Genomic DNA, 47,215 nt, shown 5'->3' on the forward strand with positions numbered 1-47,215 from the left:
CGCTACTACGACCAGCACGCGGAGAAGGTCAGCAAACGCCTGCTCGGCGGCCTCAAGCACATCAAGCATCACCACGTCGACCGCTTGCACCGCGGTTTGCCGGTGCGCGGTTTGCGCACCGAACTGACCATCGACCCGGAAGGGTATATCGGCGAGGGCGACCTGTTCGTTTTCGCTTCGGTTCTTAACGAGTTTTTCGCGCTTTACGCCAGTCTCAATTCATTCCATGAGCTGCGGGTAAAAAGAACACAGGGAGAGGTGTACCACTGGACACCACGTATGGGCCTGCAGCCCCTGCTTTAAGCGGGCTGACAAAGGTAATACGCGAGTACTCGCTGTTTCAGGCCGTGCTGCTGGTGATCGACCGGCTGCGCGAAGCACACCCGCACCTGAGCGAAGACGATCTGTACGATCAGGTCGAGTTCCAGGCCAACCCGAGCCTCGGTTTTCCACGCAGTGATGTTGATCGCGTGGAGTTCTTCGAAGAGCACGGGCAGATGCGCGCGCGCATGCGTTTCAACCTGATCGGCCTGGTCGGCTCGGGTTCGCCGTTGCCGGCGTTCTACGGCGAACAGGCTCTGGGCGACAGCGAGGACGGCAACCCCACGCGCAACTTCCTCGACCTGTTCCACCATCGCCTGCAACGGCTGATGCTGCCGATCTGGCGCAAGTATCGCTACCGCGCAAGCTTCCAGAGCGGCGCGCTCGACCCGTTTTCGTCGCAGCTGTTTGCGCTGATCGGTCTGGGCGGCGACGAGATCCGCAAGGCCAAGGAACTCAACTGGAAACGCCTGCTGCCGTACCTCGGTTTGCTCAGCTTGCGGGCGCACTCGGCGGCGTTGATCGAAGCCGTGCTGCGTTACTACTTCAAGCACGAAGACCTGGTCATCGAGCAGTGCATCGAGCGCCGCGTGGAAATCCTCGAAGAGCAGCGCAATCGTTTGGGCCGCGCCAACAGCCTGCTCGGTGAAGACCTGGTGCTCGGCGAGCACGTGCGCGACCGCAGCGGCAAATTCCGCATTCACATTACTGAACTCGACTGGCAGCGATTCCATGAATTCCTGCCGATCGGTTTCGGTTACCAGCCGCTCTGCGCGCTGGTGCGGTTCACTTTGCGTGACCCGCTCGATTACGACATCCGCCTGGTCTTGCGCCAGGAAGAAATCCGCGAACTGCGCATCGGTGAGCAGAACGCCTGTCGCCTCGGTTGGACCAGTTGGCTGGGCCGCGAAAAAGCGGACGGCGTGGTGACCCTGGGCAGCAAAATTCATTAAGGACGTGAGCCATGATCAACGTAGACCTGCAACAACTCATCCAGGCGCTGGACGCCGAAACCCGTCGTGATCTGGAACGTTCGGCCGAGCGTTGCGTGGCCCGTGGCGGCAGCAAGATCCTCGTCGAAGACTTGATGCTGGGCCTGCTGGAGCGTCCAAACGGCTTGCTCGCGCGCGCGCTGCAAGATGCCGACGTCGACGCCGGTGAACTGAGCGCCGCGCTGCAATCGCGCGTCGAACACAGCGCCTCGCGCAATCCGGTGTTCGCCCCGGAGCTGGTGCAGTGGCTGCAAGACGCACTGCTGGTGGCCAACCTTGAACTGGGCCAGACCCAGGTCGAAGACGCCGCGCTGATCCTCGCCCTGCTGCGCAATCCGATGCGCTACGCCGGCAGCCGTTATCAGCCGCTGCTCGCCAAGCTGAATATCGATCGCCTGAAAGAATTTGCCCTGTCGCAACAGGAGCAACCGGCGGGCAATGGCAAACCGGCGGCGCAGGGCGAATCGCTGTTGCAGCGCTTCACCCACAACCTGACCCAACAGGCCCGCGACGGCAAACTCGACCCGGTGCTGTGCCGTGATGGCGCGATCCGCCAGATGGTCGACATCCTCGCCCGTCGCCGCAAGAACAACCCAATCGTCGTCGGTGAGGCCGGTGTCGGCAAGACCGCCATCGTTGAAGGCCTGGCTTCACGCATCGCTGCCGGTGAAGTGCCGCAAGTGCTCAAAGGCGTTGAGCTGCTGTCGCTGGACATGGGCCTGTTGCAGGCCGGCGCCAGCGTCAAAGGTGAATTCGAGCGTCGCCTCAAAGGCGTGATCGACGAAGTCAAAGCTTCGCCGAAACCGATCATTCTGTTCATCGACGAAGCCCACACCCTGATCGGTGCGGGCGGCAATGCAGGTGGCTCCGACGCAGCCAACCTGCTGAAACCGGCACTGGCGCGTGGCGAACTGCGCACCATCGCCGCGACCACCTGGGCCGAGTACAAGAAATACTTCGAGAAAGACCCGGCCCTGGCCCGTCGTTTCCAGCCGGTGCAATTGCACGAACCGACCGTCAGCGAAGCGGTGACCATCCTTCGTGGTCTGGCCCAGGTTTACGAGAAGAGCCACGGCATCTACTTGCGCGATGACGCGGTGGTCTCGGCTGCTGAGTTGTCCGCACGTTATCTGGCCGGTCGGCAACTGCCGGACAAAGCCGTCGACGTCCTCGACACCGCGTGTGCCCGCGTGCGCATCAGCCTCGCCGCCGCGCCGGAAAGCCTTGAGCGTCTGCGTGGCGAACTGGCCGAAGGTGGCCGTCAGCGTCAGGCGCTGCGTCGCGATGCCGAAGCCGGTCTGCTGATCGACCACGAAGCACTGGACGCGCTGGAAGTTCGTCTTGAAGAAGCCGAAAGCGAAATGGTTGCGCTGGAAACCCAGTGGACTGAGCAGAAAGCTTTGGCCGAACGCCTGCTGGATCTGCGTCAACAACTGGCCAAGGCTCGCGAAGCCGCAGCAGTCGAGCCAGTGGTCACCGTTGAAGAAGACGCCGAAGGCACCGTAATCGAAACCGTCGTCGCCGAAGTCGAAGAAGGCCAAAGTGTCGAGGCTCTGGAAGCCCTGCTCAACGAAACCCACAGCGCCCTGACTGCCGCTCAGGTCAAAGAGCGTCTGGTCAGCTTCGAGGTGTGCCCGCGTCTGGTTGCCGAAGTGATCAGCGCCTGGACCGGCGTGCCGCTGGCGCAACTGGCTCGCGAACACAACGCCAAGGTCGCCAGCTTCGCCACTGACCTGCGCACACGCATCCGTGGTCAGGAACAAGCCGTGCACGCACTGGATCGCTCGATGCGCGCCACCGCTGCCGGGCTGAACAAACCTGATGCACCGGTCGGCGTATTCCTGTTGGTTGGTCCGAGCGGCGTCGGCAAGACCGAAACCGCATTGGCCTTGGCTGACTTGCTGTATGGCGGTGATCGTTTCATCACCACCATCAACATGTCCGAGTTTCAGGAGAAGCACACCGTTTCCCGCCTGATCGGTGCACCGCCAGGCTACGTCGGTTACGGCGAGGGCGGCATGCTCACCGAAGCCGTGCGCCAGAAGCCGTATTCGGTGGTGCTGCTCGATGAAGTCGAAAAGGCTGATCCGGATGTGCTCAACCTGTTCTATCAAATCTTCGACAAAGGCGTGGCCAACGACGGCGAAGGTCGCGAGATCGATTTCCGCAACACGTTGATCCTGATGACCTCGAACCTTGGCAGCGACCGCATCAGCGATCTCTGCGAAAACGGCGCACGGCCGACCGCCGAGTTGCTCGAAGAAACCATTCGCCCGGTACTCAGCAAGCACTTCAAACCGGCGCTGTTGGCGCGGATGAAAGTGGTGCCGTACTACCCGGTTGGTGGCCCGGTACTGCGCGAGCTGATCGAGATCAAACTCGGTCGTCTCGGCGAGCGTCTCAACCGTCGTCAGCTGGATTTCAGCTGGTGCCAGAACCTCGTCGATCACCTGTCCGAGCGTTGCACGCAGAGCGACAGCGGCGCGCGCCTGATCGACCATCTGCTCGACCAACACGTGCTGCCGTTGGTGGCCGATCGTCTGCTCGATGCCATGGCCACCGGTGAAAGCCTCAAGCGTGTGCATGCCACGCTCGACGGCGAATCCAGCGTGACGTGCGAGTTCGCCTGAGGTGGGTGTGATGTTCACTCAAGTGCCGCAGCCGCTGGTCTATGCCGAAGCGTTGCTGGCGCAATTCGCCAGTCTGTCGCGGGCGGCGGACGGTGCTGCGTTGCTGGGTGACTTCGTGCGCGGTCTGGCCGAGTTGAGTGGTTGCGAGTTGACTCAGTTGTATCTGCTCGACGCCACTCACACGTGCCTGGGGATGAACGCCGAGTGCCTCGACGGCGCCCTGCAACCGCGCGAAGCGGCGAGCCTGCCAGCGGATTACAACGGTGAACAACTGCTGCAATTTGCCCTCTGCCAGAACCGCGTCGTGTGCCTCGACGACTTGAGCGGCAGCCTGCACGAAACCAGTTTCCTGCCAGCGACGACCTCGCCGTGGCAGTCGCTGTTGTGTGTGCCGCTGGTCAATCAGCACAAGGCTGTCGAAGGCCTGCTGCTGTGTGCCAGCCGGCGTCGCACCAACCTGCAAGGCTTTGCCGATTCGCTCGGTCAGCTCGGCTCGTTCGTGCTTGGCCAGTTGCATTTGCTGCAACGTCTGCGTCAGCCGCTGGCGCAATCGGCCATGGCTGCGCGCAGTGTGCCGAGCATCAGTGGTTATGGCCTGATCGGCAAAAGCGCGGCGATGCGCCAGACCCACTCGCTGATCAGCAAAGTGCTGCACAGCCCGTACACCGTGCTGCTGCGTGGCGAAACCGGCACCGGCAAGGAAGTCGTCGCCCGCGCGATTCACGATTGCGGCCCGCGTCGCTCCCAGGCATTCATCGTGCAGAACTGCGCGGCCGTGCCGGAAAATCTGCTGGAAAGTGAGCTGTTCGGCTATCGCAAAGGCGCCTTCACCGGTGCCGACCGCGACCGCGCCGGGCTGTTCGATGCGGCCAATGGCGGCACGCTGTTGCTCGACGAGATCGGCGACATGCCGCTGTCGTTGCAGGCAAAGATTCTGCGCGTGTTGCAGGAAGGCGAGATTCGTCCGCTGGGTTCCAACGACACGCACAAGATCGATGTGCGCATCATCGCTGCGACGCACCGCGATCTGTCGACGCTGGTCAGCGAGGGCAAATTCCGCGAAGACTTGTACTACCGCCTCGCGCAATTCCCGATCGAGCTGCCCGCTCTGCGTCAGCGCGAAGGCGACATCCTTGAATTGGCCCAGCACTTTGCCGAGAAGACGTGCACGTACTTGCAGCGCGATCCGGTGCGCTGGTCGGACGCAGCGCTGGAGCATCTGGGCGGTTACACCTTCCCCGGCAACGTGCGGGAACTCAAGGCCTTGGTCGAGCGCGCGGTGCTGTTGTGCGAAGGCGGCGAGTTGCTCGCCGAGCATTTCTCCCTGCGCATGGAGCCGGCACCGGAAGACAACAGCCACCTGAATCTGCGCGAACGCCTGGAGCAGGTCGAACGCACCTTGTTGCTCGATTGCCTGCGCAAAAACGATGGCAACCAGACCCTCGCCGCCCGCGAACTGGGCTTGCCTCGGCGCACGCTGCTGTACCGCCTCGGCCGTTTGAATATCAACCTGGGTGACTTCGATGGTTGATCTGAAGTTGCCTTCTGCACCCAGCAGATTCCCTGTAGGCCAAAGATCTCCTGTCGCAGGCAAACTCCTTGTGGCGAGGGGACTTGTCCCCGTTCGGCTGCGTAGCAGTCGCCATTCGGTAAACGCAGGTTTCCTGAAAAAACCGGAAATCAGGTTTTGGGGGCGCTGCGCACCCCAGCGGGGACAAGTCCCCTCGCTACAGGAGATTGTCGTACCTCCTTGGATTGGCTCAAGGCCCCGGTTTAGAGCCTTCCAAAACAACGAATTCGCTTATAACAGCGCCGCCCGCAAGGGTCGGCGCTTTGTGCTTTGTCTACCTCTGGAGACCCTCTGATGTCTGTTCGTCACTGGCACGCTGTCCTGCTGACCCTCGTCGTTCTATGCGGCCTTGGCGGCTGTAGCGGCAATTACAAATTCAACGACAACGACTATCGCCCGTTGGGTGATCCGCAAGCGGTCAATCGCGGCAAGTGACCGCAAGGAGCATCAAACATGGAATTGGTTTTCGAAATGCTGAACACCAAGCAGTTCGTGCCCACCGAGTTGTGCCAGAGGACCTTCAAACAGGCCGGTGGCGTGATCGGGCGGGGCGAGGACTGCGACTGGATCATTCCTGACCGCAAGCGTCACCTGTCCAATCACCACGCGATTGTCAGTTACCGCGAAGGCACGTTCTTCCTCACCGACACCAGCAGCAACGGTGTCCAGGACGGCAGCAGCGGCGCACGCCTGAACAAAGGCGAGCCGGTGCGCATCGAGCATGGCAGCACTTACGTGCTCGGTGACTTCGAAATCCGCGCGCGACTGGTACGCGACCCGGCGACCTTCGACGGTGAAGTCGGGCGCCCGCGTGCGGCCGGCAGCATCATCCCGGACGACGCGTTCCTCGATCTCGACCCGCTCAATGCCCTCGAACAGCAAGAGCGCGTGTACTCGGAAATCGACGAACTGCTGGCGCCGAACACCAAGCCGGACGACTCCCGTCAGCGCGCCGACTACGCGCGCATCGACATGGAAAGCCTGATGGTGCCAGAGCTGATTGCCGCGCCCGCCGAACCTGAGCCCGCTCCGGCACCGAAAGCCGTCGAGCGCCAGAGCGAAGGTTTCTGGGAGCACTTTGGCGCTGCGCTGGGTGTGGACGTCAAAGGCCTCGGTCACGACGAACGCGAAGCCCTGGCGTTGAACGCCGCGCGTCTGTTGCGCCAAAGCATCGGCGGTTTGCAGCAGAGCCTGCGTACCCGTTCCGAGCTGAAAAACGAGCTGCGTCTGGCCCAGACCACCGTGCAAGGCACCAACAAGAACCCGCTGAAATTCGCCGTCGACCCGAGCGAAGCGCTGCAGATTCTGTTGCAGCCAAGCAAGCCTGGGCATCTGCCGGCCGAGCAAGCGATCTCCCGTGCATTCCGCGATTTGCAGGCGCATCAGGTGGCGCTGCTGACCGCCAGCCGCGCCGCTGTGCGCGGCACGCTGGAGCATTTCTCGCCGGAGCAACTGACCCTGCGTTTCGAGCGCGACAGCAAGCCGTTGATCGCGACATCGGGCGGGCGCTGGAGAGCGTTCGGTCGTTATCACCAGGCACTGCGTCAGGACGATGACTGGAGCGAGCGCCTGCTGGCCCGCGACTTCGCCCAGGCCTACGAAGAACAGATCCGCCTGATTTCCACCCTTCACACCGACCACCAAGGATGATGCGCATGTCTCGCCGCTCGACCGCTTTTTTCAAGACGCTGACTGCGCTCACCGTGCTGGTGCTGCTCGCCGGTTGCTCGTCGCTGTCGCCGTACTCGAAAGTGACCAAGATCAACCTGAAGCTCACCGGCAGCGATCAGTTGAATCTGGACCTCAATGGCCGCCCATCGCCGGTGGTGGTACGCCTGTTCGAACTCAAACACCCGGTGACCTTCGAGAACGCTGATTTCTTCAGCCTCTACGAACGCGCCAAGGAATCCCTCAACCCGGATCTGGTGGCCAGTGAAGAACTCGAACTGCGCCCGGGCGAAACCGTGGAACTGAAGCTCAAGGTGGAAGAGGGCAGCCGTTTTGTTGGCGTTCTTGCCGCTTACCGCGACTTGCCGGAAACCCAATGGCGCCACACGGTGCAGATCACTCCGTTGGAAGTTACCGAAGTCGATCTGACTCTGGACCAGACCGGCATCCGTAACACTAATCAAGTGCTCGCCAAGGCGGATGACTGACCATGAATACCCATAAAGTCATTTGGCAGGAAGGCATGCTGCTGCGTCCGCAGCACTTCCAGCATAACGATCGCTATTACGATCACCAGATGAAAACCCGCACCCAATTGCTCGGTGGCTACACCTGGGGGTTTCTCAATCTGGAGATCGACTTGCAGTTCCTCAACATGGGCAAACTGGTGATCAGTGAAGCCTCGGGGATTCTGCCGGACGGCAGCCTGTTCGAACTCGGTGGCAACACTGAGCCGCTGGCGCTGGACGTGCCGCCGAACACCGGCAACACGCCGATCTACCTGGCGCTGCCGCTGGTCACCGGTAACCACATCGAAGCACGCCGTCCGGAGCAATCCGACGTGCTTGCGCGTTACACCGCGTATGACGCCGAAGTGGCCGACTCCAACGCCGGCGACGATTCCGCCAGCCAGGTCAGCTGCGGTCGCCCGGACTTCAAGCTGTTGCTCGGCGAGCAGCAGAGCGATCAGGCCTACGTGAAGCTGAAGATTTGCGACGTGCTCGACACCACGCCCGACGGCGTGATCAGCCTCGACCCGGATTTCGTCCCGACCTACATTCAGGCCCACGCCTCCAGCTACCTGCTGTCGTGCCTGAAAGAAGTCATCAGCATGCTCAGCCACCGTGGCGACACCATTGCCGAGCGGATTCGCTCGAACGGTAAGGTCGGGGGCGCGGAAGTCGGCGACTTCATGATGCTGCAACTGATCAACCGTACCGAACTGCTGCTGCGTCACTACCTCGGCCTGGAGCAAGTGCATCCGGAAGAGTTGTATCGCACGCTGTTGACCATGCTCGGCGATCTGGCGACGTTCTCCGGCGAAAGCAAACGCCCGCGTCTGGACAGCCGCTACTCCCACGCCGATCAGGGCGCGAGCTTCCGCAAACTGATGGAAGCGATTCGTCAGGTGCTGTCGATGGTGCTCGAACAGCACGCCATCGAACTGATCCTGCAAGCGCGTCAGTACGGCATCATCGTCTCGCCGTTGCATGACCACAAACTGCTCGGCTCGGCCTCGTTCGTGCTGGCGGCCAGTGCCAACTGCGACTCCGAAGAACTGCGCCATCGCTTGCCGGCGCACCTCAAGGTCGGCCCGGTGGAGCGCATCCGCCAACTGGTCAACCTGCACTTGCCGGGGATCAAGGTCAAACCGTTGCCGGTGGCCCCGCGGCAGATCGCGTTCCACTCGAACAAAACCTATTTCATCCTCGAACTCAGTTCCGAAGACCTGGCACAACTCGAGCGCTCCGGCGGTTTCGCGTTCCACGTGTCCGGCGAATTTGCCGAGCTTGAACTGAAATTCTGGGCCATCAGGAACTGACCGACATGATCAAGGAAACGGATTACAACCAGGACGACAAAACCGTCCTGCTCGATCGTCAAGGCCACGGACCGGCGTCGAGTCCGCTGACCGACTTCGCTGCGCCGCCGCGCTTCGAGCAACTGGAAGAACGCATGATCTACGCCGCGCGCCTGCGTCCGGCGGAAGCGTTCAACATCAGCCTCAATTCGCTGGTGGCGGCATCCTCCGAACTGCTCTCGGAAGTGGTGCGCCTCAAGCACAGCGAAACCCGCGAAGACATGTACGCGCTGAATGAGCGCCTGACCGCCGGGCTCAAGCTGTTTGAAGTGCGCGCCCTGCACAACGGCGCCGAAAGCAGCCAGGTCATGGCCGCGCGTTACGTGCTCTGCACCGTGGTCGACGAAGCTGTCGTGACTACGCCGTGGGGCAACGAAAGCGAGTGGTCGCAGATGAGCCTGCTGAGCAGCTTCCACAACGAAACCTTCGGTGGCGAGAAGTTCTTCCAGTTGCTTGATCGGCTGTCGAAGAACCCGGTCAAGCACTTGCCGATGCTCGAATTGATGTACCTGTGCCTGTCCCTCGGTTTCGAGGGCAAGTACCGCGTCCAGGCACGCGGCATGCTCGAACTCGAAGGCATCCGCGACGCCCTGTACCGGCAGATCCGTCAGTTGCGTGGCGACGTGCCACGCGAGTTGTCGCCGCATTGGGAAGGCCTCGACGATCAGCGCCGCAACCTGGTGCGCATCGTGCCGGCATGGATGGTGGTGTTGTTCACTGTCGTTTGTCTGGTGGTGATGTATTCGGGCTTCGCCTGGGTCTTGGGCGAGCAGCGCGACACCGTTCTGCAACCTTATCAGCCGCTTGATCCAGCCGCGGTCCAACCGCAGTCGCAGCCGTAAACAGGGACGTGTGATGAAAAAGTTTTTCAAGAAAGTCGGCGCCTTCCTGCGCCAGACCTGGGTCTGGACCTTGCTGCTGGTGCTCTTTGTAGCGCTGCTGGTGTGGTTCGTCGGCCCGTTGTTGGCAGTCGATGATTACAAGTTCTGGGAAGGTTCGACCGCCCGCCTGCTGACCATCGCCGTGCTGTTCCTGATCTGGGGCCTGACCATGGTCTTCGTCAGCTGGCGCGCCGGTATCCGCAAGAAAGCCGTCGAGGAATCCGAAGACGGCCAGGATCGCATCCGCCGCGAAGAGCTGATCGACGACGAGCAGAAAGAGTTGAAAGCGCGCTTCAAGGACGCGCTGAAAACCCTCAAGACGTCGAGTCTGTATCGCGGCCGCAGCGAGCGCTGGCGCAGTGACTTGCCGTGGTATCTGCTGATCGGTCCGCAGGCCTCGGGCAAGACCAGCCTGCTGGACTTTTCCGGTCTGGAATTCCCGATCAACAAGATCGACCGCAAGCTGACCCGCGACACCCTCGGCACCCGTCATTGCGACTGGTACTTCGCCGACCACGGTGTGCTGATCGACACCGCCGGGCGTTACACCACGCAACCGGATGTGGAAGTCGACGGCAGCGCCTGGACGACCTTGCTGGAGCTGCTGCGCAAGCGTCGTCGCGGCCGTCCGCTGAACGGCGTGCTGGTGACCATTCCTGTGGAAACCCTGCTCGGCGGCAGCGAGCAGGACATTGATACCCTGGCGCGCCAAGTACGCGGTCGTCTGCAAGATGTGCATCAGAAACTGCACGTCGATGTGCCGGTGTATCTGGTCTTGAGCAAGGCTGACAAGCTGCTCGGCTTCGACGAGTTCTTCGATCAACTGACCCGCGAAGAAAGCGATCAGGTGCTCGGCACCAGTTTCCGCAAGGATCAGGTCGGCACCGACGTGGCTGTGCTGCGCAACGAGTTCGAAGAACTGCTGCGTCGCCTCAACAGCCAAGTGATCATGCGCATGCACTCCGAACGCGATACTCAGCGCCGTGGCCGCATCCTCGACTTCCCGCATCAGCTGGGGCAGATCGGCGAGCGCCTGTGCCTGTTCGTCGACATGGCGTTCACCGGCAACCGTTATCAGCGTGCCACGCAGCTGCGTGGTTTCTACCTGACCAGTGCACCGCACCTGACCCAGGAAATGGATTCGACCACCGCCGGCATCGGCGCCAGCCTCGGCATGAACGCCGGTGTGCTGCCGACCCTGCGCAGCGGTCGTTCGCGTTTCATCCATCACCTGCTCAGCCGGGTGATTTTCCCCGAGGCCGATCTGGCCGGTCTGGACAAGCGCGAGCGCAGCCGCATTCATTGGGGCCAGCGGGCGCTGTACGTCGGCGCACTGGCGGCACTGGCGCTGTTCGGCATGCTGTGGGCGGGCGGTTTCTCGGCCAACTACGAGCGTCTGGAAAACCTGCGCAATCTGGCGCAGAACTGGACGCAGCAGCGCACTGCATTGTCGCCGCGCGATGATGCGATGGGCGTGCTGAAAACCCTCGACACCAGCTACGCCGCGACGCAGGCGTTCCCGAAAAAGGGCGACGTTTCCTATCACGAACGTGGCGGCCTGTATCAGGGCGAAGACGTCAATCCAGTGGTCAAAGAGGCTTACGAGCGCGAGCTTGAAAAGCAACTGCTGCCACGGGTTGCCACCATGCTCGAAGGACAGATCCGCGCCAACATGAAGGACCGCGAAAAGCTGCTCAACAGCCTGCGCGCGTACCTGATGTTGAACATGAAAGACCGTCGCGATGCCGTCTGGCTCAAAGACTGGGTTGCCACTGACTGGTCGCAGCGCTACACCGGCAACACCGCAGTGCAGAACGGTCTGAACGCGCACCTCGAACGCCTGCTGAAGCAGCCATTTATCTACCCGCTGAACGACCAGTTGGTCACCCAGGCGCGTCAGGTATTGCGCAGCGAATCGCTGGCCACCGTGGTTTACCGCATGCTCCGCGAGCAGGCGCGCAACCTGCCGGAATACCGCTTCAGCCAACACCTCGGCCCGCAAGGTTCGCTGTTTATCGGCACCGAATACGTGATCCCGGGTTTCTACACGCAATCCGGTTATCAGCAGTACTTCTCGGTACAGGGTTCGGCGCTGGTCACCGACATCCTGCGTGACAACTGGGTGCTGGGCGAAGGCGCGGGCATCAGCGACATGGACTTGCGTCGCCTGATGGTCGAACTGGAGCAACTGTACTTCCGCGACTACGCCAACTACTGGAGCGAAGCCGTTGGCCAGGTTGCACTGCCGCCGATCAGCGACGCCGGTGAAGGCGCCGAGCAACTGGCGGGCCTGACTTCGGCCAACTCGCCGGTGCTGGCGCTGTTGACCGAAGTACGTGAGAACACCCGCTTCCCGGCAGCCGCCGATCCGGTGGATGAAGCCGGTGATGCAGCCGATGCGTTGGCTGGGCAGAAAGGCAAACTGGGTAAAGTCGGCAAACTGGCGTCGGCCGTGGCGGACAAGGCTTCGGCCCTGAGCGTGGCGAAGAGCCTGCCGGATACCGCGAAGAAGTCGCTGCAACGTCGCTTCGAACCGCTGCATCGTCTGCTCGATGACAACAACGGCCCGGGCGCTGACCTGACGCCAGCGTTCAACGCGCTCAACGACCTGCAACTGCAACTGTCCGGCCTGGCCCGTTCCAGCACGCCGGAACAAGCCGCGTTCGAACTGGCGAAAACCCGCATGAGCGGCCAGCGTGATGCGCTGACCAACCTGCGCGCGGCTTCGGGTCGCCTGCCGCGTCCACTGAGCGTGTGGTTCAACGTGCTGGCTGAAGACTCGTGGCGTCTGGTGCTCAACGATGCTTACCAATACCTGAACGGCCGTTATCAGAACGAGCTGTACAGCGTGTATGGCAAAACCATCAGCAAGCGTTATCCGTTCAGCGCCAGCAGCACCAGCGACGTGGCGATCAGCGACTTCCGCGAGTTCTTCAAGGCTCAAGGCATCGTCGACCGCTTCTTCGACAGCTACATGCGTCCGTTCGTCAGCGGCGATCCGGGCAACTACCGCATGCGCAGCGTCGACGGTCACAGCCTGCCGGTGTCGAAGGTTTACCTCGATCAGATGGCAGCGGCGCTGACGATTCGTCAGAGCTTCTTCTCGATCAACCCGGCCGAACCGACCGTACAGTTCAAGCTTGAGCCGTACACCCTCGATCCGGCGGTCAGCCGTTCCGAGTTCAAGTTCGGCGACAAGACCATGGAATACCGCCACGGTCCGATCCTGCCAATGACCTTCAAATGGCCGACCGATGCTGAAGACGGTCGCACCAGTCTGGTCATGGACAAAATGGCCGGGCGCCCGATCGGTATCGAGAAGAACTCCGGCCCATGGTCGCTGTTCCGTCTGTTCGACCTGATGCAGACCGAGTACCTGACCGGTCGCGACGTGCTGGTCCTGAAAGCCGATGTGGGTGGCCTGCGCGCCAACTACCTGCTGACCAGCCAGCGCACGCCGAACCCGTTCGACATGGGCGTGCTGCGCACCTTCCGTATGCCGGTGCAGCTCTGATGCTGGTGGCCAGTGCCTGGCGCAGCGCGGCGCGTACCGACCCGGGCAAGGTGCGGGCGCGCAACGAAGATGCCTTCCTCGACAATCCGCAGCAGGGGCTGTGGGTGGTCGCGGACGGCATGGGCGGTCATCAGGGTGGCGACATCGCCAGCCAGTTGATCGTCGCCAGCCTGGCTGAACTGCCGCAACACGAGGACTTCGACGAACGCCTCAAAGCCATCCGCCAGTGCCTGCACTGGTTGAACCGGCGTTTGGGCCAAGAGTTGACGGTCACCGCCGGGCGTCACGACAGCATCATGGGCAGCACCGTCGTGGCGCTGCTGGTGGAAGGCAATCGCGCGGCCTGCATCTGGGCCGGCGACAGCCGCTGCTATATGTGGCGCGGGCAGCGTTTGTATCAGCTGTCCAAAGACCATTCGCTGCAACAGCAACTGATCGACGAGCAGCAAATGAGCGTCGAACAAGCGGCAGCACACCCGGCGGCTCAAGCCTTGACCCGAGCCGTCGGTGCTGCCGACACACTGACCCTGGATGTGCTGGAACTCGAAGTCTATCCGGGCGATGCGTTTTTGCTCTGCAGCGATGGTTTGTATCAGGGCCTGAGCAGCGATGCCCTCGGCAACGCCCTCAGCCTCAGCGCGCCGCATGTGGCGCTGGAACGTTTGTTCGACGGCGCCCTGCGTGGCGCCGCGCGCGACAACCTGACTGCCGTGGTGATCCGCCAATGACCAAGATCGAATCACCCATCGATGACTTGCTGATGAGCGAAGAACAGGCCAACAACCTGACCTACTTCGCCTTCGCCAAGGCCAATAAAGCAGAACCGTTGCTGGCGCCGACCAAGGCCAGCATCGGTGTTTTGCCAGATGTACTCGCCGGTCGCTACCACCTCGAGCGTCTGCTCGGGGCCGGTGGCATGGGCGCCGTTTACCGGGCGCGGGATCTGCTGCACGAACAGTTCGGTGATCCCGATCCTTACATCGCGCTGAAAATCCTCAGCGAAGAATTTGCCGAATCGCCGGACGCCAGTGCCTTGCTCTACAGCGAGTTCGCCCTGACCCGACGCCTGCGCCACGACAACGTCGTGCGTGCGCACACCTTTGAAGTCGACACCGATTGCCAGCGGGCCTTCATCACCATGGAATACATGCGTGGCCTGACCCTGGACAAATTGCTCTGCGAGCGGCCCCTCGGCCTGCCGTGGCAAGAACTGCGCGACATCGTCCTGCCGCTGCTCGACACGCTGGCCTACGCCCACGGTCGCGGCGTGCTGCACGGTGACATGAAACCGAGCAACGTCATGCTCAGCGAAGATGGCCTGCGCCTGTTCGACTTCGGCCTCGGCCAGGCAGAGGAGGGCGTGATGCCCGGCCTGCCGCATCTGAGCCGCGAACGCTTCAACGCCTGGACCCCAGGCTACGCCGCCCCCGAACTGCTTGAGGGCCAACCGTTGTCGGCCAGCGCGGACGTGTACGGCGTGGCCTGCGTGATCTATGAATTGGCTGGCGGCAAACACCCGTTCCGCCGCTTGCCCTCGACCCAGGCTCGCGACGAGCACCTGGAGCGCGAGTTGCACGCCCCGGCGAACTTACCGAAACACTGTTGGCCAGCGCTGCAAACCGCGCTGAGCTTCGACCCGGCAGCACGCACCATCACTGCCCAACAATTGCGTGACGCCTTGGGCGCCACTTCGTCCTGGCTGCAACGTCTGCGACTTGGGGCGTAACGGATGACATTCGAACAGGGAGCACTTTATGTTCAACCCAGCTAACGAAACCCACTTCAGCCTCAAGGTGGAAGACTACGTCGGCGACCTGCAAGTGCTGTCGTTCACCGGCACCGAAGGCATCAGCCAGCCGTTTCGTTTCGACCTGGAATTGGTCAGCGAAAACCCTGATCTGGACCTGGAAAAGCTCCTGCACAAGCAGGCGTTTCTGGCGTTCGATCCGCAGGGCAGTGGCATTCACGGCCAGATCTACCGCGTCGCCCAAGGCGATGCCGGCAAGCGCCTGACCCGCTACAAAGTGTCGATGGTGCCGCAGTTGCAATACCTGCATCACCGCACCAACCAGCGCATTTACCAGCAGATGTCGGCGCCGAAAATCATCGCGCTGATCCTCGACGAACACGGCATCAAAGGCAACGCGTATAGCTTCCAGCTCAGCCAACCGTGCCCGGATCGCGACTACTGCGTGCAGTACGACGAAACCGACCTGCACTTCGTCCAGCGCCTGTGCGAAGAGGAAGGCATTCACTACCACTTCCAGCACAGCGAAAAAGCCCACCTTCTGGTGTTCGGCGATGATCAGACCGTGTTCCCCGATCTCGGCCAACCGACGGCCTACGTGCAGGGCAGCGGCATGGTCGCCGAAGAGCCGGTGATCAAAGGTTTCAGACTGCGCCTGGAAACCCGCACCAGCCGCACCACACGCCGCGACTACGACTTCGAAAAACCGCGCCTGCAAATGGAAGCCGCGTACAAACCCGACGGCGCTCCTGATAGCGAAAGCAGCGAACCCGATCTGGAAGACTACGACTACCCGGGCCGCTTCATCGACCGCGCACGCGGCAAGTTCCTCAGCCAGCGCGCCCTCGAACGCCACCGCGCCGACTACCGCCAGGCTGAGGGTCGCGGCGACCAGACCAAACTGGTCAGCGGCCATTTCATGGCCATGTCCGACCACCCGCGCAGCGAGTGGAACGACCTGTGGCTGCTCACTGAAATCTTCCACGAAGGCAAACAGCCGCAAGTCCTCGAAGAAGGCGTGACCAGCGACACCACCGACAACAAAGACGACTTCCACCAGGGCTACCGCAACACCTTCCTCGCCACCCCGTGGGACGTGTTCTACCGCCCGGCCCTCGAACACCCGAAACCGCGCGTACTCGGCAGCCAGACCGCCATGGTTACCGGCCCCAAAGGCGAAGAAATCCACTGCGACCAGTACGGCCGCATCAAAGTGCAATTCCACTGGGACCGCGAAGGCCTCGCCGACGACAAAACCAGCTGCTGGCTGCGCGTCTCCAGCTCCTGGGCCGGCGACCGCTACGGCGCCATCAGCATCCCGCGCATCGGCATGGAAGTCCTCGTCACGTTCCTCGAAGGCGACCCCGATCAACCGCTGGTGACCGGTTGCCTGTACCACAAAGAAAACCCGGTGCCGTACGCCTTGCCAGCGAACAAAACCCGCAGCGTCTTCAAAACCCTCAGCTCCCCGGGTGGCGGCGGTTACAACGAACTGCGCATTGAAGACAAGAAAGGTGCGGAGCAGATCTACATCCACGCTCAGCGCGATTGGGATGAAAACGTTGAGCACGACCAGAAGATTCGGGTCGGCAATGAACGCCACGACACGGTGGTGAAGAACACCTACACCGAGCTGAAGGCCGAAGAACACCGCACCACGATTGCCGACCGCAAGATTGAAGCGAAGCTGGATGATCACCTGACGATTGGGCAGAACCAGCATGTGAAGCTGGGGACTGCGCAACTGACCAGTGTGGGGAAAGAGATTCACCTTAAGGCTGGGGACAAGATCGTTATTGAGGCGGGGACGGAGCTGACCATCTTGGGTGGTGGGAGCTTTATCAAGCTTGATGGCGGTGGGGTGACGGTGGTTGGGCCGGTGATCAAGATCAATGCGGGTGGCTCGGCTGGGTCGGGTACTGGCATTGGCATCAAGCCGCCGATATTGCCGGGCGCTGCCGACAAGGACATCGCCGGCGCAGTACCGCCGCAGGCGCTGCCGAACTCGCCGCTGCCGCCACCACCGGTGTGCAAGGAATGTCTGGCCCGGGCCAAACGTAACGCTCAAGCCCTGGCCGCACGATAAAGGACGACTTCATGAACACAAGCAATGCGCGCTGGCTAGACGAGTTGTGGGTCAACGCCCAACAACTCAAACAGCAGCACCTCGACGTGCTGGTCGACGCCACCAGCCTCGACTACCCGCTCCTGCAACAGCTCGCTGAACAGCCTGAAGCGGCAAAACTGGCCAAGCTGTTTGAAGACACTCCCGAAGTCGCTATCGCCGACTTCGGCCCGTTGCTGCTGCGCGTCGACATCGGCCAACGCGACTGGCTGAAAACTTTCATCAACGCCGTCGACTGCAATAAACATGTCGTTGTTGTATTCAGCCCATGGCAATTCGAAGCACTCGCCGATCACCTGCGCGGCTTCCTTCAAGCCCAATGGAACCAAGGCCGTTCCGAAGGCGTGTTGCGCTACTACGACCCGCGCATGCTGCTGCCGGTCACTGAAACCCTGACCCCGGTACAAAGCAACGCCTTCCACGCCGCCGTCATCTCCTGGCACTGGCTCGACCGCGACCAACAACCGCAAAGCCTGCCCGGCAACTACGTCCGCCACGCCCAAGTACCCGCCGCCGGCCCGGTGATGTTCGATCACCCCCAAGTGGCCAACCTGCTCGCGTGGACAGAAGCAGATGCCTACCGGGTCGATCGCTGCGCAGTGCCCCAGAACTATGGCTTGAGTCGTAACGAGAGTTTGATTCGGCACTTGTATCGCAGCCAATTGGCGGCGAATCAGAAGGGATTGAAAGAGCCGGAGGAGCGCGAGCCGTTTATTGAACAGTGGTTGGTGGAGAACTCGTCGTTTGTGATCGATGAGCCGCCGAAGGCGTTGATTTGATGAATACGATTGCGCGTGGGTCGGTGCGGGGGGGGATGTCTTCCGTGCTGGTCTGTGTGTGGGTTTTGCTGGGGGTGTTGGCGTTGAGCGGGTGTCGTGGTGGGCCGGAGATGGTGAGTGCTCCGGTTACTGGCTATAACCATACCTCTGCTGCTATTAATCGATTTGCTGTTAATGGTGCTAGCGGGCCGAATCTTGGCCCATATTTAGGTGGTGGAGCTGAAGTTTGTTGTGGGGTTCTTCCTCGAACGTGGTCGCCCCGCGTTAAGGTTGTAGTGGAGTGGCAGACAGATCCTGATCCTCACGCGTCTGCTACTTGGACTGAGCGCCAGTACTCTGACGCATGGCGTAAGCGAATGAGGGAAAAAAAACTAAACTACTTAAATCATAAAGCCGTAGTTGAAGTTCCGAAATATGGCAAGAAAGTTTGTGCGTTGCAAGTGCATTTTCTAAACTGCGACCAAGTCAAAGTTTCTACTACTTGTTTTATTCCTGAGCATCCGAATTACCCCGATAAAGCCTATTTCGAAGTCAAGGAGGCGGACGAATGCCCGGTTTCTTGAACATCTTAGAGAGCTACCTTGGAACTTTGCGAAGTATCAGATTTTTACTGTGTGTGAGCTTGGTAAGTTTATACGGTTGCCATACAGTTCCCGAGTTGGTGTCTGCGCCCGTTACCGGCTATAACCATACTTCCGCACAAATAACTCGCTTTAGTATTAATGGCGCGGGTGGCCCCAGCATTCCGCCAAATTCTGGCGGAGGCGCTGAAGTTTGCTGTGGTGTCCTGCCTGTTCAGTGGAATCCGAAAGTAAGAGCAATCATTGAGTGGGAAAAAGATCCGAACCCCGATGGTCCGATCGAGCGTGACCAGTATGGACAAATAAAAAAAGAGGCACTGGTTCGGCACAAGGCTGTTTACTCTCATCATACTGAAACGGTTGAAATTCCCAAGTATGCGGAGAAACTTTGTGCGTTGCAGATACACTTTTTACCGTGCGATCAGGTGAGAGTTTCCACGACTTGTTTTGTTCCGGGTCATTCCAAGTATCCAGATAAAGACTACTTCCAAGTCGAGGAGGCGGATAAATGCCCGGCCTCCTGAGCTTCTTTGAAAGCTGCGTTGCAGTTTTTCGAGTGATTAGATTCTTAGTGTTCGTGAGCTTGGTAAGTCTATACGGTTGCCATACCGCTCCGGAGATGGTGTCAACGCCTGTAACAGGTTTCAACCATACTTCAGCTGCTATCAATCGATTCAGTGTGAACGGAGCCGGGGGGCACCCTGTGTCAGCCTTTCAAGGTGGTGCAACTCAAGTTTGCTGCGGCATGCTTCCTGCTCAATGGAATCCAGACCTTCGAGCCACCATCGAGTGGGAGAAAGATCCTAATCCGCGAGAAATGATAAAGCGCGATAAATATGGGCAGTTTGATAAGGAAGACTATCAGCGGCATGTTGCCCATTACTCTCATCATGAGGCGACTGTTGAAATACCAAAATACGGTAGCGATTTCTGTGCAATACAGGTTCATTTTCTACCTTGCGATCAGGTGAAGGTTTCTACGACCTGTTTTATACCCAGGCACCCAAATTATCCAGATCGAAAGTATTTCGACATCAAGGAGACAATGAAGTGCTCTCATTTTTGAGTGAATATAGTTTATTTTTCTCTGCAAAACACCAGATGAGAATGGAGGCGACAAAGGTATGTCAATATTAAATTATTTGTTTGAGAAAATAGGCTTGTGTGCTGATATGTCTTTACCTGGATTTCTGCAGGCTCGATGTTCTCTGCTAAATAAAAATAGCTTAAAAATGACAGCGAAATCTTTAGTCATTATGTCGAGCGTGTTTGGATTCAGTGCCTGTAATGCTGGTCCCGAAATGGTCTCCACGTCAGTTACTGGCTATAATCATACATCTTCGGAAATCATACGATTTAGCATCAATGGCGCGGGTGGTCCTCGTATTCCGCCAAACTCCGGCGGAGGCGCAGAAGTATGCTGTAGTACACTGCCTTTAAAATGGAGTCCGAGCCTTAGTGCAGATATAGAGTGGGATAAGGATCCGAATCCCCGCGGACCGATTGAGCGTGACCAATACGGACAGATCAAGAAAGAAGCAGCTATTCGCCACGCTACTGGTTATTCTCACCACACTGCAACAGTTGATATCCCAAAATACGTTGATGAATTTTGCGCACTGCAGGTCCACTTTTTACCATGCGATCAAGTAAAAGTGTCGACGACCTGTTTTACTCCAGAAAATCCAAATTATCCTGATAAGGCGTATTTTAAAGCCAAGGAGTCGGCTACATGCTCGAATCATTAATAGGGCAGGATTCCTCTCCGCCAGATAGTGCTTTAGTTGCCCCGATGTTCCCTCCATCGCGTCGGTTGCCAAATGACCCAGGGCAATTATCGAAAAATATAAACCTGCAAAAACAAGACGAGCGTGCGTTTGGCATTAGACAGCGTAAGCTTCTTCAGGCCAAGGGAGAGGCGGACAGTGGAACAGCCTGCTGTAAAACGCTACATATAACATTGGCCTTTGATGGTACTAATAACAATGATCAGGCGGATGGTTCCTCAACGCCCAACTCCCGGAGTAATGTTGCGAGACTTTTTCATACTAGCTTAGGTGCCGAACCCGACATGGTATTGGGAGGGTTCATGAAATATTATTGTCCGGGTGTTGGTACGGTTTTTCCTGATGTTGAAGAATTTGTTCCTGACAGCAGTGGGTTGGTTGGTGCGAGCGGGGGTGAGAATCGTATTAATTGGGCGCTGACACGGTTGCTTGATGCATTACAGCAAGCTTTGGATGGTAAAAGGTTTCCTGCCGAAAAAACCAAACTAATGCTTAAAGACATGGCAACCAATGGTTACGCAAACACGTTTGGCTTGGGTTTGTTCGAGAGCGGAGAGAAAAAACGCGAAAAAATCATGAGAAAGGAGATACAGGATCTCCAGGATAAACTGAAAATACGTGATGATTCTGAAGAAAAACCGCATATTTTGGCAATGCGCCTATATGTTTATGGATTCTCTCGAGGAGCTGCAGAAGCTCGTACTTTTGTTAATTGGTTACAAGCGCTGACTCGTTGCGAAAGCACAAATGGTGGTGTTGACTACCGATTTGCGGGGCTGCCCATATCGATCAACTTTCTAGGTGTGTTCGACACCGTTGCTGCTGTGGGGCTTGCCGACAGTGTTCCATTTGCCGCAGGGCATATGGACTGGGCTGACGGCACCATGCGCCTTCCTGATGAAGCAACTTCTGCCTGTGAGAGTACAGCTCTTCCTGATGATTGCACTTATTTAAAACGTTGCGTTCATTTGGTTTCTGGCCATGAGCAGCGAGCGAGCTTTCCATTGGACTCAATACGTCGCCGTCCAAAGAGTGCGGATGGTACTCGTGATAAAACCAAAGGATCAAGCTATAGACAAGGCACAGTTGAGTATATTTATCCCGGAGTTCATTCGGATGTCGGTGGCGGATACGCGCCTAATGATCAAGGTAAGGCGACGGCTGGGTCAGACCATGTCCTATCCCAAATTGCTCTGCAACATATGTATGCGGAAGCGTTCATGGCGGGCGCTCCATTACTGGTTCCAGGGCCGGTGGTGCAAAAAGGGATCCACGATGATTGGAGGGGGATGACAACAGATCTTGAGACAGAGTTTTCAATTTCTGAAACGCTCATCAAACGTTTTAATGCATGGCAGGCACAAGGCCAGAGCGGTCCGCTAGAGGACATGATGAAACGTGAGCACGCCTTGATTACTGCTTGGCGGATTGATCGCTATGCAGGTGGAGTGGAAAAACAATCTTTCTTTAAAAATGCTGCTCCGGACATGCCGGAAGCCCAAATTTATGCTTGGAAGGCAATTGAAGATCGTAATACCGCTAAAACCAATGCGAAAACTAAAGGGCTTCCTCCTCCGGTTTACACTGAGGCTCAAGAGAAAGAGCATCAGCTGAATATACAAATTGTGGGCGGGCAGGAAAAAGCAGACAAGTTACGGGCTGAGAAGATCTTTGAACCGCCCCTGGATCATAGGCAACTGAGCGGCGCCGCAGCTGAGTTTCGACATGACTACCGGCAAGAATGGGGTATGGTCGACGACGGACTCACACTTGGTGGTGTTGCCGATATGTTGCTGGGTGGTACGGTTTACCTCATCAACGAAGAAGATGAGGCCGAGGAGTATTCGTACCTTTATACCGAAGGGACTAAGCGCTACAAAAAAATGTTCAGTGCACCGAATACGCCAAGCCGCGGCGAGGAGGATTTGGTGGCGTTATTTGATGACCAAGTCCACGATTCTCGTGCATGGTTTATGAACTTCTCGAAGGCCGGTCCTCGCGAGCCTTTCACCGATTATTTCCGCATTCGACTTGTCCATTTCGATAATGAATCGAACAAGCAATTGTCGCTTTTGGCGACTGCTGGGCGCGTCGTCGGCGTTGGTATTGCTTTGGCAAGCGTCGGCCTCAGTATCAAGAAAAAAGATCCTCGCATGCTGCTGGGTTTGTTCTTGCCGTCCTTGGCTCGTCCTGTCCTGAGCGGCAAAGTAGGCCTGCCAGAAATCAGCGCATTCGACCCGCTTACCGGTATCGCGATTCCGGTGGCAAGCAATCTGGATGCCCTGAGGTCGTTCACTAAAGCGCCGGGCGATATGGTCGCCAAGGTCGCAGCCTTGCCTCCGCTAAAACCGTTGAGCGAAGCCACTGCCAACACGCCTGCGCTACAGAAAATCCTGGTTGCCCATCAAGCGGTTGAAGCAGCCGATGCTGCCCGTAAGAAGGACTTCGGTTCATTGGCCGGTATGGTGGCGAAAGCCTCTAATGATGAAGACAAGCCCGGTGGCTGGATGGACTTGGTGGCCGAACAGGCCAGCAATTTGAAGTCGTCTGAGAAGAAGGTGTAATTGCGAAGTGCAAAAAAACGGCTCTGTATGAGCCGTTTTTTGCGTTTGTGCTTTGAAGCCTTCCAAAAAGAAGCGGACTTATTTTTTACTGTTGGATAGCTATGCCTCAGATTTAGCGGCGTGGGTGTGGAGTGAGGAGATGTATTGGAATGGTGAGTTTGTTGGGTAAAGCGGACCGATTTTTCCAATGGTTTTATCGTTAATCTCAAATAAATCTGTCCCCTTTGTTTCTTGTTCTTAAAATTTTTCTGAGGTCATTTGAATGATTCGCCTAATGGTGTTTTTGTTGTCCATTTATAGTGGCGCTGCTTATTCGGCTTCAACTGAGCATAGCCTGATATGTAAAGAATCTGATCAGAATGCCGATCAAACTAGCTTGACTCTTTCTTTTGAAGGGGAAGTCTTCTCTCTTGATAATGCTGATCGCGGATGTCGGTCAGATTATGTTGCTAGAGAAGTGGCAGGGACCGAAAATATAGCAATTATATTTTCTTATCCAACCAGTGATGATATGGGTATAAACGCTCAGGTTATGATTTTTTCTGCTGTAGCTAAAGGTGGAAAGGCCACATATATCGGAGACATCCCTGCCAGTGCTTCGGAGTTGGAGGATGGTACCTATAAAAATATTCAACAGTCCGGTGATTCAATTTACGAGAACGTTTACCGTATTGAAGGCACAAAAGTTGTGACTTTCATTCCAGGTAAAGAGTTGATCATTTCTGGCGAGCAATGTGTTTATAAGGAAGCGGGTAGCACTGTCTGTCAAAAGATGAAAGGCACCTTAAAAAAACCTGTGTGCGTCCTCAATAATGGTGAGCGCAAAGTCCTCGCGGATGCGAGGGAGTGCATGGACATGAGAGAAAATCTTTGAGAAAAACGGGACGGATTCATTTGTTACGCTCGACCGCTTTGAATTTGGTTGAGAACTTAAATAGATCTGGGCCGTTTGTCGGTTCTGAATCTATTTCCTGTCGCAGGCCCGTTCAGAATTGAACGGATCACTGATTTTTTTTAAGGACGCCAAGGAATGCAGATTTTCAGATTCAGCCTCATTTTTTTACTTTCAATACTGTCGCCTGTGGTCATGGCTGAGGGCACGATGATTGCCACCATCCTTCAGGCCGACTTTTCCAAGGACCCGGAAGTCCGGTTGCTTGTCAGAGTCGTTGATGTGGGTGGCGGTTCGGATACCCCTTCAATGGCGGTTCGTAATCAATGCCTGGAGAGAAAGGCGTCCGCAGAACGTCCTGGGCCGGATCCGTGCTTTTCGATAGAGATCACTGAGAGCAATAAGCAACGGGCCATTGTTCGGCAAACGCTATTGAATGATCCTCAGCGCACAACCGACCCTATCTATTTGGAAATTGTTTATCGCTCGGAGGTCAGCGAAAGCGATCCGACGAATCACCATCAGCGATCCGCCACACTGAAGATCGAAGAAAACGGCCTCTACAATTGGAACAATGAGAGCGAACAGGCATTGGCGGACGTAGAGTGGTTTCCCTCGGGAAATGGTGTTCTTGATCTGATGGTTCCTGACGCGGATGCATTGTTGAATTCTGTATTTCGGGATCGTATGAGCCGGCTGGACGAAAGCGGTCAGAAAGCACTGAGGGAAACTCAAAGAGCCTGGATGAAATTTCGAGATGCGGAGTGCCAGGCCGACCCGAAATTGCATAAATCAGTTTTCGGTGAGTGGTCCGATGCCTGCCTGATTCGCGCGACGATAGAGCGTGCTCGCCAATTGGCTTTGGCACCGGACAAGAACAGACGTTGAAACGGACAAGTCAGAGCATTGGCGCGAAAGCGTCTACTTGGATGAGCATGAACAAACTTTTCTTTCTCTTTTTTGCGCTATTTCCTTTAGGCGCTCAAAGCGCAGTCACCACCGAATCACTTTGCTTCGAACTATCCCAATCGAGCCCGGTAAAGTTCGAACTCAGGACCTACTACGACGAAGCCAGCAAATGGTCCGGTGGCTTCGTCAAGTACGCCAAGTCCAGCGAACCCATTTCCATTGTGCTGACGGATTACGAGGACGAAATGCTCGGTCCCGATGCGCCTTGGCAGAGCACCACGACCTGGTCTGAAGTCATCAACGGCAACGTAACGGGAACCTATAAGTTCGTGTCTCAAGGGACGCACATCGTTTCGATGTCTTACACGAAGAAGTCCAACGGCAAGGTTTTTCATTTCGGAAATAACACCAGCATCGACTCCTCTCTCGAGTCCGGATGCAAGTGGGAGTAGGGCAGTACATGCAATTCAAAACTCTAGCGGTATCGCTGCTCGGCCTGATGTGGACGATCCCGGCGTTGGCCGAAACCACCACGTTCAGCCCAACCAAAGGCGTCGACGTGACGCTGATTCTCGAAGGCTCCAAACTGAACATCGCGGTTAAAAGCGAAGCGCACAGCGAGTCGCGAACAATCGATTTTGAAGCCGAAAACGAACTCCACATGCAGGTCGACGATTTCAATTTCGACGGCGCCAAGGATTTCGCGATCTGGCAGCTTGATGACGGCATGGGCACTTACCACTACTACCGAGTGTTCGTTTACCAAGCCAAAACCGGCATGTTCGAAGAGTTGCAGCCGGACTGCGGCGATGGCTTCGTTAACCTGCGCGTCGACAAAAAACGTAAAGCGTTGCTCAGCACTTACTGGGAAATGAACATACCCAAGCAATGCATCACCCGATTCACCAAACGCAAAGCCTGAATGACTCAAGGATGAACACCGTGAAACGTTTTGTTTTTACCCTGCTGGCCGTGCTACTGCCGGCTTCAGCTGCCTATGCGCAGGACGACTGCAGCCATGTCACCTCAAGCCTGGAAATGGTGCCCTGCTCGGAGGCGTCGAAGAAGGCTGCCGATGCGCAGTTGAATGTCAGCTACAAGCAGTTAATGACGCGGCTTGAATCTGACTATCGAGCAGATCCGGCGTTAGGCGCGTAGTACGCGGCGAAGGTCAAGGAGTCGCAACGTGCTTGGTTGAAATTGCGCGATGCGAACTGCCCCTTGGAGGCGTTCGAGATCGAGGCGGGGATGCCGGCGCATGTGTTCGCTGTCAACTCGTGCATCGCCAGAATGAGTCGTGAGCGCTCGGCGTATCTGGACAAGATTGTCCCTGCTCTTGCATCCGACAAGAGCACTTCGACGGCACCCACCAGCGACGCTTGCCCCTCGGAGGAGTTCGCGCCTTTCCTGACAGCATTTTCCGCCAACAGCGAATCACAGCGCCGTCTGACTGCGATGACGGTCAAGTCGCTGGTGTTGAAGCCGGTAGCGGGAAAGGAACGTAGCACCTTTGAGCCTTCGACCTCGGGTGTTAGTGGAGCTACTTTCACCTACCCGCTGATGGCCGCTATCACACCCGGCAAAACACCTGGCGTCGAGATCGAAGAGGTCGATGACAGTCACGTCAACGTTGTGGATAAGAGGGCAGGCAACAGCAATGTGAAAATCTTCAACTTCTCTCGTCAGGCATGCTGGGTGCTTGAGGGGATTGAGGATTGGTCGATCAGTGAGAAAGATCTTGTCGCAACAGACAACCCGGGAATGAGCCGCGCCGAGAACTTTTGTTATCAGCGTGCCGAAGCGTTAGGTGGGCTGGGTTTTCTTGAGCAATACCCTCTGACGGTGGAGTTGATTGAAGCGTCGCTGGAAAATTATTTATGTGCTGCTGAGTCGGGTGATGCACAGGCGAGCCTGTCGGCGGCAAGTCTTAGCCTTTCGCAAATGGCCTCTCAGTTGGAAACCCCGAGGGTTGAAGCTCTGTTCAAAGCGGCTTCGAAAATACCGAGTGGCGCGTTGGCCTATGCCACGTTTTTCTGTTTAGGAAATTCCACCGACTACGGCGGCCCTTGCCTTCATCCCAAGCAGGCTGAAGAGCAAGTCATTCGAGCGGTAAAGATGGATTCCACCGAAGCGATGAATTATCTGGCTTCTACGTTCGAGGGTGGAAAGTTGGGCACAAAAGACGTGTCTCGCGCATTGGCTTGCTACCAGATGGCTGCTGACAAAGGTGACCCCCGGGCGATGGAGCACTTGAAACGTTTGAGTTCGCAAGGCAAAGAGCCGATCAAGGCCAGTCACTGCATTTGAAGTTCGGGGACATGTTTGATGCGCTTTCGCACGCGTAGAGTCTCGCTAAAACGTTTAATGCTTGAGCATCTGACCACCACCATTTTCCTTTAAACTCCCCACCCCCAAGGAATGCGCTCAGGACACGGAATGCCAGCCCCCTCGATCTCCCTTCGCTCAGCGTTAGTGCTCTGGCTATACGCCGCCGCAATCGTGCACATTCTCGCCGGCCTCACCCTGACTTGGGCCGGGCATTCCGGTTTACTCGACGGCTACCTGCACACCCTCGAACTCGCATTCTGGGGCGCCGACGCAGTACCCGTCGCCGGCCACGAACAACAGGTCTGGTGGCTCGCGCTGTTCGGCGCGACGCTGCAAAGTTATTCGCTGTACATGCTCGCGCTGGTGCACTTGGGCAATCGCTTGAAAACCCCGGCAGTGTGGGGCTGGTTGAGCGCCGGCATCCTGTTATGGGCGCCGCAGGACATGTGGCTCTCGGCGCAACAGCAGGTCTGGTCGCACCTGTGGCTCGACGGTTTTGCGTTGCTGGTGTTGTTGCCTCCGTTGTTCTGGCTGTATCGGCATGACCGCCGGAAGTCTCCTGCAGCAAAGACACCGAGCCAATCCAACCCGTTTGCCGATGGCGCCTACAAGCGAGTGCTAATCACCGGCGGCACCGGGTTTATCGGCGAAGCCTTGGTCAATCAATTACTCGATGCCGGCCATTCAGTTAGCGTACTGACGCGCGATCCGTTGAGCGCAGCCAATCTATTCAACGGTCGCATCCGCTGCGTACATTCGCACAGCGAACTCAGCCACGACGAAGCCTTCGACGTAGTGATCAATCTCGCCGGCGCTCCCGTCGCCGGCCCACGCTGGACTCCCAAGCGTCAGGCGCAACTGCTCGCCAGTCGAGTCGGCACCACCGAAGCGTTGATGACCTGGCTGAAAAACACCAAGCACAAACCAACGCTATGGATTCAAGCCTCGGCCATCGGCTTCTACGGCGTACGCGATGCCAGTGAAAACCTCGACGAACACGCCAGCAAGGGCGATGGCTTCACGGCCGAACTCTGCGCACGTTGGGAAGCCGCCGCGCAACCGGCCGCTGAGTTTGGCGTGCGTCAGGTAGTGCTTCGTCTCGGCGTGGTGTTCGGCCCCGGCGGTGCGTTGACGCCGTTGCTGCTGCCATTCCGCTTGGGTTTCGGCGGGCGCATGGGCGACGGTCGGCAGATCATGAGTTGGGTGCATCGCGACGATGTGCTTCAGGTGATCGCGCGGGCTTTCAACGACGACACTCTGCGTGGCACCTACAACATGGTCGCGCCCGAAACGGTCAGTCAGGCCGCGTTCGCCGAGCAGGCCGGCAAGGTCCTCAAGCGTCCGGTGTGGTTGCACATTCCCGCCGCGCCAGTGCGTGCAATGGCGGGGGAGATGGCGCAATTGTTCTTCGACGGTCAGCGCGTGGTGCCGCAGCGTTTGACCGAGGCCGGCTACACGTTCCGCTATCCAACCCTCGACGCCGCTCTGCGCGATCTGACCTGAGGATCGCTCATGAGCAAGCCGTTGATGTACCTGCTGGCCGGCAACGGCAGCGCCGCCGACTGGTGGGATGACGCACTGCCGCACTTCCAGCGCTACGACGTGGTGCCGCTGGAGTTGCCGGGCTTCGGCGCGAATCCGCAGCCGCCTTGCGAGGATCTGGCGGACTACGCGCAATCCTTGCTGGCGATGACACGGCAGGGCAGCGCGATCATGGCGGTCGGGGTCAATGCGTTGCTGGTGTTGCATGCGTTGCAACGTCGGCCCGGACACTTTTCCCGCAGCGTTTTGTTGGCGCCAGTGGGGGCGTTTCTCTGGCAGCGGCGGTTGCCGGCGCTGATGTCGCCACTGCCGATCCGCAAGACCATTCACTGGCTGCTGTCGAACAAACCCACGCTGTTCGCGCGCAAGTTTTCCAACCAGACTTGGACGCCCGAGCAGTACCAGCGCATGGGCGGCGGCTATGCGCGCTGCCGTGCGTTTGTGCCGCACTGGGATCTGATTCGCGCCGACACTGCGCTGCCGCTGCTGGAGTGGATCAGCGATCCGGTCGAGCTGGTGTGGGGCGATCAGGACGCCGTGCTCGGCATCGAGCAAGCGGCGGCATGGTCGGCGATTCTCGCCCGCGCCGATCTGACCATCAGCCTCAAATCTGGTTGGGGTCATTACCCGTGGATCGACTCGCCCGCCGAATTCGCACAGTGGCTGGAGTCGGGCGAGCGCGGGTTTGTCGCGCACACCAAGGGCGGGCGTTTGCGCCTGGCTGAACTGGCCCGGAAAGCGGTGCCGGCGGCACTGACGCTCAACGATTGCACCGATCCGCGTCTGCCGGCATTTCTCGCCGCCCAACCTGATGTGACATGGGCGGTGCGCTCCTCCAGTTATGGCGAGGATCAGGCTGATTCGGCGAATGCCGGTTTGAGCACAACCTATCTGCGCGAGCCGACCGCCAATGTGCCGAAACGCATCGCCGAACTGACGGCCGAAGGCGTCGAGGAAGTGGTGGTGCAGCGCTTCATCACTCCGGTGGTTTCCGGGATCGCGTTTGTGCGGCATCTGTCGGTAGAGCTCGAATGGGTTGAAGGCCATCTGGAGTTGCTGGCCGATGGTCACGTCAGTCCTGAGCGCGCGACGCTTTCGCGGGTTGGCGATGCCTGGCGAAGCGGCACGTTCACGCCATCTCACGGCTTGACCGAAGAGCGGCTCTGGCAGTTTCTGCAGGGTGTTTTACGAGTGTTCCACTACGTCCCCGGCGATGTCGAATGGGCCTGGGACGGCTCACAACTGTGGCTGCTGCAATACCGGCCGATCAGCGATTACGGCTGGCGCAGACACCTGACCGCCGCGAATATCGCCGAGATCCTGCCACCGCAACCGAGCGTACTGGTGGAGTACGCCCAGCGCCGCGCCGCCGTAAGTATCCCGGCGATCATGGCGCGTTGGGATGCGCGGGTGCTGCAGGACAACGAGCCGTTCACCGCCGTGTTCGGCGGCGCGTCCTATATCAACAATGATCTGTTTCTCGCCCGGCTGGCCGACTGGGGCATCAGCGCCGATAACTACGCTGGTGAAGTCGGTGGTGCGACGCCGCATTTGCCGTGGCAGCCACTGAAGATGTTGCGTTCGTTGCCGCTGTTTTTGCGCATGCAACGCAAGGCTCGCAGCCATTTGCTGAGCCTTGAAAATGGCTTGCAGCGCTTCGATCAGGAACTCGCCGAACTCGTCGCCCAAGGTGCCGATGGCCAACAACTCGCGGACTGGTTCACTCGGTTTTACGTGTTCGTGGTGCAAGGCAATCTGTGCATCGCCACAGCGTTGGCAAGCAGTGGCGGCGATTGGCTGGGCCGCCCGCCGACCGCTTACGACAATCTGGAAAACAGTCCACATCGATTGCCGTGGGAGACCGATCCTGCTACGCCTCGGCCGGCGGCGACTGAACTGCTGCTTCAGCCATTCCCGCAATGGTTAGGGCTGATTCGCCTCGCGCATTCGACCGGCCTGCCGGGCCTGCGCGGTTACTACCTGCAAGTGCGCGAGTGGTATCGCGACAACCTCATGCGCATCTTCTTCCGCTTGCACTACGCCATGCCGCTGGCGGATCGCGAACACTGGTTTGCGCCGCATCCGGACGTGCGCACCCGCGACGGCAGCTTCTGGCAGGACGGTCGCGAAGGTACGGAGCAGGCCACCGGGTTCATGATTTATCCGGGGCAGGTGCAGGGCATCCTCGGCGCCGACATCCTGCTCGAAGACACCCTTGATCCGGGGCGTCACGCGCATTACCAGGCGGCGCGGGCGGTGATTGCGCGGATGGGCGGGAGGTTGTCGCATGGCTCGACGTTGTTGCGCGAATTGCGCAAACCGTCGGCGGTGATGCCGCAGGTGGATCCGGAGTGGGTGGGGTGTGAGGTGTGGTATCGCGATGGTGAGTTGGAATTGATCAATTCGAAGGATATGAAGTGAAACGATTGCTGGTGTTATGTGTGAGCTGGTTGCCGATAGCAGTTATGGCGGCAGATGTTTGCAATCAGGAAGCTGACTCAAAATATTTCTTATCGCAATGGTCGCAGAGCAGTGAACATCCGGAAGACATACTTTCCAGTCTCGATGGAAAAGAGTTTTCTATCGATCCGGGCCACGTGGTTTTTAGCGGCGATCTAAATGGCGATGGCATCCAAGACTTCATCTTCAATTCCCTCGTCGGCATTGGCTCATCAATGGATAGCACATTCGCCTTCCTGATCCAGTGCCGTGGTTATTTGAGGTATTCGGGCGGCGGTTATTTCGCCGGGGTCAAAGTTCTGGACGGCCCAGCCAAGGGGGGAGGTGAGTTCAAGGACATCGAGATCTACTCCTACATCAGGGACAAGCGCGGGCGGATTCGCTACAAGGGTGAAAAGGCCATGACCCGGCCACATCTGTGGCAATTCGACCCGCAGACACAGCGTTACGAAGGGCAGGCTGAGTAAGCCGACGGTCCCCACGGCATTTACGGAGTTACTACGTGAAAGGATTTTCGATTGTTCTCGGCAGCTTGATATTGGCTGCCGCGACCATGGCATTCGCTGCCGATCCAACCTTCAAGGATTACACCGTCACGCCAGTTTTCACCGGCCCCAACCATAAGCTGGTGCTGCAAGAAAACAGCAGCCCAATGATGGATCAGGCACGGGTGCAAGCCCTGAAAGGCAAGGTCAACTTCGCCGGCCATTACATCCTGCACAGGCTCGGCTGTGGCGGCAGCGCCATTTGCGGCGAAGTGCTGGACGCTCAGACTGGGGAAGTCGTTGGCGGTCTGCCGAATGCTTACGACGGCAGCACCTTCGGCATGGTTTACCAGCCCGACAGCCGCTTGATCATCGTGTCCGGCATCACGCTCGACGGCGAAGAAGATGCCCAAGGGAATGCTTTGGAAAGTGGTAACCGGGACCGTTACTACGAATTTGTGAACAATGAATTCCGGCTGCTGAGCATGACCGACGTGGAATCGTCGCCGATAGATGAGGAGTGAGTGGATGAATCGTCTTCTCGCGGGCAGCCTTTCGCTGCTGCTCTCTCTGCCAGCCTTCTCCGCGCCTTCGGACGCCTTTACCCAACGCGATGTCATGCAGTGCGGCGGTGTTGAAGTGGTGTTGGTGTCGTCCTGCCGATCGGTAACGGTGGATGGTGCGCAAACCCACGTCATCCCGGTCTGCTCCGACCAGACCATCAACATCGGCGGCAAAGTGCTTCGACGCGATATCAGCAAAGTTTCACAACTCACTTCCGACGGTGCGAAGACGAAGATGTTGAGCAATGTTGTTGTGGCGATGGATTGCGTGGACGGCACCAAGGGCAGTCTTGTTTCGATAGGCGGCTATGGCGGTTGCGGTGCCTGCGCGGAGTGGCACGGTTATTACTCGACAGCAGGGCGATTGGAGCAATACAGCTTCGATAATAACCAGCGCTCGTTTGGCTCGAAGGGATCTCGGGACGAGCTGATCAAGGCCTATGGTGTTACGAAGAGACAGCTAATGTCAGAAAGCCCGGCGGTGAAGAGGATCGTCTATGGCCAGCCTTAAGTGGGTGTTGATGATCGGCAGCTTGTTCAGCGCTACCAATGTCTTTGCCGTTGACCCGCCAATAGTGGGAGCCGCCGGAAACACAGTGACGTTCCAGGCAAAAAAATGGACATCACCCGTCGTGGCATCTACCACTGCCTAGTTCACCGCGAATGGAAAAACGTTCCCGTTGTTTCATGCCGGCATTGGTGCCCAGGCTTATCTTGAATGGCTCAGCCCTGACAAAAAATTTCTACTGGCGACTGCGGTGGAGTACGGTGTAGTCATAGGTGAGAACGGTGAGGAAATAGCGACATCACAAGGGCATTGCGATGTGATCTCGATGGAAACCGGTTGCGTGCTTGCTGAGAGTTACGAGCGGTTTTGTGAAGGTAAATGGGTAGGCAATCAATGGTTTCCGAGGAGGGCGGGGTGCTCAATCCTGTCTTGGAGACTAAGTCACCCAAGGACCTGCTGAAATATGCTTCGAGTATCGAGCCGGTACAGTCCCGCGCAGAGTCCATCGAATGGAGCCTGAGCTTTTTAAGCCCGGAATCCTACATGGCGTGTCATCCCCCGGCGCAAAGTGTTCAGACTTACAACGACCTCGGTTTCTACTTGGCCGAGGGCGGCAATGATGAGTTGGCGCTGAAGTTTTATCGAGGCGTTGAAGCTGTCGGCAAACGCACAGTGCTGATGCTGAACATGGCTGATTCGCTATGGCGACTTGATCGCCAAGAAGAAGCGCAACGTTATTACCGCGAGTACCGCGACGCGATGAGTGCCGCCGGTAAAGCGCAGAAGATTCCGCAACGCGTCGTTGAGCGATCCGAAATTCAGGGACTGAAAGAGTGAATATGTTCTTCCGCTTTATCGTGTTGAGCCTTGGGCTTCTATCCACTTCCTACGCATTTTCTGCCCCGCAAGTCCTCAAGGAAATTCCGGCTAGCTTGCTGGGTGATGCATCACGGCAAAAGGTGTTTGTGCTGGCGAGCGATGCGGACGAAGTTTCTAACCGATTGTTGATTGCGCCGGAACAAGCGCGTGACGAGGACATATTGCTCGATACGTCGAAGGCGCTGCCTCTGATCAAGAGTCAGTACTCGTCCGCTCTTCAGGGAGTCTTCAGCGTCCATGTACTCAAAGGTCGCCATGGCGTCATGACCGTCATTGATCCACAGGCTGAGGAAGCTGTGGTCAAACAGCCGTTCGTTGAGGCTGGGGATTACATCGCGCTGGTAACTAGCGAAGAAGATAACGCGGTTTACAACTTCAACCTGTTGTTCGCCTTCAATAGAAGCTCAAAGCAGTTTGAGCTGAAAACTCTGCTGGAAGTGGCGAATAACGACTCCTGTGATCGGTCGCTTGTCAGCGTAGTGGAGTTGCCGGTGCAGACATTGGGCCCGATCACTCTCGCCTCTTTCGATGGGCGTGAGGCGCTGCAGAAGCTGCAGGTTGCTCATACTGGCAGTATTGAGGGCGTGAGAAAGAAATTGATGACAGTCGATTCGGCTGATTTGCTGAATATGGCGCTGGCAGCCTACCGAAAGGGTGATGACTTTTCCTTCAAGAATACGATGAGCTACGCGTTAATGGGCGGTGGCTCGCATGACACTTGTCCCCCGGATAGCTATATCGTCGCAAAGTACTACTACCCGCAGCATCCCGGCTGGTCCAACGACCTCGGTTTTCTGCTCGGCGAGGCGGGTTACTACGCTGAGTCCATTGAACTGTTGAATGCGGTAATTGCACACAATCCAGAGCGGACGGTGGCCTACCTGAATCTCGCAGATAGCTATTGGGCTATGAACGATAAAGAGCGAGCGGTGCCGGCGTACAAGCAATACGCATCGCGTATGTCGGAAGCGGGAAAGGCGTCGAAGATTCCTGCGCGGGTAGCTGAGCGCAGTGTTGGCGGATCCGGATCATGATCAAACTCAAGACGTTCTTTGAGCTGATCGCGGGTGTTTTTTTGGCTGCTTCGCTGGTTCCAGCGCATGCGCAGGAAGCCTGCAATCCTGACAGCTTTACCAATCGCGATTTGATCATCTGCGGTCAGCAGACTTTCGAGAAAGTCGATGCAATGCTGAATGAGCAATATAAGAAAGCGCTGGTCAGTTTGGCGCCCGCGGAAAAGATGCAACTCAAAGACGTGCAGAAGAAATGGGTGCGCTTCAAAGAAGGGTTTTGCGAGGAGATCTATCAAGGCACGTTCCCGGGTGCTGAAGCGCCGATTGATAGGCTTGGGTGTCTGGTGCAAACAACCAACGCACGTTTGGGAGAGTTGATTGCTCTGCAAACCGGGTTACCGCTGGACGGTTTTTACAAAGCCGCCACGGCCATGGCTGGGCAGGACCGGGAAAAAGGACTGGCGACTTCGATGGAGCGATTGGGGGGAGCAGCCTTCGACGATCCGTTTTGGAAACAATACGCTGATGGGCACTGCGAAATGGCTGGTCGGCTGTTTCGTGAAGACTTTGCTTATTGCATTGTTCGTATGCGTTTTCAGTTGCCTATGAATCGTTGATGCAATGATTGGTTTAAAAGCGTTTCCTGCGTTTTGTTTACCTGTCCGCTGACAGAAGAGGACTCAATATTCCATTGTAGTTGACTTGTTATTGGGGGAGCCGCGCCTCTAATATCCGCTCAAATCGCGATACCCGCAGGGTCTCTATGAAAAAGTCCAAACATGAACCAAAGCCTATGATGGCTGCCCGGTTCCAGGCTGAAGCTCGTGAAGTTTTGGCTAAGCGTTCCGGTAAGCGCAGCCGTTTTCTGGATGTTGCGTTGGCCAAAGGTTCTGATTTTGAGCCCGTCGGTCGACTGGCCGGCTGACGGTTTCGGATTCTCAAAAAAAGCTGCCGTGATTGGCAGCTTTTTTTCGTCTGGATTTCTACAGACAGTTGCAGAAAGGGGACTTAACGTCCCCTTTTTTCATCCGCAAATCTCGCTACGGCTTGGCCGCCACGCTTCGCACTTCAATCTGGTCGAGCGTCCCTTCCACCATCAATCTCACCCCGTCCGCCATTCTGCTCAGGGCCAGTGCCACCGAGCGGCGGGAGCCGTGGAGGTCGTCGGCGAGGTCGCAGGCGATGACGCTGATGGACAGAAGGTCTTCGGAGGCGTTGGCCATGAGGGCTTCGGCGTCGGTGCCGGGGGAGAGGCTGAAGAGGCCGGTTTCGCGTTTGGGGTGCGGTTCGATGGGCGGTTTGAAGTGGTGGTCGAGGGCGCGTTCGGCGGCTTCGTGGAATTTCTTTGATTCCAGGGATTCGTAGGGCGATATGTCTGGGGTTTCGGGGGGATTGGGTGTTGGTTTGATCATAGGTATTTTCCGAGTTATGGAGCCAACACCGTTTCGCTTGCTTCGAAAGGGTGGCAGCTGTGTATAGGTGTGCAAGACCGGACTCGGAAACCGGCAGACCCGAAGGCCTCCCATACACAGCCGCCATAACAGTTCGCGAGCATAGGAAAACACTCGGCGAATAGCCATAACTGAATGCATGACGAGTCTGGACTTGCACGTCCGTATCACCGATTTTGCGGCGACCCACAAAGCCTATCCCCACCGTACCAACCCGCCTAGTTCATGGACAGCACCGCACTTTGCAGGAAATTTCCCATAGATTCGCGGGGCGGAAGATCAAAAGATCGCAGGCTTCGCCAGCTCCTACAGGGATGTGTTTCAACAGGTGTAGGACGTTGCCTGCGGAATCGTGACTTGGCGGTCATCGTGCGGGAAATGGTCTGCATCCTCTTCCAACAGTGTCAGATACTGGCGTTATCGTCCGAATCCCTTACACTGCCTCGGCCGTTCATTTTCCTTTTGAGGCTGTGCGCATGAAATTTCGTTTTCTTCTGTGGATGATGGGTTTGTTGATGGGTAAGGCCAGCCGGACAAATCCTGCGTTCCAACAGCAGTTGGGTGACAAGGATCTGGTGTTTCAGCTGCAGACGCTGGATGGGAAAGTGGCGCGGCATTTCGTGGTCAAGGATCAGCGCATCACCAGCAAGTCTGGCGTGGTGGCGGAGCCGGCGTTTGCGATTGCTTTTAAAGATGCCGGTTATGGCTTTGCGACGATGCAGGCGAAGAACAAGCAGTTGGCGTTTATGCAGGGGATTCAGGACAAGTCGATCCAGCTCAAGGGCAATCCGGCGCTGGTGATGTGGTTTCAAGGGTTGATGAAGTATTTGGTGCCGAGGAAGGCTAAGCCTAAGGTTTGAGCCTTTGGTGACGCGGAGCGTCACGGGATGCATTCCCACGCGGAGCGTGGGAACGATCAGGGGCGGTCTGGTAGACCGAGCTGGATTCTTCGCGAGCAAGCTCGCTCCCACAGGAGGTCACCTAAACCTTGTAGGAGTGAGCCTGCTCGCGATTGCGTTTAGGCCTGGCTGAACTGCGAGGCCAGTTCGCGCAGCAGGACTTCGGCTTCGAGGACTTTGCTGACGACGTCGTTGGCTTTGTCGCGGCTCAGGCCGACGCGGTCGAGCAGGGCGTCGGGGATGTCTTCGTCGGGGCCGGAGCCGATGCCGCGGCTGCGCAGCAGGCGTACGGCCAGGCAGACGAGGTTCGGGTATTCGGCGTAGGCGCCGTCGTAGCTTGGGTCGTGCTGGAAGCGCAGGGCGGTGGCCAGCTCGTCCGGCATGTCCCAGTAGCGCATCAGCCACGAGCCGATCTGTTCGCGGCTGATACCGAGCAAGTGTTGCTCAATGTAGCTGTGGCACAGGTGCGGGTTGACCTCCAGGTGACGGCAGATCAGCGAGAAGTGCGGCGGGAACACGTGGGCCAGCAGCAGGTAACCGAAGTTGTGCAGCAGACCGGCGAGATACGTCAGGCCGGCTTCCGGGCGCTGGGCGCGGGGCATGGCACGGGTCAGGCCTTCGATGACGGCGGCGGTGTAGATCGACTGCTGCCAGTACGGCGTGGTGTGTTGCGGGTGGTCTTTCGGCAGGCTCAGGGTCTTGCCGAGGGCCAGGCCGAGCGCGAGGTTGATCACCAGATCGAAACCGAGCACACGGACGATCGCGTCTTCCACCGAACGAATCTTGCCCGGCGAAGCGTAGTACGGCGACGCCGCCCAACTCACTACTTGGGCAGCCAGCGCCGGGTCGGTTTCGACCACGCCGGTGATGTCGTCGATGGTGGCGTTGGGGTCGACGCGCAGCTTGATGATTTTTTGCGCGGTTTCAGCCAGCGGCGGAATCTCGATAGTCGCTTCCAGACGCTGCTGAATGCGCCGCGCGGTGAACGCTTGCACGGCCTGGGTGATTTCCTCGCGGTCATCGTCCGGGCGGTCGAGGTTCGGGCGGATGCTGTTCAGGGCTTCGCCGAAGTTGGCGGCGCTGGCCTTGGTCAGCATGGTCTTGAAGTCTTCGCTGGCGCTTTCCAGCAGCAGGCCCGGCTCGCCGGAGTTGATCAGCAACTTCGGTTCGCGCAGCAGGCTTTCTTCATACAGGCACGGCGAACTGGTCAGCGCCGGCAGGCCCGGCAGCAGGCTCAGGCTGTGTTTGCCGAGCATCTTTTCCAGGCGTTCGGTCGACACGGCGGTCAGGCGCCGGCCAGTCAGTTCGGCGAGGCGATTGAGGTCGAGCAATTGGCTCTGCGGAAACAGCACCATCAGCGCGCCGACGGCGTCGTCCAGCAACACGGCTTGTACCTTGCGCGAAGCATTGAGGCCGTGGTGGTCGAGCACTTCTTCGTAGGCGATCCCGAGTTTGCCTAGCAGCAGCCGAATGACAGACGGCGCGTGCGGGGATTCGGGGGCGAGAGCGGCTTCGGTCATGATCTGTATCCGTTTTTGAAACAATGGCAGGAGTATAACCAGCTTGGTCGGAACGATCTGTCAGAAACTGCGACGGTGCTCACACTTGGCCGTATTGCTGCCCGTGGCGCAACCAGCGATCGAGTAACGGGCTGACGTGGGTTGGCCAGCGTTCCAGCAAGGCTTGTGCGGCGTCGCGTACGGCGGGTAACAAGTCGGCGTCGCGCATCAGGTCGGCGACTTTGAATTGCAGCAGACCGGTCTGGCGGGTGCCGAGCATTTCGCCGGGGCCGCGCAATTCGAGGTCTTTTTCGGCGATGACGAAACCGTCGTTGGTCTCACGCATGATGCCAAGACGCTGACGACCGATCTGCGACAGCGGCGGATGGTAAAGCAGCACGCAATGGCTGGCGGCGCTGCCCCGGCCGACCCGACCACGCAACTGGTGCAGTTGCGCGAGGCCTAGGCGTTCTGGGTTTTCGATGATCATCAGGCTGGCGTTGGGCACGTCGACGCCGACTTCGATCACTGTGGTGGCGACCAGCAGTTGCAGGTTGCCAGCCTTGAATTCGGCCATGACGGCGGCCTTCTCGACGGGCTTCATGCGCCCGTGGATCAGGCCGACTTTCAATTCGCCGAGGGCGAGGGTGAGGTCTTCGAAGGTGGTTTCGGCTGCCTGACAGGTCAGCTCTTCCGACTCTTCAATCAGCGTGCACACCCAATAGGCCTGACGGCCCTCGGCGCAGGCACCGCGCACCCGTTCGATGACTTCGACGCGGCGGGTGTCGGTGACCAGCACGGTATTGACCGGGGTTCGACCGGGCGGCAGTTCGTCGAGGATCGAGGTGTCGAGGTCGGCGTAGGCGCTCATCGCCAGGGTGCGGGGAATCGGCGTGGCGGTCATGATCAGTTGATGCGGGCACATGCGCCCGCCGACGCCTTTCTGTCGCAGCGCCAGACGCTGTTGCACGCCGAAGCGGTGCTGTTCGTCGATGATCACCAGCGCCAGATTCTTGAACTGCACTTCGTCCTGAAACAGCGCGTGAGTGCCGACCACCATGGGTGTGCCGCTGGCGATCTGTTCCAGTGCGGCGACGCGGTTTTTGCCCTTGAGCTTGCCGGCCAGCCACGCCACTTCAATGCCCAGCGGTTCGAGCCAGCGCTTGAAGGTGATGAAGTGCTGCTCGGCGAGAATCTCGGTCGGCGCCATCAGTGCGACCTGATAACCGGCCTCCAGCGCTTGCAGTGCAGCGAGAGCCGCGACCACCGTTTTGCCCGCGCCCACATCGCCCTGAATCAGCCGCAGCATCGGTTCATGCTGACTGAGGTCGTAGGCGATCTCGTTGCCGACCCGCTGTTGCGCGCCGGTCGGACTGAAACCGAGGTTGGCGAGGTATTTCGGCGGCAGCTTTTTCGCTTTCGGCATGGCCGGCGCGCGCAGTGAACGCATGCTTTCGCGCAGGCGTTGCTGTGAGAGTTGATGCGTCAACAGTTCTTCGAAGGCCAGACGATGCTGCGCCCAGTGATGACCGAGGGCGAGTTCGTCGACGTCGGCATCGGCAGGCGGGTTGTGCAGGTAACGGATCGCGTCGGCCAGCGGCGCCAGTTGATAGTCGCGCGCCAGTTCGGTCGGCAGCCAGTCGGGCAGGGTGTCTGGCTTGAGCATGGTCAGCGTCTGCAGGCATAACTGGCGCAGACGTGCTTGGGTCAGGCCTTCGGTCAGCGGGTAGACCGGGGTCAGGGTTTCATCGACCGGCGGCGGTTCGTCGCCAGTGATGGCACGGTATTCCGGGTGGTAGATTTCAAGGCCTGACGCGCCGGGCCGGGCTTCGCCGTAGCAGCGCACCCGCGTGCCGCGCTTGAGGCCTTCTTTCTGCGCGTTGCTGAAATGATAGAAGCGCAGGCTCAGACCACCGGTGCCGTCCTGCAAGCGCACGACGAGGCTGCGGCGGCGGCCCATGACCACGTCGGCGCCGCTGACGGTGCCTTCGACCACGGCGTCCTGTCCCGGCCGCAACGCACCGATCGGCACCACGCGGGTGCGATCCTGATAGCGCAGCGGCAGGTGGAACAGCACGTCCTGAAGATTCTCCAGACCGACCTTGGCCAATTTCTCGGCCATGGCTTCGCCGACACCCTTGAGTGCCGTCACCGACACTTGCGACAGCTCAGTCATGACGCTCGCTTAACCGGCTGTAACCGGTGCCGCTGGCTTGGCCACCGAACACAGGCGAATGGAGTCGGCGAGGATCTCGATGGCTTTCGGCCGTGGGAAGCTTGCGCGCCAGGCGATGGCCACGGTGCGGAATGGCACCGGCGGCGACAGCGGGCGCACTTCGATCACGCCGGGAGCGTAGTGATGGCTGTCGACGGCCGACAACGGCAGGATCGAGATGCCCAGACCGGAGGCGACCATGTGGCGAATGGTTTCCAGCGAGCTGGATTCGACCGTGGTGTGCCTGGCGGCGTCGTGGCCCTTGGTCAGGGTCGGGCAGGCTTCGAGAACCTGGTCGCGGAAGCAGTGGCCTTCGCCGAGCAGCAGCAGGCTCTTGTCGTTGAGCAGGCCGGCGTCGATGGTGTCTTTTTGCGTCCACGGGTGCTGGGCCGGCATCAAGACGTAGAACGGCTCGTCGTAGAGCGGCAGGGTCAGCACGTCAGCTTCGTTGAACGGCAGGGCGATGATGATCGCGTCGAGTTCGCCGTTGCGCAGTTTGTCGCGCAGCACGTGGGTGAAGTTTTCTTCGATGTACAACGGCATCTGCGGGGCGACCCGGTGCAGTTGTGGAATCAGGTGCGGGAACAGGTACGGGCCGACGGTGTAGATCGCGCCGACTTTCAGCGGCGCGGTCAGCTGGTTTTTGCCGGCCTGGGCCAGTTCGCGGATGCCTTGAGCCTGCTCGAGGACTTTCTGCGCCTGGGCGACGATGCCTTCGCCGACCGGGGTCAGGCGCACGGCGCTTTTGCTGCGCTCGAAAATCAGCACACCGAGTTCGTCTTCAAGCTTTTTCACGCCGACCGACAGGGTCGGCTGGCTGACGTGGCAACGTTCGGCGGCGTGGCCGAAATGCTGCTCTTGGGCGAGGGTAACGATGTAGCGTAATTCTGTGAGGGTCATAGCAAGCGTCCATGAAGATGCGGGCCAAGCATACCGGCTGCAATCGATAGACGCACGTTATCAGACTGAGTGTGGAATGCGACCGAGGCAAAAAGCAAAAGATCGCAGCCTTCGGCAGCTCCTACAGGGAAATGCATTCCAATGTAGGAGCTGCCGAAGGCTGCGATCTTTTGATCTTGCTATTTAACGGCGGCGTTTCTCGAGGGAGTAAACAAACGGCGCAACAATTTCGATCGAGCCATTGGTCAACATGTCGGCCGGTGGCTTGGGCAGCGGTTGGGCGCGGCGGATCATTTCCAGGGTGGCCCGGTCCAGATCGGCGTTGCCAGAACGGCCCACCAGTTCGAACGACAACACGTTACCTTCGGCATCCACCACGAAGCGCAAGCGGTTCAAGCCTTCTTTGCCACGCATCTGTGCACTTTGCGGGTACTTTTTGTACTTCGCCAAATGCGCGAGCAGAGTGCCTTGCCAACTGGCTTTGGCCGCTACCTGTGCCGGTGACGGGCCCGGTGCAGGTTGCGCGGATTTCTCCGACGGTGCCTGAGCCTGTTGGGTTTCAGCCGGTTTTTCCTCGGAAGGTTTCTCCTTAACTGGTTGCGGCTTCTCGACCGGTTTTGGCGGTTGAGGTTTTGGCTTCGGCTTCGGTTTGGGCTTCGGCACGGCAATTTCTGCCTTGGGTGCTTCGGCCAGTTTCGGAATCGGCAGCTCTTCGACCGGAGCCGGCGGCTGCGGCGGGGTGACGACTTTCGGCGGAGCAGGCGGTGGCGGGGCCGGAACCGGTGCCAGCTCGACCATCATTGCCTGCGGCGGCAATTCGATGGGCGGGCGGGCGGTCCAGTTCAGCGCCAGCGCGATGGCCAGCGCGTGAACGCCCAGCACCACGGCCAGGCTCCCGCCGTAACGCGTCAGCTTATGGCGCGTCTTGATCATTTCTTGGCTGCCGTCTCAAGTCCGACCAGGCCGACCTTCAGGTAACCGGCGCCGCGCAGTTTGTCCATCACGCTCATCAGGTCGCCGTAATCCACGCCTTTATCGGCCTGGAAGAAGATCGTGGTGTCTTTCTTGCCGTGAGTCTTGGCGTCGAGGAAGGCGCCGAGGGTTTCTGGCGTCACTTCGTCTTCGCCGATGAACAGGCGCTGATCAGCTTTTACGCTGAGGAACACCGGTTTCTCCGGCCGCGGCGCCGGTTTGGCGGTCGAGGCAGGCAGGTCGACTTTGATATCCACGGTGGCCAACGGAGCAGCCACCATGAAGATGATCAACAGCACCAGCATCACGTCGATGAACGGCGTGACGTTGATTTCGTGGTTCTCGGCCAGATCGTCGTCTGCGCCTTCTTTCAAATGCAGGCCCATGGCCGATTACCCCACTTTGACCATGTGCGGCTGCGAGCTGCGCTCAGGCTGGTGGTCGAGGTCGCGGCTGACCAGCAGCAGAACTTCTGCCGATGCGTCGGAAACCTGCGCCTTGTAACCGGCGATGGAGCGGGCGAACACGTTGTAGATCACCACGGCTGGAATCGCTGCAACCAGACCCAGTGCGGTGGCCAGCAGTGCTTCAGCAATACCTGGCGCGACAACGGCAAGGTTGGTGGTCTGGGTTTTGGCGATGCCGATGAAGGAGTTCATGATGCCCCAGACGGTACCGAACAGACCGACGAACGGCGCGGTCGAACCGATGGTCGCGAGCACGCCGGTGCCGCTGCTCATGTTGCGGCCACAGGCTGCAACCAGGCGCTCGAGACGGAAGCTGACGCGTTCCTTGATGCCTTCTTTCTCACGGCTGTTGACCGACAGGCGCATCTCTTCGAGCGCGTCGTGCACCAGCAGGTTGGCGAGGGTGCCTTCCTTGCCTGCGGTGGCGCTGGCTTCTTTAAGGGTGGTAGCTTTTTTCAGCGCAGCGATTTCACCACGCAGACGACGCTTGGCGCCGATCAGCTCGAAGCCTTTGGCGATCCAGATGGTCCAGGTGATGATCGACGCGATGGCCAGACCGATCATCACGATTTTCACGATGATGTCGGCGTTCTGGTACATGCCCCATGGCGACAGGTCGTGGGCCATGCCCAGGCTGTTGTCGGCTTCGAGGACTTCAGGCACATCGGCAGCGTCGACGGCTTGCACCGGATCGGTGGCGGCCGGGGTAGCAGGAGCGGCGGCTGGTGCGCTTTGCTCGGTGGCGGCTGGCGTTGCAGGTGCCTGAGCGTCGGCAAAAGCGGCAGTCGGTGCCAGCATCAGGCTGAGCAACAGAGCCGCCACCGCGCTCCAGGCGCGAGGTCGTTTGGTTGGCGAAGCGGGGAATTGATTACGTGTCATGCTGGCCGGACCTGAGATAGAAAAACGTTTAGTGCTCTTCCAGGCCTCGTGAGGCCGAGAACAAAAGTGGCCTGCATTATTGCAAGTAATTCTTGTTAACAAAAGTAATAGAGTATCTTTTTTTCCTGCATTGCTAGCCGCTCGTCCTTTGTCGGCGCTAGTCTGTGCCTTTCCGATAGGAGTTTTTTGATGTCCGCGCCTTCTGTTTTGATTGCCGGTTGTGGTGATGTCGGCAGTCGTCTGGCCGCGCAATTGCTGGCGGCCGGCTGGGAAGTTCATGGCCTGCGCCGGGACATTTCCAAGCTGCCTGACGGTGTCATCGGCGTTGCCGGCGACCTGTTCAACGAAGACTGCCCGGCGACCTGGCCGGTGGGGGCGGTGGATTACCTGGTGTATTGCGCAGCAGCGACTGATCACGATGAAGCCGGTTACCGCGCAGCTTATGTGCAGGGTCTGCAGAATGTGCTGAGCTGGCTGGATGACTACGGGCAAACACCTGAACGGCTGATCTTCGTTTCCAGCAGCAGTGTGTACGGGCAGCAGGGGGGTGAGTGGGTTGACGAGACATCGGCAACGGTCGCCGCCGGTTATTCCGGACGGCTGATGCTCGAAGCGGAGCAAGTTGCCCTCAATAGCGGGATCCCGGCGAGCATCCTGCGCCTGACCGGTATTTACGGCCCGGGCCGCGAATGGCTGCTGACTCAGGTGCGTCGCGGTTATCGCGTGGCGGTTGAGCCGCCGCTGTATGGCAACCGGATCCATGCTGACGACGCCGCCGGGTTGCTGGCATTTCTGCTGGAGAAAGATCGGCAGGGCGTGAAGCTGGAGGATTTCTATATTGGCGTTGACGATGCGCCGGCACCGTTGGCGGAAGTAGTCGGATGGTTGCGTGAATACCTGGGCGTAACCGAATGGGCCGACGATGCCAGTGTGCGGCGCACGGGCAGCAAGCGTTGCAGCAATGAGCGGGCGAAAGCCTTGGGCTGGACGCCGAAGTACCCAAGCTATCGCGAAGGTTACGCCGCGATCCTCGAAGGTAAATGCTGACCTTGAGACACCCCAAAACAACTGTAGGAGTGAGCCTGCTCGCGATGAGGCCATAACATTCAACACTTGTGCTGACTGTTACACCGCTATCGCGAGCAGGCTCACTCCTACAGGGAAGGTCTGCGTTTTCAGAGGTGGATTACTGCTTTTCGAGCAACCACTTGCGCTCACCAGCGGTGAACTGCGGTTGTTCGTCCGCTTGAGCGGAGTTCACCGCTTGCAGGATTTCCAGCTCTTTGCCTTTGCGCACAAAGATCCAGTTATTACCTTGGCCATTCTGTTGCAGCCACATGCTGTCGTTGCCATTGCTCATCGACGCGCAATCGCCCGCCAAACACAGCGCGTAGCGATCGGCACCGGGCAAACCAGACACTTGGCCATCAGCCTGGAACTGCACGGTGCTGCCTTCGCCCTGGCCACTGGCGATTGTCCAGTTACCGCCCAGGTAGGCCGAATACAGCGCACGTTCGAAACTGGCACCGATCGGCGCGCCTTCCGGTACCGGGATTTGCGCACGGTCAAACAACTGTTCCGGTTCGTTGTCGCTGGCGGCTTGCTGCAGTTGCCCGCCGTCGCGTTTCAGCTCACTGGCGGAACTGCCATAGAAGTCGACTTTCCAGGCGCCGGATTTTTCACCCAGCAGCCGTCCTTCGACGTTCTCAAAACCGTTGGTGTAGCGAGCCTGACTGGCTTTGGTGTTGACGTCCCATTCCAGATTCGGGCCGTAGGCCTGAAGCGCTTCGCGCAGGGGGCCGCCCTTGGCAGCGGCATCGATCGCCACCTGATTGATCCAGGTGCCGCTGATGTCACGGTCGGCAGGGTTGCTGGCGCAGCCGCCGAGGAAAATGGCGAGCAGCGAGAGAACTAGCGCTTTGCGCATGGTGGAATCCTTTCAAAACCTTTTCTTGCAGAGCAGTCGGCGCGGCGTTGAGGGCCGCGCCGTGCGCATCACTCGATGACCAGGATGGCATCCATTTCAACTTGCGAACCCTTTGGCAGGGCAGCAACGCCGATGGCGGCGCGAGCCGGGTACGGCTGGTCGAAGTATTTGCCCATGATCTCGTTGACCTTGGCGAAGTGGCTCAGGTCGGTGAGGAAGATGTTCAGTTTGACGATGTCCTTGAACGAACCGCCGGCCGCTTCGGCCACGGCTTTGAGGTTCTCGAACACCTGGACGGTCTGGGCTTCGAAGCCTTCAACCAGTTCCATGGTTTTTGGGTCCAGAGGAATCTGACCCGACATGTAAACGGTATTGCCAGCCTTGATCGCCTGGGAGTAAGTACCGATGGCGGCCGGGGCCTTGTCGCTGGTGATAACAGTCTTGGTCATGTATGACTCCTTGTAATGGTTGAGTTATGCACGCATGCGGGTGATGCGGATCACCCCGGTCAAGGCGCGCAGTTTCTTGATCACGCGGGCCAGGTGCACACGGTCGTGGACGCTGACCACCAACTGGACCACGCTGATGCGACCATCGCGTTCGTCCATGCTGATTTTCTCGATATTGCCGTCGGCCGCGTTGACGCTGCTGGCCAGCAACGCGATCAGGCCGCGTTGGTGTTCCAGCTCGACACGCAGTTCGACGTTGAATTCGCCGGTGACATCCTTGGCCCACGAGAGCTGGATGCATTTTTCCGGGTTGTGCCGGATTTCGCTGATGTTGCGGCAGTTGTCGAGGTGCACGACCATGCCTTTGCCCGCCGACAGGTGCCCGACAATCGGGTCGCCCGGGATCGGCGTGCAGCACTTGGCGTAGCTGAGGACCAGGCCTTCGGTACCACGAATCGCCAGCGGGCCTTCCGGGCTTGGCAACTGTTCGCCTTCGCCGAGCAGGCGGCGGGCGACCACGTAGGCCATGCGGTTGCCGAGGCCGATGTCTTCGAGCAGGTCTTCGATCAGTTCGAGGCGGTACTCGGTAAGCATCGCCTTGACGCGTTCGGCCGGGATCTTCTCCAGCGAGCTGTCGAAACCGTTGAGCACCTTGTTCAGCAGACGTTCGCCGAGGCTGATGGATTCGGAGCGGCGTTGCAGTTTCAGCGCATGGCGGATGTGCGTGCGTGCCTTGCCGGTCACCACGAAATTCAGCCACGCCGGATTCGGTCGGGCGCCGGGGGCACTGACGATCTCGACCGTGGAGCCGCTTTGCAGCGGTTCGGACAGCGGCGCGAGACGACGGTTGATCCGGCAGGCGATGCAGCTGTTGCCGACGTCGGTGTGCACCGCGTAGGCGAAGTCGACCGCCGTGGAGCCTTTCGGCAGCTCCATGATCCGGCCTTTTGGCGTGAAC

Annotated in this window: 44 protein-coding genes and 1 pseudogene; 35 read left to right on the top strand and 10 right to left on the bottom strand. The window is 58.6% G+C overall.

Features of this window, described 5'->3' with window-relative positions; genetic code table 11:
- The 33 genes and pseudogenes from ACIPZE_RS25945 to ACIPZE_RS26105 all read left to right on the top strand — a co-directional run.
- Positions 1-303, top strand: a 303-nt coding sequence (locus tag ACIPZE_RS25945; protein WP_400776185.1) for a type VI secretion system baseplate subunit TssF, incomplete at its 5' end; no start/stop codon positions are given.
- Complete coding sequence (gene tssG / locus ACIPZE_RS25950) at positions 267-1,274, top strand: type VI secretion system baseplate subunit TssG (RefSeq protein WP_253481308.1); 1,008 nt, start codon at positions 267-269, stop codon at positions 1,272-1,274. The genes ACIPZE_RS25945 and tssG, both read left to right, overlap by 37 nt.
- Positions 1,275-1,285: 11 nt before the next feature.
- On the top strand, positions 1,286-3,943 hold the full coding sequence (gene tssH / locus ACIPZE_RS25955) for a type VI secretion system ATPase TssH (protein ID WP_400776187.1): 2,658 nt from the start codon (positions 1,286-1,288) through the stop codon (positions 3,941-3,943).
- 10 nt (positions 3,944-3,953) lie between these two features.
- Complete coding sequence (locus ACIPZE_RS25960; protein WP_400776189.1) at positions 3,954-5,474, top strand: sigma-54 interaction domain-containing protein; 1,521 nt, start codon at positions 3,954-3,956, stop codon at positions 5,472-5,474.
- A gap of 333 nt (positions 5,475-5,807) precedes the next feature.
- A complete protein-coding gene (locus tag ACIPZE_RS25965) occupies positions 5,808-5,948 on the top strand; it encodes a hypothetical protein (RefSeq protein ID WP_003229566.1) in 141 nt (46 codons plus the stop codon).
- Positions 5,949-5,966: 18 nt separating this feature from the next.
- Positions 5,967-7,163, top strand: coding sequence for a type VI secretion system-associated FHA domain protein TagH (gene tagH / locus ACIPZE_RS25970; protein WP_283438314.1), 1,197 nt, complete (start codon positions 5,967-5,969; stop codon positions 7,161-7,163).
- 5 nt (positions 7,164-7,168) lie between these two features.
- Positions 7,169-7,669, top strand: coding sequence for a type VI secretion system lipoprotein TssJ (gene tssJ / locus ACIPZE_RS25975; protein WP_400776192.1), 501 nt, complete (start codon positions 7,169-7,171; stop codon positions 7,667-7,669).
- Between the two features lie 2 nt (positions 7,670-7,671).
- Entirely contained in the window at positions 7,672-9,003 is a 1,332-nt protein-coding gene (gene tssK / locus ACIPZE_RS25980) for a type VI secretion system baseplate subunit TssK (protein ID WP_186531064.1), read from the top strand.
- 5 nt (positions 9,004-9,008) lie between these two features.
- Entirely contained in the window at positions 9,009-9,884 is an 876-nt protein-coding gene (gene icmH / locus ACIPZE_RS25985; RefSeq protein ID WP_129386608.1) for a type IVB secretion system protein IcmH/DotU, read from the top strand.
- Between the two features lie 13 nt (positions 9,885-9,897).
- A complete protein-coding gene (gene tssM, locus ACIPZE_RS25990; protein WP_400776196.1) occupies positions 9,898-13,437 on the top strand; it encodes a type VI secretion system membrane subunit TssM in 3,540 nt (1,179 codons plus the stop codon).
- The gene (locus ACIPZE_RS25995; RefSeq protein WP_283438316.1) at positions 13,437-14,165 is read left to right on the top strand and encodes a PP2C family serine/threonine-protein phosphatase; all 729 of its coding nucleotides are present in this window, start codon (positions 13,437-13,439) and stop codon (positions 14,163-14,165) included. The genes tssM and ACIPZE_RS25995 overlap by 1 nt, the downstream gene beginning before the upstream one ends.
- Entirely contained in the window at positions 14,162-15,163 is a 1,002-nt protein-coding gene (locus tag ACIPZE_RS26000; protein WP_400776200.1) for a serine/threonine-protein kinase, read from the top strand. The genes ACIPZE_RS25995 and ACIPZE_RS26000 overlap by 4 nt, the downstream gene beginning before the upstream one ends.
- A 28-nt stretch (positions 15,164-15,191) precedes the next feature.
- Entirely contained in the window at positions 15,192-17,270 is a 2,079-nt protein-coding gene (locus ACIPZE_RS26005; RefSeq protein WP_400776203.1) for a type VI secretion system tip protein VgrG, read from the top strand.
- Between the two features lie 11 nt (positions 17,271-17,281).
- Positions 17,282-18,088 carry a DUF4123 domain-containing protein gene (locus ACIPZE_RS26010; RefSeq protein ID WP_400776205.1) on the top strand — a complete coding sequence of 269 codons (807 nt, stop codon included), beginning with the start codon at positions 17,282-17,284 and terminating at the stop codon, positions 18,086-18,088.
- A 35-nt stretch (positions 18,089-18,123) separates the two neighbouring features.
- Positions 18,124-18,651 carry a DUF3304 domain-containing protein gene (locus ACIPZE_RS26015; RefSeq protein ID WP_400776241.1) on the top strand — a complete coding sequence of 176 codons (528 nt, stop codon included), beginning with the start codon at positions 18,124-18,126 and terminating at the stop codon, positions 18,649-18,651.
- Complete coding sequence (locus ACIPZE_RS26020; protein ID WP_400776208.1) at positions 18,636-19,193, top strand: DUF3304 domain-containing protein; 558 nt, start codon at positions 18,636-18,638, stop codon at positions 19,191-19,193. The genes ACIPZE_RS26015 and ACIPZE_RS26020 overlap by 16 nt, the downstream gene beginning before the upstream one ends.
- On the top strand, positions 19,178-19,735 hold the full coding sequence (locus ACIPZE_RS26025; protein WP_283438322.1) for a DUF3304 domain-containing protein: 558 nt from the start codon (positions 19,178-19,180) through the stop codon (positions 19,733-19,735). Before ACIPZE_RS26020 ends, ACIPZE_RS26025 begins: the two co-directional genes overlap by 16 nt.
- A gap of 58 nt (positions 19,736-19,793) precedes the next feature.
- Entirely contained in the window at positions 19,794-20,417 is a 624-nt protein-coding gene (locus ACIPZE_RS26030; RefSeq protein WP_283438323.1) for a DUF3304 domain-containing protein, read from the top strand.
- On the top strand, positions 20,402-23,020 hold the full coding sequence (locus tag ACIPZE_RS26035; RefSeq protein ID WP_400776211.1) for a T6SS phospholipase effector Tle1-like catalytic domain-containing protein: 2,619 nt from the start codon (positions 20,402-20,404) through the stop codon (positions 23,018-23,020). Before ACIPZE_RS26030 ends, ACIPZE_RS26035 begins: the two co-directional genes overlap by 16 nt.
- 262 nt (positions 23,021-23,282) lie before the next feature.
- Positions 23,283-23,894, top strand: a complete 612-nt coding sequence (locus ACIPZE_RS26040) for a hypothetical protein (RefSeq protein WP_283438325.1) — start codon at positions 23,283-23,285, stop codon at positions 23,892-23,894.
- A gap of 156 nt (positions 23,895-24,050) precedes the next feature.
- On the top strand, positions 24,051-24,800 hold the full coding sequence (locus tag ACIPZE_RS26045; protein WP_400776214.1) for a lysozyme inhibitor LprI family protein: 750 nt from the start codon (positions 24,051-24,053) through the stop codon (positions 24,798-24,800).
- A 47-nt stretch (positions 24,801-24,847) separates the two neighbouring features.
- Positions 24,848-25,273 (top strand): hypothetical protein, encoded by a 426-nt coding sequence (locus ACIPZE_RS26050; RefSeq protein WP_283438327.1) that lies wholly within the window; start codon positions 24,848-24,850, stop codon positions 25,271-25,273.
- 8 nt (positions 25,274-25,281) lie between these two features.
- Complete coding sequence (locus tag ACIPZE_RS26055) at positions 25,282-25,743, top strand: XAC2610-related protein (RefSeq protein ID WP_283438328.1); 462 nt, start codon at positions 25,282-25,284, stop codon at positions 25,741-25,743.
- Positions 25,744-25,763: 20 nt separating this feature from the next.
- Positions 25,764-27,128: pseudogene (locus tag ACIPZE_RS26060) on the top strand (lysozyme inhibitor LprI family protein).
- Positions 27,129-27,257: 129 nt separating this feature from the next.
- Positions 27,258-28,652 (top strand): TIGR01777 family oxidoreductase, encoded by a 1,395-nt coding sequence (locus tag ACIPZE_RS26065; RefSeq protein WP_400776217.1) that lies wholly within the window; start codon positions 27,258-27,260, stop codon positions 28,650-28,652.
- Between the two features lie 9 nt (positions 28,653-28,661).
- Positions 28,662-31,112 (top strand): alpha/beta hydrolase, encoded by a 2,451-nt coding sequence (locus ACIPZE_RS26070; protein ID WP_400776219.1) that lies wholly within the window; start codon positions 28,662-28,664, stop codon positions 31,110-31,112.
- On the top strand, positions 31,109-31,618 hold the full coding sequence (locus ACIPZE_RS26075) for a hypothetical protein (RefSeq protein ID WP_283438331.1): 510 nt from the start codon (positions 31,109-31,111) through the stop codon (positions 31,616-31,618). Before ACIPZE_RS26070 ends, ACIPZE_RS26075 begins: the two co-directional genes overlap by 4 nt.
- An 86-nt stretch (positions 31,619-31,704) precedes the next feature.
- Positions 31,705-32,160 (top strand): hypothetical protein, encoded by a 456-nt coding sequence (locus ACIPZE_RS26080; protein WP_100848470.1) that lies wholly within the window; start codon positions 31,705-31,707, stop codon positions 32,158-32,160.
- 4 nt (positions 32,161-32,164) lie between these two features.
- Complete coding sequence (locus tag ACIPZE_RS26085; RefSeq protein WP_283438332.1) at positions 32,165-32,710, top strand: hypothetical protein; 546 nt, start codon at positions 32,165-32,167, stop codon at positions 32,708-32,710.
- Positions 32,711-33,121: 411 nt separating this feature from the next.
- Complete coding sequence (locus ACIPZE_RS26090; RefSeq protein WP_400776222.1) at positions 33,122-33,544, top strand: type IV pilus biogenesis/stability protein PilW; 423 nt, start codon at positions 33,122-33,124, stop codon at positions 33,542-33,544.
- 2 nt (positions 33,545-33,546) lie between these two features.
- On the top strand, positions 33,547-34,620 hold the full coding sequence (locus ACIPZE_RS26095; protein ID WP_283438671.1) for a M48 family metallopeptidase: 1,074 nt from the start codon (positions 33,547-33,549) through the stop codon (positions 34,618-34,620).
- A complete protein-coding gene (locus ACIPZE_RS26100; RefSeq protein WP_283438334.1) occupies positions 34,617-35,216 on the top strand; it encodes a lysozyme inhibitor LprI family protein in 600 nt (199 codons plus the stop codon). The genes ACIPZE_RS26095 and ACIPZE_RS26100 overlap by 4 nt, the downstream gene beginning before the upstream one ends.
- Positions 35,217-35,362: 146 nt before the next feature.
- Entirely contained in the window at positions 35,363-35,524 is a 162-nt protein-coding gene (locus ACIPZE_RS26105; RefSeq protein ID WP_163012154.1) for a hypothetical protein, read from the top strand.
- A 115-nt stretch (positions 35,525-35,639) separates the two neighbouring features.
- Here ACIPZE_RS26105 and ACIPZE_RS26110 read toward each other — a convergent pair whose 3' ends face one another.
- A complete protein-coding gene (locus ACIPZE_RS26110) occupies positions 35,640-36,011 on the bottom strand; it encodes a DUF6124 family protein (protein ID WP_283438335.1) in 372 nt (123 codons plus the stop codon).
- 515 nt (positions 36,012-36,526) lie between these two features.
- On the opposite strand from ACIPZE_RS26110, the gene ACIPZE_RS26115 reads away from it, so the two are divergent.
- A complete protein-coding gene (locus ACIPZE_RS26115; protein ID WP_129386565.1) occupies positions 36,527-36,910 on the top strand; it encodes a helicase in 384 nt (127 codons plus the stop codon).
- A 158-nt stretch (positions 36,911-37,068) separates the two neighbouring features.
- Here the strand turns inward: ACIPZE_RS26115 and ACIPZE_RS26120 are convergent, their stop codons facing one another.
- The 6 genes from ACIPZE_RS26120 to exbB all read right to left on the bottom strand — a co-directional run bounded on the left by ACIPZE_RS26120 (position 37,069) and on the right by exbB (position 43,881).
- Positions 37,069-38,469 carry an aminoacyl-tRNA deacylase and HDOD domain-containing protein gene (locus tag ACIPZE_RS26120; protein WP_400776225.1) on the bottom strand — a complete coding sequence of 467 codons (1,401 nt, stop codon included), beginning with the start codon at positions 38,467-38,469 and terminating at the stop codon, positions 37,069-37,071.
- Between the two features lie 79 nt (positions 38,470-38,548).
- Complete coding sequence (gene recG / locus ACIPZE_RS26125) at positions 38,549-40,624, bottom strand: ATP-dependent DNA helicase RecG (RefSeq protein WP_400776227.1); 2,076 nt, start codon at positions 40,622-40,624, stop codon at positions 38,549-38,551.
- Positions 40,625-40,633: 9 nt separating this feature from the next.
- Positions 40,634-41,563: a LysR substrate-binding domain-containing protein gene (locus ACIPZE_RS26130; protein ID WP_400776229.1), complete on the bottom strand. Its 930-nt coding sequence runs from the start codon at positions 41,561-41,563 to the stop codon at positions 40,634-40,636.
- Positions 41,564-41,746: 183 nt separating this feature from the next.
- On the bottom strand, positions 41,747-42,496 hold the full coding sequence (locus ACIPZE_RS26135; protein WP_129386553.1) for an energy transducer TonB: 750 nt from the start codon (positions 42,494-42,496) through the stop codon (positions 41,747-41,749).
- Positions 42,493-42,921, bottom strand: a complete 429-nt coding sequence (gene exbD, locus ACIPZE_RS26140) for a TonB system transport protein ExbD (protein ID WP_129386550.1) — start codon at positions 42,919-42,921, stop codon at positions 42,493-42,495. The genes ACIPZE_RS26135 and exbD overlap by 4 nt, the downstream gene beginning before the upstream one ends.
- 6 nt (positions 42,922-42,927) lie before the next feature.
- Entirely contained in the window at positions 42,928-43,881 is a 954-nt protein-coding gene (exbB, locus tag ACIPZE_RS26145; protein WP_283438339.1) for a tonB-system energizer ExbB, read from the bottom strand.
- 189 nt (positions 43,882-44,070) lie between these two features.
- Here exbB and ACIPZE_RS26150 point away from each other — a divergent pair, with 189 nt between their 5' ends.
- Complete coding sequence (locus ACIPZE_RS26150) at positions 44,071-44,928, top strand: SDR family oxidoreductase (RefSeq protein ID WP_400776232.1); 858 nt, start codon at positions 44,071-44,073, stop codon at positions 44,926-44,928.
- Between the two features lie 139 nt (positions 44,929-45,067).
- Here the strand turns inward: ACIPZE_RS26150 and ACIPZE_RS26155 are convergent, their stop codons facing one another.
- The 3 genes from ACIPZE_RS26155 to ACIPZE_RS26165 all read right to left on the bottom strand — a co-directional run.
- Positions 45,068-45,808: a hypothetical protein gene (locus ACIPZE_RS26155; RefSeq protein ID WP_400776235.1), complete on the bottom strand. Its 741-nt coding sequence runs from the start codon at positions 45,806-45,808 to the stop codon at positions 45,068-45,070.
- 68 nt (positions 45,809-45,876) lie between these two features.
- Positions 45,877-46,257, bottom strand: coding sequence for a RidA family protein (locus ACIPZE_RS26160; RefSeq protein WP_003229509.1), 381 nt, complete (start codon positions 46,255-46,257; stop codon positions 45,877-45,879).
- Positions 46,258-46,281: 24 nt separating this feature from the next.
- Positions 46,282-47,215: TGS domain-containing protein (locus ACIPZE_RS26165; protein ID WP_400776237.1), on the bottom strand; the 934-nt coding region annotated here is incomplete at its 5' end.

Origin of the sequence: Pseudomonas sp. NPDC089741 (assembly GCF_044748825.1) — a bacterium.
GTDB classification, from domain to species: Bacteria; Pseudomonadota; Gammaproteobacteria; order Pseudomonadales; family Pseudomonadaceae; genus Aquipseudomonas; species Aquipseudomonas helmanticensis.

Excerpts from the sequence above, each read along its gene's own strand:
- tssH (WP_400776187.1), top strand. The coding sequence starts at position 1,286 with ATGATCAACGTAGACCTGCAACAACTCATCCAGGCGCTGGACGCCGAA.
- ACIPZE_RS25960 (WP_400776189.1), top strand. The coding sequence starts at position 3,954 with ATGTTCACTCAAGTGCCGCAGCCGCTGGTCTATGCCGAAGCGTTGCTG.
- ACIPZE_RS25965 (WP_003229566.1), top strand. The coding sequence starts at position 5,808 with ATGTCTGTTCGTCACTGGCACGCTGTCCTGCTGACCCTCGTCGTTCTA.
- tagH (WP_283438314.1), top strand. The coding sequence starts at position 5,967 with ATGGAATTGGTTTTCGAAATGCTGAACACCAAGCAGTTCGTGCCCACC.
- tssJ (WP_400776192.1), top strand. The coding sequence starts at position 7,169 with ATGTCTCGCCGCTCGACCGCTTTTTTCAAGACGCTGACTGCGCTCACC.
- tssK (WP_186531064.1), top strand. The coding sequence starts at position 7,672 with ATGAATACCCATAAAGTCATTTGGCAGGAAGGCATGCTGCTGCGTCCG.
- icmH (WP_129386608.1), top strand. The coding sequence starts at position 9,009 with ATGATCAAGGAAACGGATTACAACCAGGACGACAAAACCGTCCTGCTC.
- tssM (WP_400776196.1), top strand. The coding sequence starts at position 9,898 with ATGAAAAAGTTTTTCAAGAAAGTCGGCGCCTTCCTGCGCCAGACCTGG.
- ACIPZE_RS25995 (WP_283438316.1), top strand. The coding sequence starts at position 13,437 with ATGCTGGTGGCCAGTGCCTGGCGCAGCGCGGCGCGTACCGACCCGGGC.
- ACIPZE_RS26000 (WP_400776200.1), top strand. The coding sequence starts at position 14,162 with ATGACCAAGATCGAATCACCCATCGATGACTTGCTGATGAGCGAAGAA.
- ACIPZE_RS26005 (WP_400776203.1), top strand. The coding sequence starts at position 15,192 with ATGTTCAACCCAGCTAACGAAACCCACTTCAGCCTCAAGGTGGAAGAC.
- ACIPZE_RS26010 (WP_400776205.1), top strand. The coding sequence starts at position 17,282 with ATGAACACAAGCAATGCGCGCTGGCTAGACGAGTTGTGGGTCAACGCC.
- ACIPZE_RS26015 (WP_400776241.1), top strand. The coding sequence starts at position 18,124 with ATGTCTTCCGTGCTGGTCTGTGTGTGGGTTTTGCTGGGGGTGTTGGCG.
- ACIPZE_RS26020 (WP_400776208.1), top strand. The coding sequence starts at position 18,636 with ATGCCCGGTTTCTTGAACATCTTAGAGAGCTACCTTGGAACTTTGCGA.
- ACIPZE_RS26025 (WP_283438322.1), top strand. The coding sequence starts at position 19,178 with ATGCCCGGCCTCCTGAGCTTCTTTGAAAGCTGCGTTGCAGTTTTTCGA.
- ACIPZE_RS26030 (WP_283438323.1), top strand. The coding sequence starts at position 19,794 with ATGTCAATATTAAATTATTTGTTTGAGAAAATAGGCTTGTGTGCTGAT.
- ACIPZE_RS26035 (WP_400776211.1), top strand. The coding sequence starts at position 20,402 with ATGCTCGAATCATTAATAGGGCAGGATTCCTCTCCGCCAGATAGTGCT.
- ACIPZE_RS26040 (WP_283438325.1), top strand. The coding sequence starts at position 23,283 with ATGATTCGCCTAATGGTGTTTTTGTTGTCCATTTATAGTGGCGCTGCT.
- ACIPZE_RS26045 (WP_400776214.1), top strand. The coding sequence starts at position 24,051 with ATGCAGATTTTCAGATTCAGCCTCATTTTTTTACTTTCAATACTGTCG.
- ACIPZE_RS26050 (WP_283438327.1), top strand. The coding sequence starts at position 24,848 with ATGAACAAACTTTTCTTTCTCTTTTTTGCGCTATTTCCTTTAGGCGCT.
- ACIPZE_RS26055 (WP_283438328.1), top strand. The coding sequence starts at position 25,282 with ATGCAATTCAAAACTCTAGCGGTATCGCTGCTCGGCCTGATGTGGACG.
- ACIPZE_RS26065 (WP_400776217.1), top strand. The coding sequence starts at position 27,258 with ATGCCAGCCCCCTCGATCTCCCTTCGCTCAGCGTTAGTGCTCTGGCTA.
- ACIPZE_RS26070 (WP_400776219.1), top strand. The coding sequence starts at position 28,662 with ATGAGCAAGCCGTTGATGTACCTGCTGGCCGGCAACGGCAGCGCCGCC.
- ACIPZE_RS26080 (WP_100848470.1), top strand. The coding sequence starts at position 31,705 with ATGGCATTCGCTGCCGATCCAACCTTCAAGGATTACACCGTCACGCCA.
- ACIPZE_RS26085 (WP_283438332.1), top strand. The coding sequence starts at position 32,165 with ATGAATCGTCTTCTCGCGGGCAGCCTTTCGCTGCTGCTCTCTCTGCCA.
- ACIPZE_RS26095 (WP_283438671.1), top strand. The coding sequence starts at position 33,547 with ATGTTCTTCCGCTTTATCGTGTTGAGCCTTGGGCTTCTATCCACTTCC.
- ACIPZE_RS26100 (WP_283438334.1), top strand. The coding sequence starts at position 34,617 with ATGATCAAACTCAAGACGTTCTTTGAGCTGATCGCGGGTGTTTTTTTG.
- ACIPZE_RS26105 (WP_163012154.1), top strand. The coding sequence starts at position 35,363 with ATGAAAAAGTCCAAACATGAACCAAAGCCTATGATGGCTGCCCGGTTC.
- ACIPZE_RS26110 (WP_283438335.1), bottom strand. The coding sequence starts at position 36,011 with ATGATCAAACCAACACCCAATCCCCCCGAAACCCCAGACATATCGCCC.
- ACIPZE_RS26115 (WP_129386565.1), top strand. The coding sequence starts at position 36,527 with ATGAAATTTCGTTTTCTTCTGTGGATGATGGGTTTGTTGATGGGTAAG.
- ACIPZE_RS26120 (WP_400776225.1), bottom strand. The coding sequence starts at position 38,469 with ATGACCGAAGCCGCTCTCGCCCCCGAATCCCCGCACGCGCCGTCTGTC.
- recG (WP_400776227.1), bottom strand. The coding sequence starts at position 40,624 with ATGACTGAGCTGTCGCAAGTGTCGGTGACGGCACTCAAGGGTGTCGGC.
- ACIPZE_RS26130 (WP_400776229.1), bottom strand. The coding sequence starts at position 41,563 with ATGACCCTCACAGAATTACGCTACATCGTTACCCTCGCCCAAGAGCAG.
- ACIPZE_RS26135 (WP_129386553.1), bottom strand. The coding sequence starts at position 42,496 with ATGATCAAGACGCGCCATAAGCTGACGCGTTACGGCGGGAGCCTGGCC.
- exbD (WP_129386550.1), bottom strand. The coding sequence starts at position 42,921 with ATGGGCCTGCATTTGAAAGAAGGCGCAGACGACGATCTGGCCGAGAAC.
- exbB (WP_283438339.1), bottom strand. The coding sequence starts at position 43,881 with ATGACACGTAATCAATTCCCCGCTTCGCCAACCAAACGACCTCGCGCC.
- ACIPZE_RS26150 (WP_400776232.1), top strand. The coding sequence starts at position 44,071 with ATGTCCGCGCCTTCTGTTTTGATTGCCGGTTGTGGTGATGTCGGCAGT.
- ACIPZE_RS26155 (WP_400776235.1), bottom strand. The coding sequence starts at position 45,808 with ATGCGCAAAGCGCTAGTTCTCTCGCTGCTCGCCATTTTCCTCGGCGGC.
- ACIPZE_RS26160 (WP_003229509.1), bottom strand. The coding sequence starts at position 46,257 with ATGACCAAGACTGTTATCACCAGCGACAAGGCCCCGGCCGCCATCGGT.